The sequence below is a fragment of the Enterovirga sp. CN4-39 genome, from assembly GCF_049446235.1.
Taxonomy (GTDB): domain Bacteria; phylum Pseudomonadota; class Alphaproteobacteria; order Rhizobiales; family Beijerinckiaceae; genus Enterovirga.
The window spans coordinates 1-54,463 of record NZ_JBMSEF010000025.1; the positions used below are offsets into that span (position 1 = coordinate 1).

Below are 54,463 nucleotides of genomic sequence, written 5' to 3' on the forward strand. Positions count from 1 at the left end.
GCCGCGGGGTGCCGCCGGTGCCTCATCGCGGCCGCGGCCGCGCTCCCGGTCGCCGAAGCCGCTCCTGCCGCCGCGTCCGCCGCGCTCGTCCTCGAAGCGGGGCGTCCTCGGCCGGGGCGGCCGGTCGGCCGGAGCCCGCCGCTCGGCGGCCGGCTTCTCCGGCTTGCCGAAGGGCGCGATCGGCTCGCGCACGGGGCTCTCGAAATCGACCCCGGCCTCGGCCGCGAGCGTCTGGCCGAGCTGGTCCTTGAGCACTCGCGTGCGCACCTCCTCGACGAGCCCGGATTCGAGGTCGCCGAGCTGGAACGGCCCGAACGAGAGACGGATCAGGCGGTTCACCTGAAGCCCGAGATGCTCGAGGATGCGCTTGACCTCGCGGTTCTTGCCTTCCTTCAGGGCAAGCGTGATCCAGACGTTGTCGCCCTGGACGCGGTCGAGCGTGGCTTCGACCGCGCCGTATTCCATGTCGTCGATCGTCACGCCGTTTCTGAGCTTGTCGAGGTCGGCCTGCGTGACTTCGCCGTGGGCGCGGGCACGATAGCGCCGCGTCCAGCCCGTCTCGGGATGGGCGATGACCTTGGCGAGTCCGCCATCGTTGGTGAGGAGCAACAGCCCTTCGGTGTTGATGTCCAACCGGCCGATCGCCACCACGCGGGGCATGTCTTCCGGGAGGGAGTCGAAGACTGTCGGGCGGCCTTGCGGATCGCGCGCGGTGGTGACGAGCCCGCGCGGCTTGTGGAACAGCCAGAGCCGCGTCCGCTCGCGCGAGGGGAGCGGTTCGCCATCGATCGTGATCTTGTCCTCCGGCCCGACATTCACGGCCGGCGACGCCAACGTCTCGCCGTTCAGGGTAACGCGACCTTCGGCAATGATCGCCTCCGCGTCGCGCCGGGACGCGACGCCTGCGCGTGCGATCACCTTTGCGATACGCTCCTCGGTCGGCTGGATCGGCTCGGCCGGGCGCTCCTGCACGGCAGCCTCCGTCGGCTCCCGCCGGGGAGGGCGCCGCTCACGCCGCTCGTGGTCGTTCGTCCGCGGGCGGTCATCCCGACGCTCGAAGCGCGGGGCGCGCGGCCTGTCCTCACGGCCGCCCGGCTTTCCGGCCCCGAAGCGTCCGGGCGGCCTCTCGCGCCCGCCCCCGCCCGCGCCGCGATGCGGCCTGTCCGAGAAGTCCGAGCCACGGGGCGGGCGTCCGCCGGGGCGGCCGGGGCGTTTACCGCCCCTGTCATTGCTGTCTACCATGTCCGGCTGATAGCAGAGCCCGCATGGCAGGGCGAGGGACGGATAAGGACGGTCAGACCCGCATCGATCCGATGGCGGAGGCGATCGACCTGGCGCGGCACGCCGGCTCGCTCGGGGAGGTGCCGGTCGGGGCAGTCGTCGTGAAGGACGGCGAGGTCATTGCGAGGGGGCACAACCGACCGCGGGCCGCGCACGACCCCACCGCCCATGCCGAGATCGTCGCGCTGCGCGAAGCCGCATCCGCCCTCGGGGACGAGCGGCTGTCGGGATGCGACCTCTACGTCACCCTGGAGCCCTGCACGATGTGCGCGGGGGCGATCTCCTTCGCCCGGATCCGGCGCCTCTATTACGGCGCAGCAGATCCGAAGGGCGGTGCGGTGGAGAGTGGCGTCCGCTTCTTCGACGCCCCGACATGCCACCACGCGCCTGAAGTCTACGGCGGCATCCGCGAGACGGACGCCGCCGAGCTGTTGCGCGCCTTTTTCTCGGAGCGCCGCTAGGTCGCCAGGAAGCCCCGGAGCGCGGCCAGGGTCTCGGCTGGCGCTTCCTCCGCGACGAAGTGCCCGCAATCGACCTCCGATCCTGTGATGCCCGGAGCAAAGGTGTCGCGCCAGGCCTCGAGCGGGGGCGCCGCGCCGGGCCGGTTCAGATAGCGCGCGCTCCAGACCAGGAAGGTCGGGCAAGCGAGCTTCTTGCCGGCCGCCATGTCCTGCTCGTCCTGCTCCGGATCCAGCGTCGCGCCGGCCCGGTAATCCTCGCAGAAAGCATGAATCCGGCTCGGCTCGTTGCAGCTCTGGCGATAGGCGGCGAGGGCGCGCGGATCCAGGAAGTCGAGCGACTTCTTGCCGGACCAGGAACGCATCAGGCCCTCGAAATAGGGCAGGGGATCGCGGCCGATCTCCGTCTCGGGCTCGGGCGCGGGGCGGGCCAGGAATTCCCAGTGGGCGGCCGGCTGGATGCCGGCCCGGATGCGGCGCCACACCTCGAAGGTCGGCAGGATATCCAGTAGGGCGAGCCGCTCCACCCGGCCTGGTTCGTCGAGCGCAAGCCGGTAGGCGACGCGCGCACCACGATCATGTCCCGCGACCGCGAAGCGGACGTGACCCAGCTCCTCCATGACCCGGACGACGTCCCGGCCCATGGCGCGCTTCGAATAGGTCTCGTGCGAGCTGTCTCCGCTCGGGGCCGAGGACCAGCCGTAGCCGCGGAAGTCCATGCAGACGACGCGGTGCGTGCGCGACAGCTCCGGCGCGAGCCGGTGCCACATCGCGTGCGTCTGCGGAAACCCGTGCAGCAGGACGAGGGGCGGCCCGCCGCCGCCGGAGCGGGCGAAGATGCGCCCGGCCTCGCCGTCGATCCAATGCGATTCGAAGCCGGGGAAGAGATCGTCGGCCATGGGGTCTCCTCAGGGAACGAGGGCGGGCGGTTCGCGGAACGTCCAGAGCTTGTGCGCCAGGAAGCTCCACACGAGGACGATGCCGGTCGTGACGATCTGGGCCGGGAGGTAAGGAGCCCCAAGCACGCGCACGAAGAGCGCCATGAAGGCCCAGGTCAGGCCGAAGCCTACCAGCGCGACCAGCGCGAAGCGCCAGCCTGCCTCCCGGTGCGGCCTGTCGCTCGCATAGGTATGCCGCCGGTTCAGCACGTACGACACGAGGCCGCCTCCGATATAACCGACGAGGGTCGCCTGCACGGCCTCCATCCGGTAGCCTTCCACCAGGCTGACGAGCAGCCCGTAATGCACGATGGCGGCCGCCACCCCGACGCCGAAGAAGGCCGAGAATTGCCGCAGGACCGCTCGCAGGCGGTGGTCGGTCTTGGGAAAGGTCATCCCTGCAGCCAGCCTGCCATCCGGCGTGCGAGGAAGCGGGGTGCGAGCTTGGCCCCGATCGCGCCCGCCTTGTTGCTCGCGCCGGTGATCACGATGGCGCGGCCCGCCTCGTGTCCGTCGATTCCCATCCTGGCGACCGTCGCGGCGCTCATCGGACGCTCGAAGAGCTTGGACTTCTCCAGATCGGCCCGGATCGTGAACTCCGTTGCGGTCGGGCCGGGACAGAGCGCGGTCACGACCACACCATGCCGCCGCACCTCCTCGTGCAGCGCTTCCGAAAGGGACAGGACAAAGGCCTTGGTCGCCGCATAGGTCGCCATGTAGGGGATCGCCTGGAAAGCCGCCGTCGAGGCCACGTTCAGGATGCCTCCGCGCCGGCGGGCGACGAGGCTCGGCAGGACGAGGCGGCAGAGCTTGGTCAGCGACACGACGTTGAGCTGCAGCATCGCGGCCTGGTCGCCGTAGGGCAGGGTGGCGAACCGGCCACGCAACCCGAAACCCGCGTTGTTGACCAGCGTCTCGATCTCGATCCCCCGGTTGTCCAGTTCGGCCAGGAGGGCTTCGGCGCCTTCGGGCTGTTCGAGATCGAGCCGGACGAGTTCCACGGCGACCGCCGGATGGGCCTCCGCGATCTCCGCCTTGAGGTCGGCCAGTCTCTCTGCCCGCCGGGCCGTGAGCACGAGCGAGCGCCCCCGCGCGGCGTAGATCCGCGCCATCTCCGCCCCGATCCCGCTCGAGGCCCCCGTGATCACCGCCCAGCGCGGATCATTCATGCCTCAGGTTCTCCTGGATCGCGGTCGAGCATGGGTTATGCGTAGCGCCGGCCGGAGTTCCGGTTAAGGCGAGAGGCGGGATGTCTGACAAGGTCGCAATCATCGGTTCGGGCGCAATCGGCGGTTATCTCGCCGCGGAGCTGACCGAGGCGGGCCGGGATGTAGTCCTCTGCGTGCGGACGCCGTTCGACACGCTGGTCGTCGAGGAGCCGGATCGCACCCGGGAGGTGGCCGTCCGCCTTGCGACCCGCCCGGAGGATGTCGGGCCCGCGAAGGTGGTTTTCATCACGACGAAGTCCCAGGACACTGCCGGAACGAAGCCGTGGCTCGACCGGCTCGCGGGGCCCGAGACGGTCGTCGTCGTCGTGCAGAACGGTGTCGGGCATGTGGAGCGGGTGCAGCCGCTCGCGCCCCAGGCCGGCGCCGTGCTGCCTGCGATCATCTATTGCTCGGTCGAGCGGGTCGCACCCGGCCGGATCGTCCACCACAGCCAGGCGCGGCTCGTCGTCCCGGCGGCGCAGGCGAGCTCTGCCGTCTCGGCGACCTTTGCGGGAACGCAGTTCGAGGTCACTGAGGATCCGGATTTCACGACCGTCGCCTGGCGCAAGCTCCTCAGCAACCTCGTGGCGAATCCGATCTCCTCCCTGACCCTCCGCCGCATACGGGTCTTCCGCGAGGACGCGATAGCCCAGCTCGCATCGGGCATCCTGGCCGAGGCCGTTCGGGTCGCGGCAGCAGAAGGCGCGAAGCTCACGGACGCGGATGCCGCGCAGGTCGTGGCCGGACTGGGCAAGGCTAACCCCGATGGCGGCAGCTCCATGCTCTACGACAGGCTCGCCGGCCGACCGCTCGAGCACGAATACATCACGGGCGCAGTGGTCCTCGCGGCCGAGAAGCACGGCATCGACGTGCCTCTCAACCGGGCCATCCTGGCCCTGTGCGGCGCAGCGAGCGGCCACGGGCTCGACGGGGCCTTCTGAGACGCACCTTGCGCCCGCAAGGGCGCCGGGCTCCCCTGGCGTAGGGGCCTCTCCACCTTCCAGCAGCCGCGGGAGGCAGGCTCATGCACCGCCCCCCGCTGGGCTTCGGGTGCCGCCTTCTCAGGCGGCCGCCAGTTCCTCACGCACCAGGCTGACCCAGTACGCCACCCCGAGGGGGATGATCTCGTCGTTGAAGTCGTAGTGGGGGGTGTGCACCGGATGGTGGGTGCCGTCGGGCTTCACCCCGTTGCCGATGAAGATGAAGGCGCCGGGGCGCGCCAGCAGCATGTCGGAAAAGTCCTCCCCGCCCGTGATGGGCGGCGCGTTTCCGTCGACCCTATCGTCGCCGACCAGCGAGGCCGCCACTCGCGTCGCGATCGCGGTCTGCTCCGGGTGGTTCACCACCGCCTGGCAGAGCTTCTCGTAGATGACCTCGGCCGTGCAGCCCTGCGCGGCGGCATGGGCCTCGGCCAGCTCCCGCATGCGCCGTGCAATGGTGGCGCGCACCTCCTCCGAGAAGGTGCGGACCGTTCCACGGATCACGATCTCGGCCGGGATGACATTGGGAGAGTTCGGCGAGCCGCCCTGGATGGAGCCGATCGAGATGACCGCGGGCTCGAGCGCCGCGATGTTGCGGCCGACGACGTTCTGAAGAGCCAGCACGAAATGCGCCTGGGCGATCGTGGTGTCGGTCGCCAGGTGCGGGGTCGAGCCGCCATGCCCGCCGGTGCCGCGGAACACGACCGTGAAGAAATCCACGGCCGCCATCATCGGCCCGGGCCTGAGCCGGAATTGTCCGACCGGCGTGCCGGCCCCGTTATGCATCCCGTAGACGGCGTCGCAGGGGAAACGCTCGAACAGCCCGTCTTCCACCATGCGGGCGGCCCCGCCACCGCCTTCCTCGGCAGGCTGGAAGATGAAATGCACCTGGCCGGCGAAGTCCGGCTTTTCGGCGAGATAGCGGGCGGCGCCGAGCAGCATCGTCGTGTGCCCGTCATGGCCGCATGCGTGCATCTTGCCCGGGATGGTCGAGGCGTGGGGCAGTCCGGTCTGTTCGACGATGTTGAGCGCGTCCATGTCGGCCCTGAGGCCGACGGCGCGGTTGCCCGGGCGCTTTCCCTTGAGCGTTCCGACCACGCCCGTGCGGCCCACACCCTCCGTCACCTCGATGCCCAAGCCGCGAAGCTGTTCCGCCACCAGCGCGGCCGTCCGCTTCTCCTCGAAGGAGGTCTCCGGGTGCGCGTGGATATCGCGCCGGATCCGGATCAGGTCGTCGTGAAGGGGGGCGATCTCGTCAAGAAGGGGATGGGTCATACGGTGTGGTGTCCGAGTTGGGCGCCGAGGAAGTCAGGCGTCTTCCAGCCAAGATGCTGTCCGGCATCGACGCAGATCAACTGCCCGGTGACATTGCGGGCCTGCGCCAGGAACAGGACGGCCTCTGCGATCTCGGCTGGTGCGATCGGGCGGGCCAGGGGAGTGCCGGCCGCTTCGGCGCGCATGCCTTCCTCGCCGTCGAAGGGGTTCGGCGCGGTTGGGCCCGGACCTATGGCGTTCACGCGGATGCGGCGCGCCGCATAGGCCTGAGCCATGGTTTGCGTCGCGGTCCAGAGGGCGGACTTGGCGAGCGTGTAGGAGAAATAGGCGGGGTTCGGCCGAAGCACGCGCTGGTCGATGATGTTGACCACGGAGGCTTCGGTCCCGTCCGGGACCTGCGCGGCGAACGCGCTCGCCAGGAGGACGGGGGCGCGGAGGTTTACGGCGAAGTGCCGGTCGAGGAGACGGGGATCCGGGCTGTCCGCGCTGTCCGGCTCGAAGAGCGCGGCCGAGTTGACCAGCAGGGTCAGGGGGCCGAGCGCGGCATTGGCCGTATCCAGGATCGCGTTCGGGGATGCCGGGTCGGCGAGGTCGGCCGGCACGACGACGGCTCGTCGGCCGCCTGCTCCGATGCGGCTCGCGGCAGCCTCCGCCTCGTGCCGCGATGCAGGACTGCAATGCAGGGCGACGTCGTAGCCGGCCGCGGCCAGCCCTTCGGCTATGGCGAGGCCGATCCTCCGTACCGCACCGGTCACAAGCGCGCTCTTGATGGCCGATCGATCGGCCGGTCCCGGACCGGCCAGGGAACCTGCTGGGGTCATAGCCGGCTCATAGGTCCGAACCAGGCAACTGGAAAGGATGGTTAGAAGCCTGTCGTGCCGGCCCGGATCATGCGGCTGCGGAGGAGATTGAGGATGAGAGCCGTCCAGCCTGTCTGATGCGAGGCGCCGAGGCCGCGGCCCGTGTCGCCGTCAAAGAACTCGTGGAACAGGAGGTTCGAGTCAGCCGCGGCGCCGCCCGGGCCTTCGCCGAAGCAGGGCCGGTGTCCGGCCTCGTCCTTCAGGAAGAGCGAGACGAGGCGGTCCTCGAGTCCGTCCGCGATCGCCGCGAGTGTGTGGTGATCGCCCGAGCCCGTCGGATACTCGACCAGGAAGTCGTCGCCGTAATAGGCGTGGAAGCGGCGGACCGACTCGACCAGCAGGTAGTTCAGCGGCATCCAGACCGGGCCGCGCCAGTTCGAGTTGCCGCCGAACATGTTGGAGGTCGATTCCGCCGGGTCGTAGCGGACCATGAAGGAGGTCCCGAGCGCCTCGAACGTGTAGGGCCGGTCCTTGTGCTGCCGGGAAAGGGAGCGGATCCCGAAGGGGGACAGGAACTCGCTCTCGTCCAGCATGCGCTTGAGAAGTGCCTTCATGCGGTGGCCGCGGAGCAGCGAGAGCAGCTTGCGATCGCGAACGCCGCCCTCCGTCCAGCGCGAGACGAGCTTGGCGAGCTGCGGGCGATTCTCGAGCACCCAGTTCAGCCGCCGCGCGAAGTCGGGCAGCCTCTGGAGCATGTCGGGATCCAGCACTTCGACCGCGAAAAGCGGAACCAGGCCCACGATGGACCGAACCCGGAGCGGCACCATCCGTCCGCCCGGCATATCCACCTCGTCGTAATAGAACTCGTCCTCCTCGTCCCAGAGGCCGAACCCTTCCCCGCCCATGTCCGTCATCGCCTCGGCGATGAACAGGAAATGCTCGAAGAACTTCGAGGCGGTGCTCTCGTAGACGTCGTTGTGGAGCGCCAGCTCGAGGGCGATCCGCATCATGTTGAGGGCGTACATCGCCATCCAGGCCGTGCCGTCGGCCTGATGCACCCGTCCGAAGCCGGGCGGCGGCCGGGATCGGTCGAAGACGCCGACATTGTCCAGGCCGAGGAAGCCGCCCTGGAAGACGTTGCGGCCCTCCGAGTCCTTGCGGTTCACCCACCAGGTGAAGTTGATCAGGAGCTTGTGGAAGACGCCCTCCAGGAAGGCGAGGTCGCCCCGGCCGCCTCTCCTTTCGCGGTCGATCTCGAAGACCCGGAACGCAGCCCAGGCGTGGACGGGCGGGTTGGTGTCGCCGAACTCCCACTCATAGGCCGGCAGCTGCCCGTTCGGGTGCATCAGCCATTCGCGGGTCAGCAGCAGGAGCTGCTTCTTGGCGAGGTCGGGGTCGAGCAGCGCCATGGGGATGCAGTGGAAGGCGAGGTCCCAGGCCGCGAACCAGGGATATTCCCACTTGTCCGGCATCAGGAGGATGTCGGCGGTCGAGAGGTGCTGCCAGGCGGCATTCCGGCCATGCCGGCGCTCGGCCGGCGGGCGCGGCTGCAAGGGGTCGCCGTCCAGCCAGAGGCGCACGTCGTAGCGGTAGAACTGCTTCGACCAGATCAGCCCGGCGGCGGCCTGCCGGAAGACGAGGCGGGAATCGGCGTCCAGCCCGTCGCACAGGGCGTCGTAGAAGGCGTCCGCCTCGGCGATGCGCCGGCGCAGCATCCGGTCCGCCGCATCCACCGGCCGGACGCGGCGACCGGCCGAGAGGCGCAGGCGGACCTGCATGCTGCCGCCCGGCGGGAGCGTCGCCCGGTAGACGAGGCCGACCCGGGTGCCCGCCTCGCGGGAGATTGCCGCCTCCTCGCCGTCCACGATTGCGGCATGGATGCCGTCCTTGAACGGGCCGGGCGCGTCGTTCTCCCCGGCATGGAGGCGCCGGTTCGTCTCGTTCTCGCAGAAGAGGATCTCGGGCTCGCCGTCATGGACGAGGCGGTAGCTCCCGATCCGGGGATGCTCGCACAGGATCCCGGCGCCGGGCTCCAGGACCATGCGCGGCCGCCACGGGACGGCATCGGATCGCCACGACCAGATATTCCTGAAGGTCAGAAGCGGCACGAGATGGAGCCCGGCGGGCTCGCTGCCGCGGTTCACCGCTGTCACCACGACGTGGATGTCGTCGTCATCCTCCTTCGCGTACTCGACCGTGACGTCGAAAAACCGATCGTCGTCGAAGATGCCCGTCGCGGCGATCTCGAATTCCGGCCTTTCGCGCCCGCGTCGCCGGCTCTCATCGGCCAGGTCCTCGTAGGGGAAGGCCGCCTGCGGATAGCGGTAGAGGTACTTCAGGTAGGAGTGGCTCGGAGTGGCGTCGAGGTAGTGGTAGACCTCCTTCACGTCCTCGCCGTGATTGCCCTCCTCGTTGGCGAGGCCGAACAGGCGCTCCTTCAGGATGCGGTCGCGGCCGTTCCAGAAGGCGAGCGAGAAGCAGAGGAGGGAACGGTCGTCCGAGATGCCCGCGATCCCGTCCTCGCCCCACCGGTAGGCCCGCGAACGGGCGTCCTCATGCGTGAAGGAGCTCCAGGCATTGCCGTCGGCGCTGTAATCCTCACGCACCGTCCCCCATTGCCGCTCGGCGAGGTACGGCCCCCAGAGCCGCCATTCCTTGTCGCCGCGCGTCATCTCGGCGATGCGCCTGCGCTCGGCCCAGAGATCGACCTCGTCCCGTTCGTCGCTCGCGGCTGTCATGGGGCAGGGAACACCGTGTCGAAACGGGTCGGATCGCCTTGATCATGCAACCCTCCCGCCAAAGCGCAAACCGACGGCGCGTGCTGCGCCGGCCCTGCGGCCCTGGCGCCGCCTTGAAAACGCCTCCTGCCATGCCGAGCTTTACGCCGACCCGTGGTCCGGGCCCCTCTGGCGAGCGTGCCGGCGCTCTCGCGATGTCGGACCGATCCTACCGACACGGTCGCCGGCAAGAGGGTGAACGTCTTGGCGCTTTTCCAGGATCTTATTGCTACGCTTGTTTCCGTCCTGCTCCTCCAGCCGCTCGAGGCGGAGGTAAAGGAGAAGCTCGAGGGAGCCCGCGTCCCTCAGGCCGTCGTGACGGAGGTGCTCTCCTGTGCCAGGGCGGCGGCGCCGATCGTGGTGCAGCGGGCGGCCTCGGACCCGGTCTGGGCCGTGTCGAGCGTCGTCCGGGTCTGGCTGGGCACCGCCCGGCCGGAGGCGCTCCTGCTCGAAGCCGCGCCGGGCTGTGGCCCGGCCGTCGCCGGCGCACGGCCCTTCCTGGCCGGCCGCTCGGCGTGACGGGCTCCCGCTCGTGACGCTCGCAACGCCCCTGCGCAGCTCCCTGGCGCGGCATCGCGGCAGCCGCACGCCGGGAGCCGTCACCCGCCCCGTCATGGATCTCGCCGGGATCCTGCGGACAAAGCACGTCACGGTCGGAGAACTCGTCGACAGGCTGGGCCACAAGGGATTCGGCCTTGCCCTGCTCGTGCTCACGCTGCCCGCCATCGTGCCGACACCCGGCCCGGTCGGGATGATCTTCGGGACGGTGATCGCCCTCATGGCGCTTCAGGTGATGGCCGGCGCGCGGCGGCTGTGGCTGCCGGAAATCCTGAGGCGGCGTGCGCTGCCCGGCTCGGCCCTCCGGCGGGGGATCGCCTGGTGCCTGCCCTCCTTTGCCCGTGCGGAACGGTGGCTGACCAAGCGGCGCCTCGCCTTCCTGACGAGGGGCCGGGCGAGGGCGCTGCTCGGGCTGCCGATGTTCGTTCTCGCCGTCGTGATCGCGCTGCCGATCCCGTTCGGCAACACGGCACCCGCCGTCGCCCTGCTGGTCTTCGCGCTGGGCTTCATCGCCCGAGACGGCGCCGCGATCGCCGCGGGACTCGTCCTCGCGGCGGTCGCCATGGCCTGGACGGCCTTCCTGGTCTTCGCCGGGGCGAGCGTGGTCGGCTGGGCGACGGCCTGAGCGGGCCGGCCTAACGCCTCTAGCCCAGCCCGGCCCGCACGGCCGCCGCCAGGGAGCGCGTGGCGGCGGCCGATTTGGGCGAGCTTGTTCGGGCGAGGAGTACGATCTCGGACGGCATCAGCTTCGGCAGGCCGAGTTCCGGCCCGCGATCGGGCATGCCGCCCGAAGCCGTGAGCCCCATCGGGGCGATGCCGAGCCCGGCCCGGACGCCCGCCAGCAGCGCCGCGCAGCTTCCGCCCACGAAGGCTTCGCGCCAGGCGATTCCGGCGGCTTCGAGCTGGCGGATGGCGGCACCGCGCACGCCGCAGGCCGGGCCGAGCGTCGCGAGGGGGATCGGCTGATCCGGCTGCAGGCTCAAGCCATCCGAAGCGCGCCACCCGACGGGGTCGGTGCCCAGGACTTCGCCGTCGGGGCTGCCGCCATCCCGCCGGATGATCGCCGCGTCGACCTCGCCGGTCTCGAACAGCTCCCTCATCTGGTGGGAAAGGCCCATTCGGACCTCCAGTGCGGCCGCCCTGGGCAGGGCCGAGCGGACTTGCCGCAGCACGGGCTCCATCGACACCCCGAGCGCATGATCGCTCGCCGCGAGGGCGAAGCGGATGTCCGGCTCGGCCGAGAAGCGCAGCGCCTCGTCGTGGGCCGCAAGGAGCGCCCGGGCCCGGGTCAGGAAGGCCTCGCCGTCGCTCGTCAGGCGCACGAAGCGGGGCGTGCGCTCGAGAAGCCTGCGGCCGAGCAAGGCCTCGAGGGTCCTGAGCCGCTGGCTGACGACGGGCTGGACGGTTCCGGCGGCCTCGGCGGCCCGGGTCAGGTTTCCGAACTCGGCCGCAAGGACGAACAGCCGGACTGACGCGAGGTCGAGCATGATCGCGTTTCGCTATGGTAGATCGTGTCCATCATAGCCTTCCGCCCTGAAGACGGAAGCGCGAGATCACGGCGGACAGACGAGAGGACGCGCCATGCCGATGATCACGGTCAGATACGTCACCCCGGAGCCGCGGCCCGAACTGCGCCGCGAGATCGCGGGGCTCGCCAGCCGGCTCGCCGCGGAGCGGCTGGGCAAGGACTCGGGGGTCACGGCGGTGCTCGTCGAGGCGGCCGACCCGGATGGCTGGTTCATCGCCGGCCGGCTTCCGGCGGAAGCGGGATTGTCGGCCTTCTGGCTCGACATCAAGATCACGGCCGGAACGAACGTGAAGGGCGAGACCGCCGGCTTCGTCCAGGCCGCCTTCGAGGGGATGGAGCGGCTGCTCGGCCCTCTGCACGAGGAGAGCTACGTGCTCGTCCACGCGGTGGACGGGGATGCGTACGGGTATGGCGGCCGGACCCAGAACGGGCGCTGGGCCGCGGCGCATCCAGGCTGAGAGCGAGCGAGGGCCGGCGATAGGCCGGCCCCATCAACTACCGGAAGGCGACGTCGACGATCTCGTACGACTTGCCGCCGCCCGGGGTCGAAACCTCGACGGTGTCGCCGACACCCTTGCCGATGAGAGCGCGCGCGACCGGGGACGAGATCGAGACGCGGCCGGACTTCACGTCCGCCTCCGGGTCGCCGACGATCTGGTAGATGCGCTCCTGCTCGGTGTCTTCGTCCACGAGCTTCACGGTGGCGCCGAACTTGATCTTGTCGCCCGTGAGCCTCGCAACGTCGATGATGTCCGCACGCGCGATCATCGATTCGAGCTCCAGGATCCGGCCCTCGTTCAGGGACTGGTTCTCCTTGGCGGCGTGGTACTCCGCGTTCTCGGACAGGTCGCCATGGGCCCGCGCTTCGGCGATCGCCTCGATGATGCGAGGACGCTCAACCTGCTGCCGGTGTTTCAGCTCTTCCTCCAGAGCCGCAAAACCCTTCGCCGTGATCGGCATCTTGTCCATGGCACGTCTTTCGTGGCGTAGGCCGGGCCGGAGAGCCCGGCCCCGAGGTCGGCGGGTGCGTGGCCCAGGCCGAGATTCCTGGAGCGCGCGCCTCGAGATCGCCTGCGAGATAGGCCTGTGCCTTCCGTCGCGGCAATCGCATCGGCGAGTGTGGGGTAGGTGGACACCTTCTGCAAGAGGGGGGCCGCGGGCGCAAGCGCCTGGGCAGTCCGAAGGGACGAGCGCCCACGCGCCGTCCTTCCCCGGCCCGGGGTCTGGTCCATCGGCACTGTCAAAGAGCGGTCTCGTTCCTCATCGAGGGGAGCGGGACGCCGGTTCTCCGGCCTTCAGGGATGGTGATTTGCGGATTTGCCAGGTCCCTCCCGGCGTCCCGCGACGGTCTTTTCGGCCCCATAGGCACGCGCCCGGTCAGCCGCCCGGACGCCCCGGCTACCGAACCGAGACCCCGGGACCCGTCCTCCCCTCCGCCAGACGTGACCGGTGCGCACGCGGCTCCCTCGCCGGAGGGGAGTGCGGAGGTTATAGGAATAAATGCTAGGATTGTCAACTCGGGATTCCGCTCACACCGGCGAAAGCCGGTGCCCCGGGATTGGACCCCGGCTTACGCCGGGGTGAGCGGGGATGAGGCGGACGGCCTGGATTGCTTCCCTTCGCTCGCAAAGACGGTATGGCGCCGCTGGACCCCGGCCTGCGCCGGGGTGAGCGGAGAGGTGGCTCACGCTTCACCACCGTCCCGGTCGAGACAGGGCCCTTGGTCGGCCCGGTTCGATCAGGCGAAGTATTCCTGCAGCGCGCGCACCTCGAGATCGCCTGCGAGATAGGCCTTGATGCCTTCCGTGGCGGCGATCGCACCGGCGAGCGTGGTGTAGTAGGGCACCTTCTGCAGGAGGGCGGCCCGCCGGAGGGAGCGGGAATCGGACAGCGCCCCGGCACCTTCCGTCGTGTTGAACACGAGCTGGATGTCGCCGTTCTTGATGGCGTCCACGACGTGCGGGCGGCCTTCCAGGACCTTGTTGATCCGTTCGGCCGGCACCCCGTGCTCGACGAGATCGCGCTGCGTGCCGCGCGTCGCCACGATCCTGAAGCCGAGATCGGCGAGCAGCTTCATGGCCGGCCGGATGCGCTCCTTGTCCGCATCGCGGACGGACACGAACACGGTGCCGCCGCGCGGCACGGAGGTGCCGCCGCCGAGCTGGCTCTTGGCGAAGGCGACGCCGAAGCCGCGATCCAGGCCGATGACCTCGCCGGTCGAGCGCATTTCCGGCCCGAGCAGCACGTCGACGCCCGGGAAGCGCGCGAAGGGGAACACGGCCTCCTTCACGCCGATGTGCTTCAGCTCCTTGGGCTGCAGGCCGAAGGAGGCGAGGCTCTCGCCCGCCATGATCCGCGCCGCGATCTTGGCGATCGGCGCCCCGATCACCTTGGCGACGAACGGCACGGTCCGCGAGGCGCGCGGGTTCACCTCCAGCACGTAGATGTCGCCGTTCTTGATGGCGTACTGGACGTTCATGAGGCCGCCGACGCCGAGCGCCAGCGCCATGGCGCGGGTCTGGTCCTCGAGCGCCTTCAGGGTTTCCGGCGAGAGCGACCGGGGCGGCAGCGAGCAGGCGCTGTCGCCCGAGTGGATGCCCGCCTCCTCGATATGCTCCATGATGCCGGCGATGAAGACGTCCTTGCCGTCGCAGAGCGCGTCGACATCCACCTCGATCGCGTCCGACAGGTAGCGGTCGAAGAGCAGCGGGTTCTGCCCGAGGACGGTGTTGATCTGCCCCGTCTTGTCGTTGGGATAGCGCGCCTTCACGTCCGACGGGATCAGGGACGGCAGGGTGCCGAGGAGATAATCCTCGAATTGCTGCTCGTCGCGAATGATCGCCATGGCGCGCCCGCCGAGCACGTAGGACGGCCGGACCACGAAGGGCAGGCCGAGATCGTTCGCCACGAGCCGCGACTGCTCGACCGAATAGGCGATGCCGTTCTTGGGCTGCTTCAGGTGGAGCCGGTCGAGGAGCCGCTTGAACCGGTCGCGGTCCTCGGCGAGGTCGATCGCGTCCGGCGAGGTGCCGAGGATCGGCACGCCGTCTCCCTCTAGCGCCTTGGCGAGCTTCAGCGGGGTCTGCCCGCCGAACTGCACGATCACGCCGTGAAGGGTGCCGGCCGAACGCTCGACATCCACGATCTCGAGCACGTCCTCGGCCGTCAGCGGCTCGAAATAGAGCCGGTCCGAGGTGTCGTAATCGGTCGAGACGGTCTCCGGGTTGCAGTTGACCATGATGGTCTCGTACCCGGCGTCGTCCAGCGCGAAGGCCGCGTGGCAGCAGCAGTAGTCGAACTCGATGCCCTGGCCGATCCGGTTCGGCCCGCCGCCGAGGATCATGACCTTCTTCTTCCCCGAGGGCTGCGCCTCGGAGACCAGCGCGCCCGCGAAGGGCGGCGCGTAGGTCGAGTACATGTAGGCCGTCGGCGAGGCGAACTCGGCCGCGCAGGTGTCGATGCGCTTGAAGACGGGGCGCACGTCCAGCGAGCGCCGCAGCGCGCGCACCTCCGCCTCGCTCTTGTGGGCGAGGACCGCGAGCCGCGCGTCGGAGAAGCCGGCGCCCTTCAGCTTGCGCATCGCGCCGGGCGAGGCTGGCAGGCCATGCGCCTTCACCTTCTCCTCGAGCTCGATGATGCCGCAGAGCTGCTGCAGGAACCACCGGTCGATGCGGCAGGATTCGTAGACCTCCTCCACGGAGAAGCCGAGCCGCAGCGCCTGGGCGACCTTGAGCAGCCGGTCCGGCGTCGGGGTGGAGATCGCGGCCTTGACGGCGTTGTGGTCGTCGCCCTTGCCGAGACCCTCGATCTCGATCTCGTCGAGGCCGGTGAGGCCCGTCTCGAGCGAGCGGAGCGCCTTCTGGAGGCTTTCCTGGAAGGTCCGGCCGATGGCCATCGCCTCGCCGACCGACTTCATGGCGGTGGTCAGCGTCGGCTCGGCGCCCGGGAACTTCTCGAAGGCGAAGCGCGGGATCTTGGTGACGACGTAGTCGATCGTCGGCTCGAAGGAGGCCGGGGTCGCGCCGGCCGTGATGTCGTTCTCGATCTCGTCGAGCGTGTAGCCGACGGCGAGCTTCGCGGCGACCTTGGCGATCGGGAAGCCGGTCGCCTTGGAGGCGAGCGCCGAGGAGCGCGACACGCGCGGGTTCATCTCGATCACGATCATGCGCCCGTTCTCGGGGTTGATCGCGAACTGGACGTTCGATCCGCCGGTCTCGACCCCGATCTCGCGCAGGACCGCGATCGAGGCGTCCCGCATGATCTGGTATTCCTTGTCCGTCAGCGTCAGCGCCGGCGCGACGGTGATCGAGTCGCCCGTGTGGACGCCCATCGGGTCCACGTTCTCGATCGAGCAGATGATGATGCAGTTGTCCGCCTTGTCGCGGACGACCTCCATCTCGTACTCCTTCCAGCCGAGCACGCTCTCCTCGATGAGGACCTCGTTGGTCGGGGAGGCGTCGACCCCGCGCTCGACGATGTCGAGGAACTCTTCGCGGTTATAGGCGATGCCGCCGCCGGTGCCGCCGAGCGTGAAGGAGGGCCGGATGATGGCCGGCAGGCCGACCTCGGGCAGGGCCGCGAGCGCCTTGCCCATGGCCTGGTCCATGTAGCGCTTGCGGCGCTCGTTCTCGCCCCGCTCCCAGGCCGCGTCATAGGCGGCGAGCGCGTCCGCATCGCCCTCCGGCAGCGCGGCCTTGCCGGCCAGGTACTTCTCGCGGTCGGCCTTCTTGGCCTCCGTGGCGTTGGCGAGCGCGGATTTCGGTGTCGCGAGGCCGATCTTGGTCATCGCCTCGCGGAACAGCTGCCGGTCCTCCGCCTTGTCGATGGCGGCCGCGTCGGCGCCGATCATCTCGACCCCGAACTTGTCGAGCACGCCCATCTTCTTGAGCGACAGCGCCGTGTTCAGCGCCGTCTGGCCACCCATGGTCGGGAGGAGCGCGAAACCCTTCGAGCGGTCGCCACGCTCCTTCGCGATGACCTTGGCGACGATCTCCGGGGTGATCGGCTCGACATAGGTCGCATCCGCCAGGTCCGGGTCCGTCATGATCGTCGCCGGGTTCGAGTTCACCAGGACGATGCGGTATCCCTCCGCCTTCAGGGCCTTGCAGGCCTGAGTGCCGGAATAGTCGAACTCGCAGGCCTGCCCGATCACGATCGGCCCGGCGCCGATGATCAGGATGGTCGAGATGTCTGTGCGTTTGGGCATCTTGCTTCGCGTGCACGCAGCCGCGCGCGCCGCTTCCGGCAGGATGGCGGCACGTCGGCTGATGGTGTGATCGGGCTAGGTCAGGGGCTTTAGCAGGGCCGAACGGCGTGCGAAAGGTGGGCGATGCGGCGCAAAGCGCCGGCCTGTCGTGCCGCCATCGCGAGGCTGCGGTCCCGGGCGCGCTGCCGTGCCGATCGACGTGGCGAATGCAGACGATCACCCTCTCGCATTTGACACGGCCCGCAACCACAATAGACTCACGCGCGAGCCGCCCGGCTGGGCGGCTTCTTTCGTTTCCGGATCACGAAATCCATTCAGGGAGGCCCACGTGCCCTCGCCCCAATTGTCGTCGATTCTGCCGACCTATGCCCGTTCGGACCTGGTGTTCGAGCGAGGCGAAGGCGCCTGGCTGATCACGGCCGACGGGCGACGAGTGCTCGATTTCGGCGCCGGGATCGCGGTCAACGCCCTGGGCCATGCCCATCCGCACCTAGTCGAGGCGCTGACGGGCCAGGCCCAGAAGGTCTGGCACCTCTCGAACCTGTACCAGAACCCGGAGGGGGAGCGGCTGGCGAAACGCCTCACCGACGCGACCTTCGCGGACCTCGTCTTCTTCTCGAATTCGGGCGCCGAGGCGCTCGAGGCCTCGATCAAGATGGCGCGGAAGTACCATTCGGCGAACGGCCAGCCGGAGCGCTTCCGCATCGTCACCTTCGAGGGCGCGTTCCACGGACGCACGCTCGCCACGATCGCGGCCGGCGGCCAGAAGAAATACCTGGAGGGCTTCGGCCCGAAGGTGGAAGGCTTCGACCAGGTACCGTTCGGGGACGACGAGGCCCTGAAGGCCGCGATCGGGCCCGAGACGGGCGCGATCCTGATCGAGCCCGTCCAGGGCGAGGGCGGCATCCGTCCGGTCCCGACGGAGCGGCTGCGGGCGCTGCGCGAGCTCTGCGACCAGCGTGGCCTGCTGCTCATCTTCGACGAGGTGCAGACCGGGGTCGGTCGCACGGGCAAGCTCTTCGCCCATGAATGGGCCGGGATCTCGCCGGACATCATGGCGGTCGCCAAGGGCATCGGCGGCGGCTTCCCGATGGGGGCATGCCTCGCCACGGCGGAAGCCGCGAAGGGCATGACGGCCGGCACGCACGGCACCACCTTCGGCGGCAACCCGCTCGCCATGGCGGTCGGCAACGCGGTGCTCGACGTGGTGCTCGCGCCCGGCTTCCTCGACCATGTCCAGCAGATGGGTCTTCTCCTGAAGCAGCGCCTGGCCGAGCTGAAGGACCGTCACCCGGCCGTGATCGCCGAGGTGAGGGGGCAGGGCCTCATGATCGGCATCAAGACGCACGTGCCGAACACCGATCTGGCCAAGGCCGCGGAGAACGAGGACCTCCTCCTCATCACGGCGGGCGACAATGTCGTGCGCCTCCTGCCGCCGCTGATCATCGACCAGGCGGAGGTCTCGGCGGCGGTCGAGCGCATCGATAGCGCCTGCAGGAAACTCGAGGACGAGATGCGGCAGCCGATCAAGGGAGCCGCCGAATGAGCGTCGCCGGCCACCCGAGACATTTTCTCGACCTGACCGACTTCTCGGGCAACGACCTCCGGGCGCTGCTCGACCGAAGCGCCGCCATCAAGAGCCGCCGCCGCAAGGGCGAGCCGCCGGCGGAGCGCCCGCTCGCCGGCAAGGTCCTGGCGATGATCTTCGACAAGCCCTCGACCCGCACGCGCGTCTCCTTCGACGTCGCCATGCGGGAGCTCGGCGGCGAGGCCATCGTGCTCACCGGGCAGGAGATGCAACTCGGGCGCGGCGAGTCGATCGCCGACACGGCGCGCGTGCTCTCCCGCTATGTGGACGGCATCATGATCCGCATCCTCGAGCACGACACCCTGCTCGAGCTCGCCGCGAACGCGACCGTGCCCGTCATCAACGGGCTCACCAAGACGTCCCACCCGTGCCAGATCATGGCCGACGTCCTCACCTTCGAGGAGCACAAGGGCCCGATCCGCGGCCGGACGGTCGCCTGGTCGGGAGACGTGAACAACGTCCTCGCCTCGCTGATCCATGCGGCGGGCCGGCTCGAGTTCAAGGTGAACGTCGCGGCGCCCGAGGAACTGCTCGCCCCGCACGACCTGAAGGGCCTCGCCGCGAAGGTGGGCGCCGAGATCGAGATCACGGGCGATCCCTTCGCGGCGATCCGCGACGCGGACGCGATCGTCACCGATTGCTGGGTCTCGATGGGCGACGAGAACGAGACGAACCGCCACAACCTGCTGGCGCCCTACCAGGTGAACGAGCGGCTCATGAGCGCCGGCAAGCGCGATCCGATCTTCATGCATTGCCTCCCGGCCCACCGCGGCGAGGAGGTGACCGACGAGGTCATCGACGGGCCGCGCTCGGTCGTGTTCGACGAGGCCGAGAACCGGCTGCACGCGCAGAAGGGGATCCTGGCCTGGTGCCTGGGAGCGTCCGCCTGATGAGCGACATCCGGCTGGAAGGCGCAGAGGACGTCGTCCTTCCCTTCGCGGTGGAGGCGCTCGATGTGCGCGGCCGCGCGGTGCGGCTCGGCGCCTCGCTCGACCAACTGCTCGGCCGGCACTCCTACCCGGATGCCGTCGCCCGGGTGGTGGGCGAGGCTTGCGCCCTCACGGTCCTGCTGGGTTCGTCGTTGAAGTTCGAGGGCCGTTTTCAGCTCCAGACGAAGTCGGACGGTCCGATCGACATGCTGGTGGTGGATTTCGACGCGCCGGACCGGATGCGGGCCTATGCGCGCTTCGATGCCGAGCGGCTGGCCGAGCTCTCGCCCAATCCCCGCACGGGCGAGCTCCTGGGCAACGGCATCCTGGCGATGACGATCGACCAGGGGGCGGATTTCAATCGCTACCAGGGTGTCGTCGCTCTCGAAGGCCAGAGCTTCGAGGAGGCCGCCCACCAGTATTTCCGGCAATCGGAGCAGATCCCGACGCGCGTGCGGCTCGCCGTGGCGGAGGAATTCGCCGAGGGCCGCCGGGCCTATCGGGCCGGTGGCCTGCTGGTCCAGTTCCTCCCGTCCTCGCCCGAGCGGGTGCGGTCGGCAGATCTCGACCCGGGCGACGCACCCCCCGGGCATCAGGCTCACAGCCTCGGCGAGGACGATGCCTGGGTCGAGGCGAAGGCTCTCGTCGAGACGATCGAGGACCACGAACTCGTCGACCCGAGCGTGTCGAGCGAGCGGCTGCTCTACCGCCTCTTCCACGAGCGGGGCGTCCGGGTGTTCGAGCCGCAGGCCGTCCGGGAGGAATGCCACTGCTCGCGCGAGCGGATCATCCGGATGATGCGGAACTTCTCCCGCGACGACCGCGAGCACATGGTGGGCGACGACGGCCGGATCGGCGTGACCTGCGAGTTCTGCTCCCGGGTCTACGATTTCGACCCGAAGGAGGTCGAGGCCGAGATCTCCGGCGAACAGGCGGGCTGATCGTGGGCGCGGGCGGCGGAGATCGCGAGAGCGAGGTCCGGGCCGCCTTCGCCCGTCAGGCCGAGTGGTGCGCCAAGCTCGGATCGCCTTTCACCAGCCTGCTCTGCCGAATGCTCGGCGAAAGGCTCGACCGCAGCACCGGTCTCGGCCGGCATGTACTGGATTGGCCCGGCAAGCCGGACGCGCTGCATGATTCCGTGCCCCTCCGCCTCTGCGGCGGGCTGCACGGCCTCGTCCGGGCGGGCCGGCTTCCCGGCCTGGCGGCTCTCTATCCGCCCAACCCGATGCCGGAGCCCGATCGGCTGTGGGCGGCCCTGACCGAAGCCATCGAGGATGCGGAATCCGAACTCCTCCCCTGGCTCGACCTGCCGCCGCAGACCAACGAGGTTGCCCGCTCGGCCGTGCTGATTGCGGGACTGGCGGTCGTTGCGGCGGAAACCCGGCATCCCCTCGAGCTCTTCGAACTCGGCGCGAGTGCGGGCCTCAACCTGCTGCTCGACCGCTACGACGTCCGGCTGGGCCGGGCGCGCTACGGCGACCCGGCCTCTTCCGTGAAGCTCTCGCCCGAATGGGAAGGCGGCGAGCCGCCCGAGGCGAACATCGTCATCTCCGGCCGGCGCGGCGCGGACATCAGCCCGATCGACCTGCGAAATCCCGCCGCCCGCGACCGGCTTCTCGCCTATGTCTGGCCTGACCAGCCGGAGCGCCTGGCGCGCCTGGAAGCGGCGCTCGCGATCGCCGCCGCGGAGCCGCCGCCGGTGGCGTCCGGCGATGCGGCGTCCTGGCTCGAGACAGCCCTGGGAGGAGGGGAGGGGGCGGGCAGGGCGCGCGTGGTGCTCCACTCGATCGCCTTCCAGTATTTTCCCACGGAGACGCAGGATCGGATCGCGCGCCATCTCGAGGCAGTCGGATCGGCCGCGACGGCGGATGCGCCCGTCGCCTGGCTCCGCTACGAGATGGAGGAGCTTGCCGGCACGCCAACCCTGCGCCTCCGCGTCTGGCCGGGCGGAGAGGATCGCCTGCTGGCCCATGCCGATGCGCATGGACGCAAGGTGAGCTGGCTCTGTTGACGGGCCGCCACACGGTATAGGATCCGAGCCGGAGAACGCTATGGCGCGCACAGCCCAGGTCACGGTGACTCTCGAGGAGGATCTTCAGCAGTTCGTTGCCGAGGAGGCCGAAAAACGCGGCCTCGCATCCGATACCTTCATCGAGAACCTGCTGCGTGAGCGACTGACGACGAGCAGGATCGAAGCTCTCGACGAGGCGCTTGCCCGCGGCCTGGACGATGCGAAACAGGGGCGCGTAATCCCGCTCGAAGAGGCCTTCCAGCGCCTCCGGCGCGACCTCCAGCTCTGACGTGTCGTCGCTTCGTTGAAGGTCGTCATCACCGAAGCCGCTCTCGCCGCGATCGGCCGTTACGGCGGGAGCATCTCCATTGAGCTCGGATCTGATCGACGAAGACAGGCGGGTGCCTCTCCCGCGGCGCCGAATGCCTTGGTCGCCATCAGGCGGCGCTGTCAGGCAGGTCCGCCCCAAAGGTGTCGGCCGATAGCGCGTCTCGCAGTGCGCGGAGCGTCAGGTGTATCCGACCGTGCATCCAGTCGATGGCGTCAGGCCAGCGGCCTCGATCGGTGAGCATGATGCCTTGCTGAATAAGAAGCCAGGTCTTCTCGCTCTCTTTGCCTGACTGGAGCGGGACGCCTAGCGCGGCTTCGAGACGCTCTCGATGCGGCGCAAGTTCTGCCACTACCGCTTCGATTGGTATAGAAGCCTTTCCTCGCACATAAACCCCACAGCCTTTGGCCAGCCAAGTCCCGACGAGGATGTTGCCCTGAACGGGCAGCCAATGATTGTTGCTGTTGTTTGCCTTGATGCCGAGGGCGGCGTCATCTGGATGCCGTTCGAGGTACAACGTCCAAAAGTCGCGATTGCGACTGTCCGTCCGGGCCATGGCCTCGGCCTTTGCGACCTTGATCTCTCGCTCGAAGTCGTTTGGCTGGACTACAACGTCGAAGATGGGCGCGACCGGGCTGTCACCGATACGGATCACCCGGAGCTCAACCGCAAAGAACCGGAAATCGGGCGGCGTGTGGTCATTGAGCCACCGCAGCGCTGACACATGCTCGGCCTGGAATCTGGTGCTCACCCAGACAATCGTCCTCGCTTCGAGCCCGGCCAGATAGGTCATGAGTTGGCCGAGATGAGTGTGATCACTCTTCTCGAGCTGGTTTTCGATGAGGACCGTCTCCCCGCGCTTGTTGCGCGCAACGATGTCAGCCGAGAAAGGGCCGACGGCCGTTTCGGAGCCGAGAAGCTCCAACTCTTCGCCGATTGCGCCACCCAGATGGTCGAGCTGGCTGGCTAGCCAGGGGGTGAAGTTCAGAGCCTCGTGACGCCAGACGGTGCGGGGTTCGACCTGGGTAAGCCTGCTGATCTGCATCAAGTAGCGCCCTTCGTCCGCAGGGGGGCGCGGCAGTGGCACGACGCGGCTTCTTCAACGTGCATTCGGTTATCGGGAGTAGCGGCAATCCGTTCGGAGGAACGGCGTATCCAAACACGGTGTCGGTAGTAGGATCGCCGTGAGCAGATGTCCATCTCCGCCGAAGAGCCGCCGTGTGAATAGAAGGCCGTTGTGACGCGGCGCTGCGTTGCTCTTCTGCCGCGCAAGAGCTCAGCTGGAATTTATTGTTGATGGGGAACCCGTCTCGAAATGATTTCTTTTTGATTAAAGATCCGGTGTGATTATCTTAATTGCGATTGGCATATTCGTTGAGGGGGGCAAGTGTTGGGGCGCAGAGAGCTAGAGTAATCGCGTCTGCTAGATTGGTTGAGCTTGTTATTTCTTACAAGTCTCCCCCAGCCGGCGCATGAAGCGCTCGCCCTCGGCCAGTTCGTCGAGCGTGATGTATTCGTCCGGCTGGTGGGCGCGGTCGATGGAGCCCGGGCCGCAGACGACGGTCGGAATCCCCGCCTCCTGGAAGCGACCAGCCTCCGTGCCGTAGGGCACCGTCACCGTCGCATTGCGGCCGGCCAGCTTCTTCGCGAGCGTCTCGGCCGGAGAGCCCGGCTCGGGGGCGAGGCCGGGCACCAGGACCTCGCGTATGGTCTCGACGCGGCCGAACGGGCCGAACCGGTTCAGCCGCGGCAGCACGGTCTCGTTCACGAACCGGTCGAGCCGCGTCGGAATCTCGTCCGGATCGAGGTCGGGCAGGCCGCGGAACTCCCAGTTCAGGCAGCAGAACTTCGGCAGGATGTTGCGGGCCGTTCCCCCCTTGATCCGCCCGACATGGACGGTCGAATAGGGCGGATCGAAGCGGCCGCTCGGATCGCCGCGCTCCATCATCTCGTCGGCCAGGCGATTGAGCTCCGCCAGGATCTCGCCCGCCGCCATCACGGCGTTGGCGCCGAGATACGGCTTGGAGGAATGCGCCTCGAAGCCGTGGACGGTGGTGATGAAGGTCGCCACGCTCTTGTGGGCATCGACCACTTCGAGATCCGTCGGTTCGCCGACGATGACGGCCTGCGGCCGCGGCAGGTCCTGGCCGAAACGGGCGATGGCGTCGGCCACGCCGAGGCAGGTCGTCTCCTCGTCGTAGGAGAGGAGGATGTGGATCGGCGTCTCCAGGCCGGCGGCGAGGAAGTCCGGCACGGCCGCCAGGGCCAGGGCGTCGAAGCCCTTCATATCCACGGCGCCTCGGCCATAGGCGCGCCCGTCCGCCACCCGGAGCCTGAACGGGTCGGACGTCCAGTCCTGGCCCTCGACCGACACGCAATCGGTGTGGCCGGAGAGCACGACACCCCCTCGATCCGGTGGCCCGATTGTCGCGAACAGCGCCTGCTTGTCGCCGGCCGCGTTCGGCACGCGCCAGAACGGCACGTCCCAGTCGCTCAGGTACTCGGCGACGAAATCGATGAGGGGGGTGTTCGACCTGGAACTCTCAGTGTCGAAGGCCACGAGACGCTCGAGCATTTCGAGCGTCGAGTAGCGCCGGCCCCGAACGGGGCCGGTCAAGACGCACTCGTCAATGGAGGACCCGCTTCACGAAGGGAGAATCCAGGGAGAAGGCCGGGATCTCGGCCCGAAAGGTCTCGCCGTTATCGGCCAGCATCGTGTAGGAGCCCTGCATCGTGCCGTCCGGCGTGGTGAGGGGGCAGCCGCTCGTATAGGTGAAGCTCTCGCCCGGCCCCAGGGTCGGCTGCTCGCCGACGACACCGGCGCCGCGCACCTCCTGCACGTTTCCCTCGCCGTCCGTGATGCGCCAGTGCCGGGAGCGCAGCTGCACCCGCGTCGTCGACATGTTCGTGATCTCCACCGTGTAGGCGAAGAAGAACTTCCGCTTCTCGGGCTGGGACTCCTCTTCGACGAAACGCGGCTCCACGCAAACCCGGATCCCCTGGGTCGTGGCCTTGTACATGGTCAAGTCCTCGGGCGACGAACTTATCCTAGGTAAGGCCCCGCTCGGCGGAAGGTCAACGCGCCGAGCAACCGCACCCGCAGCTTGTGTGAAAGGCCAGATTGTAAGACGGTAAGCCAAACTGTTGATAGGGAGGGTGCCGGCCGTGAGAAGAATCCTGGAAGCCATTTGCCTCCTGCTGCTCACGACCGGACTGGCGGCGGCGGAAAGCTTCCCGTCCCGGCCCATCACGATGGTGGTGCCGTTCGCGGCGGGCGGTCCGGGCGACGTCATCGGGCGGATCCTCGGCGCCGCGATGGGCCAGAACCTCGGCCAGACCGTCGTAATCGAGAATGTGGGCGGGGCGGGCGGCACGATCGGGACCGGCAAGGTCGCGAAGGCGCCCGCGGACGGCTACACGATCCTCCTCATGCATGTCGGGCAGGCGACGAGCGTGACCCTGTTCCGCAAGCTCAATTACGACCCGGTCGGCGATTTCGAGCCGATCGGTCTCGTGACCGACGTGCCCATGATCCTGGTATCCCCGAACGAGTTCCCGCCGCGCGACCTGCGCGAGCTCGCGGCCCACATCAGGGAGAACAAGGAGAAGGTGCTGCTGGGCAATGCCGGGATCGGCTCCGCCTCGCATCTCTGCGGCCTACTCCTGATGAGCACCCTCGATACGCAGATGACGACCGTCCAGTACCGGGGCGGCGGCCCGGCCCTGATCGACATCATGGCGGGCCGCATCGGTCTGTGGTGCGATCCGGCGACGGGCCCGACGCCCTATGTGAAGGAGGGTAAGATGCGCGCCTATGCGGTGACCACCAAGGCGCGTCTGCCCACGCTCCCGGACCTTCCGACCGCCCACGAAGCGGGCCTGCCCGGCTTCGAGGTCTCGACCTGGTATGGCCTCTACGCGCCGAAGGGCACGCCGAAGCCGGTCCTCGATCGCCTGCTCGTCGCACTGCAGACTGCCCTCAAGGACCCCACCGTGGTGCAGCGGTTCGCCGAGCTCAGCATGCAGCCCGTCTCCGCCGACAAGGTGAACCCGGCCGCCCTGGCCGCCCATCTTCGCGCCGAGGTCGACAAGTGGGCGCCCATCATCCGGAAGGCCGGGGTGCACGCCGACTGACCGCGGGTCCTCAGCCGATCTCCTCCCGCAGGATCTCGAGTTCGAGCCATTCCGTCTCGGCGGCCTCGAGCTCCGCCGCCTTCTCGGCGACCGCCAGGGAGGCCTTGTCGAAGCCTGCGCGATCGCGCGCGTAGAGGGCCGGGTCGGCGAGCTTCGCCTGGAGCGCCTCGATCTCCCTGGTCAGGGTTTCGATGCGGGAGGGCAGCGTCTTGAGCGCGTGCTGCTGGTGGAAGCTGAGCCGCTTCTTCGCATTCGGCTGGGGGGCGGGCGTGGGAGCCGCCTCGGCGCGGGCCTTGGGGGCGGGCCGGGCGGCGGGTGAGCGCGCCGCGAGGTCGGCGCCGCGCTGCGCCAGCATGTCCGTGTAGCCGCCCGCATATTCCAGCCAGCGGCCATTGCCTTCGGGGACGATGACGGAGGTCGCGACGCGGTCGAGGAAGTCGCGATCGTGGCTGATCAGCAGGATCGTCCCCGTATAGTCGCCCAGCATCTCCTCGAGGACGTCCAGGGTCTCGAGATCGAGGTCGTTCGTCGGCTCGTCGAGCACGAGCAGGTTCGAGGGCTTGGCGAGCGCGCGCGCCAGCATGATGCGGCCGCGCTCGCCGCCGGAGAGCACGCGCACGGGCGTCCGTGCCTGCTCCGGCGAGAAGAGGAAGTCCTTCAGGTAGCCGATGACGTGGCGGGTCTCGGTGCCGACCGTGATCATGTCGCCGCGTCCCTCCGTCATGGCCTCCGCGAGCGTGTCGTTCGGATCGAGGTTCTCGCGGCGCTGGTCGAGGGCCACCATCTCGATGGCGGCCCCGAGCCGGACCGAGCCCGAATCGGGCGGCAGCATGCCGGTCAGGAGCTTGACCAGCGTCGTCTTGCCGGCGCCGTTCGGGCCCACGATGCCGATCCTGTCCCCGCGGAGGATCCGGGTCGAGAAATTGGCCACGATGGGGCGGTCGCCGAAGGCCTTCTCGACGTTCTTCGCCTCGATCACGAGGGTGCCGGACTGCTCCGCCTCGGCAGCCGCCATCTTCACGTCGCCGGCGGCGCGACGCTCAGTCCGGCGCGACTCGCGCAGACCCGCGAGCTGCGCCATCCGGCGCACATTGCGCTTGCGGCGCGCCGTGACCCCGTAGCGGACCCAGTGCTCCTCGGCGGCGATCTTGCGGTCGAGCTTGTGGCGCTCCGCCTCCTCCTCGGCGAAGACCTCGTCCCGCCAGGCCTCGAAATCCCCGAAGCCCCGCTCGATCCGGCGCGTGCGGCCGCGGTCGAGCCAGACGGTCGCGCGCGACAGGTTCGTCAGGAAGCGGCGGTCGTGGCTGATCAGGACGAGCGCCCCGCGCAGGCTCTTCAGCTCCGTCTCCAGCCACTCGATCGTGGTGAGGTCCAGATGGTTGGTCGGCTCGTCGAGAAGCAGGATGTCCGGCTCCGGCGCGAGCGTCCGGGCGAGCGCGGCGCGGCGCGCCTCCCCGCCCGAGAGCGAGGCCGGATCCTCCTCGCCGCTCAGCCCGAGCTCGCCGAGCAGGTACCGCGCCCGATACGCGTCGTCGCCTGGGCCGAGCCCCGCCTCGACATAGGCCAGCACCGTGTCGAAGCCCCCCATGTCGGGCTCCTGCGGCAGGTAGCGGATCGTCGCGCCGGGCTGCCGGAACACCTCGCCGCGATCGGCCTCCACGAGGCCCGCGGCAATGCGAAGCAGGGTGGATTTGCCGGAGCCGTTGCGGCCGACGAGGCAGACGCGCTCGCCCGCCGCCACCGAGAGGTCGGCGCTTTCGAGGAGCGGCGTGCCGCCGAACGTGAGGGAGACGCCCTGAAGCGACAGGAGGGGAGGAGCCATGGAATTTGAAAGGAGATGTCGCGGGCGGGGGTCGTAGCACGAACCGGCAATGGGTGTGAGCCGCCGAGCCGGCAGTGGAAAACCGATCTACCCTGGGTTTAGTCGATCAGGTTCCACAATCATTCATATTCGAGTTGGAATAGATACAGCCTGAAGCCTGTTCGTCGGCCGTCGAGCTCTGCGGGGACTTGGACCCGCACCGTCGAGCGGCCCGCCAGGTCTTCCCGCTGCGAACGTCCGCAGCCACGAAGGATGGGATCACGGCTCTTGGACCTATCGAGACAAGGCGGGCTCTACCCGCGCATGAAACTGGGCGGCGTGGCTCGCGGCAGAGGCAGGCGGGAGCCATGAGGTACGAGCTTTCCGAGGGGCGACTCCATCTCCGGCGCGAGCCGGAGGAGAAGCAGCCCATCCTGTCGCGCCTCGCCCGGATCGAGGGCCAGGTCCGCGGGCTCCGCCAGATGGTCGAGAACGATCGCTATTGCGGCGAGGAGCTGCAGCAGGCGACCGCGATCACGGCCGCGCTTCGCGAGGTGTCGCTCCTCGTGCTGCAGGATCACCTGAGTGCCGGCATCGACCACGCGGCGGCGCTGCTCCGGGAGCACGAGGGCGACGAGGAGGGCGTGAAGCTCGCCGTGACCGAGATCACGACCCTGCTGCGCGCCGTGCTCAAGCAGTAGGGGGGCGCCTCACCCGCGGCCCTGGATGAAGCGGCGGAAGCGCTCCGATTCCGGGGCGCCGAACATCTCGGCGGGAGGACCCTGGGCGTCGATCCGGCCCTCGTCGAGAAACATCACATGGCTGGAGACGTCGCGCGCGAATCCCATTTCGTGCGTGACGACCAGCATGGTGCGGCCCTCCTGGGCGAGCTGCCGCATCACGCGCAGCACCTCGCCGACGAGTTCCGGGTCGAGGGCCGAGGTCGGCTCGTCGAACAGCATCACGTCCGGCCGCATCGCGAGCGCGCGGGCGATCGCCGCGCGCTGCTGCTGCCCGCCGGAGAGATGGGCCGGGTAGTGGTTGCGCTTGTCCGCGATCCCGACCTTGGCGAGGAGCGCCTCCGCCTCCGCGATGCACTCGGCCTTCGGCCGCTTCTGCACGTGGACCGGCGCCTCGATGACGTTCTGGATGACCGTCATGTGGCTCCACAGGTTGAAGCTCTGGAAGACCATCGCGACGCGCTGGCGCAGCCGCTCCACCTGGCGCCGGTCCGTCGGTTCCGGACCGTGACGGCTCTGCTTGAGGGAGATCGTCTCGCCCGCGACGCAGATCTCGCCCTCGTCCGGCACCTCGAGGAGGTTGAGGCAGCGCAGCAGCGTCGACTTGCCCGAGCCGGAGGCGCCGAGGATCGAGATCACGTCGCCCCTCTCGGCCTGGACCGAGACGCCCTTCAGGACCTCGAGCGCGCCGAAGCGCTTTCTCAGCCCCGTCGCGCGGACGATCGGCTCAGGCATGCGCGGCCTCCGCGGCGGCCGGCTCGCGCGGGGCGGCGCGGAGATGGGGGGAGAGCCAGTATTCGAGGCCCAGGATGGCGCGCGTCACGAGGATGTTGATCAGGAGATAGATGGAGCCGGCGCAGATGAAGATCTCCACGGCCCGGAAGGTCTGGGCGATCAGCTTCTGGGCGATGAAGGTCACCTCGGCGAGCGTGATGATGGAGGCGAGCGAGGTCGCCTTCACCATGGAGACGATCTCGTTCGAATAGGCCGGGAGGGCCTGCCGCAGCGCGATCGGGCCGGTGATGCGGCGCGCCAGGGTGAAGCGGCTCATGCCGCAGGCCCGGCCGGCCTCGATCTGCCCATGCGGGACCGACAGGATCGCGCCGCGGATGATCTCGGCCGCATAGGCGGCGGTGTTGAGCGACAGGGCCAGCAGCGCGCACCAATAGGCTTCGCGGAAAAACCACCAGACGCCCCAGGCCTGGAGCGTCGGCCGGAACTGGCCGAGGCCGTAATAAATCAGGAACACCTGGACCAGGAGCGGGGTCCCGCGGAACACGAATACGAAGCCCCGGGCCGGCCAGACGAGCGCCCGGTGGCGCGACAGGCTCATCAGGGCGAGGAGCAGCGCCAGCGCGCCGCCGCACAGGACGGACCAGCCGGCGAGCTTCAGCGTGAGCGGCAGGCCCGCCAGCAGCGCGAGCCAGGTCTCGGCCATGAAGGCGAAATCCATCAGGCCCGCCTCACGCCGCGCATCGACCGGGCCTCGACCCAGCTGAACCCATAGGTCGAGACCGTGGTGATCAGGAGGTAGAGCGCCGCGGCCGTCAGGTAGAAGGGAAAGGGCTCGCGCGTCGAGCCGGCGCCGATCTGCGATTGCCGCAGCAGCTCGACGAGGCCCGTGACCGAGATCAGGGCCGATTCCTTGAGCACGAGCTGCCACACATTGCCGAGCCCCGGCACCGCGTAGCGCATCACCTGCGGGGCCACGATGCGCCGGAACATCAGGAACCGCGCCATGCCGACGGAGCGGGCCGCCTCCAGCTCGCCCTTGGCGAGCGCCAGATAGGCGCCGCGATAGACCTCAGCCTGGTAGGCGCCCGAAATGGCGCCGAGCGCGAGCGCCCCGGTCAGGAGCGCCGGAACCCCGACGAAGCCCTGGCCGCCGAGCATCCGGGCGACCGCCGACAGGGCCGCCGATCCGCCGAAATAGAAGAGGTAGATGACGAGGAGGTCGGGCACGCCGCGCAGCAGCGTCGTGTAGCCGTCCGCCAGCCAGCGCAGCGGCCTCACCCGGGACAGCTTCGCCCAGGCCGCGAGCGAGCCGAAGACCGCGCCGACCAGGAAGCCGAGCACGGCCACGACGACCGTCATGCCGGCCGCGCGCAGCATGGCGGGACCCCAGCCGGTCGGGCCGAAGCCCATCAGCTCGACATATCTCATGGGGCGGAGCGGGTGCGCTCCCCTCCCCCTCGTGGGGAGGGGCGGGGGGTGGGGGGCATCCCGGCAGGTCGCGCCCCATCCGGCACGCCCCCCACCCCGGTCCGCCGCTCCGCGTCGGCTCGGCCCTCCCCACGGGGGGGAGGGCAGGCGCGGACCCGCCTCGCATCAGCCCGGGGCTTCGCGCCCATTGCCCTCGCCGAGAGGTGAGGGACCGACTCGCTCGCCACGTCAGCTCTTGAGCGTGATGTCGGACTTGAACCACTTCACGGAGAGGTCCTTCAGCGAGCCGTCGGCGTTCATGGAGGCGATCGCCTCGTCGAAGAGCTTTTTCAGGGAGGCATCGCCCTTCCGCATGCCGACCGCGACGCCGCGCCCGAACACGTCGCCGGAGAACCGGGCCCCGGCCAGCGTGTAGTCCTTGAAGTCGGGCTTCTCGAAGGTGCCGCGGATGGCCGAGGCTGAGGCGAAGATCGCGTCGATGCGGCCCGACAGGAGGTCGAGGTCGTGCTGCTCGGTCGTCTTGTATTCGCGGATCTCGACCGTGTCCTTCAGGTACTTGTCGACGAAGTTCGCGTGGATGGTCGAGACCTGGACGCCGATCGTCTTGCCCTTCAGCAGTGGCTTCATGGCCTCCAGGGCCTTCACGGCGCCCGCATTGTCCTTGTCGAAATTGAAGGTCTGGCCGTCCCCCGGCAGCTTGGCGAGCGGGCCGTCCTTCGCGGTGCCGAGGCTGCCCGCCTCCTGCACATAGGGGATCGAGAAGTCGATCACGGCCGCGCGCTTCTCGGTGATGTTCATGCCGGCCATGATGGCGTCGTACTTGCCGGCCTGGAGGGCCGGGATGATGCCGTCCCAGTCCTGCTGCACGACCTCGCAGGTGACCTTGGCACGCTTGCAGAGCTCGGCCGCGAGCTCGATCTCGAAGCCGTCGAGCTTCCCGCCCGGGGCCGTGAAGTTGTAAGGCGCATAGGCGCCTTCCGTGGCGATCTTGATCGTCTTGCCCTGGGCGAAGGCCGAGGTTGCCGCGGCGATTCCGATCAGCGCCGCTCCGAGCGTCGTGACGATGCGCATCGTTGGTGTCCCTGTCAGATCCTGTCCCCAGTAACCTGCAAGCTTGGTGCCGGCGCAAGGGGCTTGGGTTTCATCCAGGCACGCGCCGTCCGTCCCCGGCCCGGGGTCTGGTCCAGCGATGGTTCAAAGAGCTGGACCGAAATCCTGTGAGGGAGCGGGACGCCGGTTCACCGGCCTTCGAGGATCCGCCAGGCCCCTCCCGGCGTCCCGCGCGGTTGCGCGAGGCTAAGATGGTCCCGCTCGTCACCGAGAACTGCTCGCCGCAGGCGCGGCACTTGAGCCGGCGACGGATGGCGATGTCATAGGGCTTCAGGCCGCCGCAATCGTGGCTGAAGGCGGCACAGAAGAAGCGTGGGCCGCTCCGAGCGGAGGGATCCTGAAGGCCGAGTTGAAGCGAAAGGGCGTTACTTATGCGCAGTTAGTCGAGAAGCTGGCAGCCATCGGGGTCAGAGAGACTGAGCCGAACGTTCGCAATAAGCTTGCTCGCGGCAAATTTACGACAGTCTTTTTCATTCAGGTCTTAACTGCGACCGGCGCCCGCGACATTCGGCTGGATACCTAGTTCGTTCGGCCTGAATGGATGTCCAAGTATTCGAATTTTTCCTTTTGCCTCTTCATGCAACATGTTTGCGAGATCGGGGGCCAGAATAAACGTGACGCTGTCAAATTCGCAGTTCTTAAAGCTACTTTGTTCGAAGGCTACCACTCCTGTAATCCACCCTTCCTGCACGCAAATGAAGTTGCATTGGTTCATCCGCGGCTGGAAGAGAGAGACATGATCGCCAAAAGCGATCACCATCGGGCCGACGAAGCGACATTCTCGGAATGTCTTTCCGGTATGCATCTGATGAAAATAGGAAAACAAGTCTGATACCGTAATTATCTCTTTGAAGAAGTTATCCTGAAGAGGATTGATCCCCGATGGCTCCCTCGACCGCTTTCTATTCAGAGAAGCGCGAGTGAAATTTTCCACGGACAACGCAACTGTGAGCGCGACGAGTGAGGAAGCGAGGGCTGCCGAGACCCCTGCGGCAACCCACGCAACAGGACCCCAAACGGAAAGCCAGTCGGTAGCGGCGGCAGCCCACGCCGCTAGCGTGCCCATGGCAGAACTCCCGCCAAGGGTTGCCCAGAGAGCAAGCCGTGACTCAACTCGGTCCAGGAGAATCTGAAGTCTTTTCCACATTTCCTCCAGATAGCACCCGCAACCCGCGGCTGTGGATTCGCCGTTCGTAGCTTGCTCACCGGGATATCTCCTATCCTGGTCTTCGCAGCTATGAGCCTCAAACGATGTCACTCGCCATCGTTGGTAGTTCATTTACTACGCAAGGCTGCAAAACGAGCTAAGCGCGGCGATCCACCGCGTGATCACAGAGGTTCTAGGCCACGAGCAAACAGTCACTGAGGAGAAGCAAGTCGAGGTGGGGAAGAGGGGATGCTTAATACCCCGCCGAAGAAGCACGAGGGGAAGGAATCGTTAATCAAACAAGCCTCGTGGTCTCGCCAGCGGAGGAAGCGTCGAGCCTTCTGCTTACGCGTGCGCGGTTTCTTCAGCCCGCGAGTAGGCCAAGCGGCTTCCGCGAGCATCCTCTAAAGCCATCACGGCGCGCTCAGCGGCGGTGATCTTGCGGGAGAAGGTGGCCCGGCGAAGCCGGGCCGGATGAGGGGCCGACCCCTCACCCGGTCGGGCGCTGCCGCGCCCGACTCGACCTCTCCCTCAGGGGGAGAGGTGACGCGGCGGCGCTAGCCTCACCCCTTCCGCACCAGCAGGCAGAGCAGCGTAAACATCACCTGGGCGGCGATGTGGGCCGTGTTGGTGGTTCCGTCATATTGCGGGGCGACCTCGACCACGTCCGCGCCGACGAGGTTCAGGCCCGTCAGCCCGCGCAGGATCTGGAGCACCTCGCGCGGCGCGAGGCCGCCGACCTCCGGCGTGCCGGTGCCGGGCGCGAAGCCGGGATCGACGCTGTCGATGTCGAAGGTGACGTAGGTCGGTCCGTCGCCGACCACCTCCCTGGCCTTCGCGATGACGGCCGGGATGCCCATCTCGACCGCTTCCTCGGCGTGGATCACCGTCATGCCGGACGCGTAGGAGAACTCCCACAGGTATTCGGCGCCGCCCCGGATGCCGATCTGGATCGTCCGCTCCGGGTCCAGCACGCCGTCCAGCACCGCCTGCCGGAACGGCCCGCCATGGTGGAATTTCGAGCCCTCGTATTCGCCCGAGGTGTCGCAATGGGCGTCGATATGGATGAGGCCGACCGGCCGGTCGCGGCCGACGGCCCGCAGGATGGACAGGCCGATCGAATGGTCGCCGCCGACCGAGAGCGGCTTTACGCCGGCCTCCACGATGCGGCGGATATAGGCCTCGATGTCGGCGTGGCAGCGCTCGAGCGAAAAGCGGCTCGCCATCGGCAGGTCGCCGATATCGGCGACGCGCGCCTCGCCGAGCGGGGCGACCTTCAGCACATGCTCGTAGGGGCCGATCCGCTCGACCGCCCGGACGGCCCGCGGGCCGAGCCGCGCGCCGGCCCGGTTGGTGACGCCGAGATCCATCGGAATGCCGAGGATCGCGACGTCGAGGCCGGCGAAACCCTCCGCCGCCGCGTCCGGACGGTAGGGCGCGTCCGCAAAGGTCGCGACCTCCGCGAAGGGCCAGGGCCGGCGATCGGAGCCGACGAAGACGAGATCCGCCACGCGCCGGAACTCGGGATCGAACACGTCCCCGCCCTTCGCCGACGCGAACCGCTCCCGCAGCGCCTCGAGCTTCTTCGAATCCATCCGAGCCTCCGGTCACCCCTATCGGACGAACAAGCGCGCCGCGGGTCAAGGCGCCAGGGCGAGGGGCCGGGCCGCCTTCGACGCAAAAGAAAACGCCGCCCCGCGGGTGCGGGACGGCGCGACAAGTTTCTCGATCGGCGCCGCGGCGCCGCCGGTTACTGCAGCGGCACGCCGGCGGGGCGCTTCTCGGCCCCGACCGTCACGTCGCCGATCATCAGGCCGCCCGGCCCGACGCGGACGGGCAGGGTCTCGCCGTCGTGGACCTCGCCCGACAGGATCAGCTCGGCGAGCGGATCCTGCACGTTCTTCTGGATCACGCGCTTCAGCGGGCGCGCGCCATAGGCGGGATCGTAGCCCTTCTCGGCGAGCCAGCCGCGCGCCGTCGGATCGAGCTGGATCGTGATCTTCCGCTCGTCGAGCAGCTTCTGCAGGCGCCGCATCTGGATATCGACGATCGCGCCCATCTCCGACCGCTGCAGGCGGTGGAAGAGGATGATCTCGTCGATCCGGTTCAGGAATTCCGGCCGGAAATGCGCCCGGACGACGTTCATCACCTCTTCGCGGACCTCATCCGTGTCGTGACCCTCGCGCTGGTTGACCAGGTACTCGGAGCCGAGATTCGAGGTCATGACGATGAGCACGTTGCGGAAATCGACCGTGCGGCCCTGGCCGTCGGTGAGCCGCCCGTCGTCGAGAACCTGCAAGAGGATGTTGAACACATCCGGATGCGCCTTCTCGATCTCGTCGAACAGCACGACCTGGTAGGGCCGGCGGCGGACGGCCTCCGTCAGCGCCCCGCCTTCCTCGTAGCCGACATAGCCGGGAGGCGCGCCGATCAGCCGGGCCACGGAGTGCTTCTCCATGTATTCCGACATGTCGATGCGGACCATCGCGGTCTCGTCGTCGAACAGGAAGGCGGCGAGCGCCTTGGTGAGCTCCGTCTTGCCGACGCCCGTCGGGCCGAGGAACATGAACGAGCCGATCGGCCGGTTCGGGTCCTGCAGCCCGGCGCGGGCGCGCCGGACGGCGGTCGAGACGGCCTCGACGGCCTCCTTCTGGCCGACGACGCGCTTGGCGAGCTCGCTCTCCATGGCGAGCAGCTTCTCGCGCTCGCCCTCGAGCATCTTGTCGACCGGGATGCCGGTCCAGCGCGAGACGACGCCCGCGACATGCGCCGGCGTGACGGCCTCCTCCATCATGCCGGAGCCGTTGCCGCGCGTGCCGTCGTCGCCGCGCGCCTCGAGCTCGCCGAGCTCCTTCTCCAGCTGCGGGATGATCCCGTAGGAGAGCTCGCCGGCCTTGGCCCAGTTGCCCTCGCGCTGCGCCTTGGCGAGCGTGTTGCGGGCCTCGTCGAGCTTCTTCTTCAGCTCCGCGGCGGCGCCGAGCTTGTCCTTCTCGGCACGCCAGCGCGCCGTGATGGCGGCCGACTGCTCCTCGAGGTCGGCGAGCTCCTTCTCGAGCTTCTGCAGGCGGTCCTTGGAGGCCGCGTCGGTCTCCTTCTTGAGCGCCTCGCCCTCGATCTTCAGCCGCACGATCTCGCGGTCGATGTTGTCGAGCTCCTCGGGCTTCGAATCGACCTGCATGCGCAGGCGCGAGGCCGCCTCGTCGACGAGGTCGATCGCCTTGTCGGGCAGGAACCGGTCCGTGATGTAGCGGTTCGACAGCGTCGCGGCGGCCACCAGGGCGGAATCCTGGATGCGCACGCCATGGTGCTGCTCGTACTTCTCCTTGATGCCGCGCAGGATCGAGACCGTGTCCTCCACGGTCGGCTCGGACACGAAGACGGGCTGGAAGCGCCGCGCCAGCGCGGCGTCCTTCTCGACATGCTTGCGGTACTCGTCGAGCGTGGTCGCGCCGACGCAATGCAGCTCGCCGCGGGCGAGGGCAGGCTTCAGGAGGTTCGAGGCGTCCATTGCGCCATCGGCCTTCCCGGCGCCGACCAGCGTGTGCATCTCGTCGATGAACAGGATGATGCCGCCCGCCGCCGCCGTGACCTCGGACAGCACGGCCTTCAGCCGCTCCTCGAACTCGCCGCGATACTTCGCGCCCGCGATGAGGGCGCCCATGTCGAGCGCCAGGAGCTGCTTGTCCTTGAGGCTCTCGGGCACGTCGCCGTTGACGATGCGCAGCGCGAGGCCCTCGACGATGGCCGTCTTGCCGACGCCCGGCTCGCCGATGAGCACGGGGTTGTTCTTGGTGCGCCGCGACAGGACCTGGATGGTGCGGCGGATCTCCTCGTCGCGGCCGATCACCGGGTCGAGCTTGCCCTGCCGCGCCGCGTCGGTCAGGTCGCGGGCGTATTTCTTCAGCGCGTCGTAGCTGTTCTCGGCGGACGCGTTGTCGGCCGTGCGGCCCTTGCGCAGCGCCTCGATGGCGGCGTTCAGGTTCTGCGGCGTGACGCCCGCCTGCTGCAGGATGCGGCCCGCCTCGCTGTCCTTCTCGATCACCAGCGCGAGGAGCAGCCGCTCGACCGTGACATAGGAGTCACCGGCCTTCTGGGCGGCCTGCTCGGCCGTATCGAAGAGCTTGATGAGCTCGCGCGTCGCGGCGGGCTGCGAGGCCGCGCCCGACACCTTCGGCTGCTTGGACAGCCACGTCTCGACGCCCTGGCGCACATCGCGCGAGCGGCCGCCCGCGCGGTCGATCAGACCGGAGCAGAGCCCCTCGGGGTCGTCGAGCAGGACTTTGAGCAGATGGCCGGGGCTGAGCTGCGGATGCCCCTCCCGCATGGCCAGCATCTGGGCGGACTGGATGAAGCCGCGCGCCCGGTCGGTATATTTCTCTAGATCCATGTTTCACCCCTCGCCCGGCTTCCCGCCCCTCTAGGCACGGGTTGCCGAAGAAGATGTCCGGCCGGCTCTCCCCCGAGGCCTCCGGACGCCGGCACTCGTCGAGCCACCGGCCCACCGGATGTGGTGTGGCATTCCGGTGACACAAGGGTTCTTGGGCCTGCTCTCTTCGCCTCTGGAACGGGTACCGGGGACGCGCATTGATCCGGCGCAAACCAGGACCTGAGCCATGGCCGCTCCGAAGGACCCGCGCTCTGAAGCCGAGAAGGCCCGGGCCGATTTGAAGCGCAACGACGAGATGGGGCTCGCCGTTCCGGAAAGCGAGGAGGAGGAGTTCCCCTCTGTCACGCCGGCGACATTCGGCGAGCGCACCGAGTTCGGCTACGAGCCCCCGATCGACCGCGAGGAGCGGGACGACCCGCTGCCCGAGGCGCCGTAGACGGCTTCGCACGCGGACGTACTCCCTCTATGTAGTGGGAATGCGCGTCGCCTCGCTCTATCGCTATCCCGTCAAGGGTCTCTCGCCCGAACGCCTGGAGGGCGCCCGGCTGGAGCGCGGGGCCTATTTCCCTGCGGACAGGCTCTACGCCATCGAGAACGGGCCGTCCGGCTTCGACCCGGCGGAGCCGCGGCATCAGCCGAAGATCAAGTTCCTGATGCTGATGCGGAACGAGGCGCTCGCGCGGCTCCGCACGCGCTACGACGACGCGACCAGCACCCTTCACGTGGAGGGGGAGGGCGGCTCCGTCAGCGCCGACCTGTCCGCGCCGGCGGGACGGCTGGCGCTAGAGGCCTTCATCCGCCGTACCCTGCCGCGCGAGCTCCGCGGGCCGCCGAAGGTGCTGGCCGCCCCGGACGCGTTCCGCTTCACGGATTCCCGAAGCGGCTATGTCTCCCTCATCAACCTCGCGAGCGTTCGGGCCATCGGGGACATGCTCGGCCGCCCGGTCGATCCGCTCCGCTTCCGCGGCAACGTCATGGTCGAGGGGCTGGAGCCCTGGGCCGAGTTCGACCTCGTGGGCGCGGAACTCGCGGCTCCCTCCGGGCTGCGCCTCCAGGTCACCAAGCGGATCCAGCGCTGCGCCGCCACCAACGTCGACCCCGTGACGGCCGAGCGCGACATGGACATCCCCAAGACCCTGATGCAGCGGCTCGGCCATCCGGATTGCGGGATCTACGCCGAGGTCCTGGCCTCTGGCGAGCTGGAACCCGGCGACCTCATCGAAACCCTGCCGGCGGCGCAGTCGAGCCTGCCCTTCGCCCCGGACACCTCCCGTCCGTAGAAGCTCCGCAAGCACATCGGGAAGAAAGGTCGAGGTCGCGTCAGGTAATCGCTAACGACCTTCGTGCCACATATGTGGCCACCAAAGGTGGTCCGACAGTTTGGGGCGAAGAGTTCCGGATGCTCCCGGCCAAAGTCTCCGACCGGAGACGCATCCTGCTGCTCGTCTTCGAGCAGGCCGAGCAAAGCCGCGAATTGGCGCGGCTGCTCGCCAATATCGCGATGGTGCGGGCCGTGCACGTCTCGGAACTCGAGAAGCTCAACCCGATCCCCGCCGTGGCCATCGTCTGCGATTTCGACCTGCGCTCCGGCAAGAGCTTCCGGGCCGTCCAGGCGGAACTCGCGCGGCCCTTCCACCGCGACGTCCCGCGCCTGGTCGTGACGGAGAAGAACCGCAGCCTCGGCGTGGTCGAGGCCGGCGCGCTCGGGATCACGGATTCGATCACCCGGCCCTTCGATGACGAGCTCATTCTCGGCTGGTTCCGCTCGCGGTTCGTGTCGGGCTTCGAGCGGGACATCTCCGAGCTCGGCCCGAGCCTCAAGAGCGGATTGCAGCTCGCGCACGCGGCAGTCGCCCGCATGTTTGAGGGAGTGGCCGCCGGTGCGGCGCTCACGGCGGAGGATGTCGCGGCCCAGGAGGAGCCGACGATCGAGGCCATCCGTGCGGCGAGCCTGAGAGGCTGGCTGGACGCGGTTCGCCTGCATCATTCGCAGAGCTACCGGCATTGCCTGGCGGTGACCGGCGTTGCGGTGGCCTTCGCGCAGCAACTCGGGATGAATCTCGCCGACCAGCGCCGGATTGCGCGCGCCGCGATCGTGCATGATGTCGGCAAGGCACAGATCCCCCTGGCCATCCTGGAAAAGCCCGGCCGGTTGAGCGAGGACGAGGCGGCCCTCGTGCGGGAGCACCCGGTTCTCGGCCACGCGACGCTGGCGCAGGCGAGCGGCGAGTTCTCGGACGAGACCCTGGATGCGGTCCTGCATCACCACGAGATGCTGGACGGCTCCGGCTACCCTCACGGCCTCTCGGGCGGCGACGTCTCGGACATGGCCCGCATCGTGGGCCTCGCCGACATCTTCACGGCCCTCATCGAGGATCGCCCCTACAAGCCGGCCATGCCGCGCCCGCGGGCCTACGAGACGATGGAGGCGATGGGAGCCAAGCTCGATCGCGACCTCCTCCGCGCCTTCCGGCCCGTGGCGCTCTACAACTGAGCATCCCGCGACGCGGGGATGCCGAAAGCTCAGGCCGCACGCGCGAACCGGCGCCGCTCGGCCCGTACCAGGATCATGGAGCCCTGGGCGACGTAGCTGAGGAGCACGCGCCCGCAGACCTCGACGGCCGCGGTGAGGATGCCTCTCGGCGCCACCGCGCCACGGGCCACGCTCGCCACGCCGTTGTCGTTGCAGGCCATGGCGCGGGCGATTTGAAGAGCATTACTCGTACGCATCGCGTCCTCCGTCACGCGTCTGCGTAGAGTATCGGCAAGTTATTTCCGGATTGTTGTGCGGTTCAACACGTAACGTTGGTGCCGCGAGAAGCTCGTTGTGCTTCGCCGGACGACGGGGTTTCGCCGGTAGACTCCGGGATTTCAGACGGTGTCGGGGCTCTCGAATCCGGGATCGCTCCCGGCCGGCCTCAAGGGAGGGAAGCGCTCCCCTCGATCCGGGACGCAAGCGCGGCGGGCAGGCCGCTCGTCGGCTTCGGAGGGTAGGCCGGGGCGGGCCAGGCGCCCGCGCTCGCGCGCAGGATCGCCAGCGTCTCGGCCTGCCGCACGGCTGCGGCAACCTGCTCGACCGCAGGCACGGGCAGGCGATCGGCGACGCGCGCGGCGAGCCCGGAGAGAGGCGCGCCGGCGAAGATGAGGATGTCCGAGCCCGCAGCCGCCGCGTGACGGGCGAGCTCGACCAGGAGCTCCTCCTTCTCGCCCTGGACATCGGTGATCGACGTGAACCGGCCCTGGAGCGGGAAGACACCGGCGCAGCGCCCGCCGAGCCCGTAGAGATCGACCGTGTCGCGGTACCAGGGCGCGAGCGCCCCCGAGAAGGTCACGATGCCGAAGCGCCGCCCGAGCATGCAGGCGGTCAGCATCGCGGCCTCTGCCATCCCGACGACCGGGAAGGGGAAGAGCTCGCGGGCGCCGAGAAGGCCCGGGTCGCCGAAGGCCGCGATGATCGCGGCGTCGACCGGGCCGGCCTCCGCCAGCATCTCGAGCGCGATCGCGCCGGCGATCTGCGCCTCGGCCTGCGTCGAGATGTAGGGAAGGCCGCGTGGCGCCGTCATCGGTACGAGTTCGGTCCCGGGCGCCGCCGCCTTGCGGCCGGCCGCGAGCATCAGGTCCGTGAGTTCGGCAGTGGTGTTCGGGTTCAGAAGTACTATTCGCATCACGCCAGATCCTTTCGGCAAGCCGAGCCGTCCCCGCGGAGCCTCATGCGCCTTCTTCTCGTCAACCCGAACACCTCCCGGGAGACCACCGACGCCATGGTGCGGATCGCCGAGGCGGCGGCGCCGGAGGGCGTCACGGTCGAGGGCGCCACCGCGCCATGGGGCGTGGGGCTGATCACCAACGAGGCGCAGCTGGCGACGGCCGCGACGGCCGTCCTCGATCTGCTTCGCGGCCGCGCCACGCTCCCGGACGCCGTGATCATGGCCGCGTTCGGCGATCCGGCGCTGGAGGAGGCCCGCGCTCTCCTGTCCTGTCCGGTGACGGGGATCGCGGAGGCCGGCATGGCCGAGGCGGCTGCCGGCGGGCGGCCCTTCGCGGTCGCGACGACGACCCCCGACCTCGCGGCCGCCATCACGGCGACGGCGCACCGGTACGGGCACGGGTCGCTGTTCCGCGGCGTCCATCTCACGCCGGGCGATCCGGCGGTCCTGATGGCGGATCGGGAGCGGTTGGAGGAGGCGCTGGCCGATGCGTGCCGGGCCGCCATAGGGGCCGGCGCGGAAGCCGTGGTGATCGGCGGCGGCCCGCTCGCGATGGCGGCACGCGCCATCGCGCCGCTCTTGCCCGTGCCGATCATCGAACCCGTTCCGGCATCTGTGCGGCTTGCGCTCGAACGCGCGTCATCCGGCCACGCGGCGCCATAAGGCTTCGGCCGCGCGCTGCGCGTCGCGGACGATCTCGTCCGCGGAGACGAGCGTCGGCCGGCCGTCCTCCAGGACGACCCGGCCATCGACGATCACGTGGGCGACGTCCCGGCCCTGGCCGACATGGAGGAGCGATCCCAGCGGGTTGAGGAGCGGGGCCCAATGCGGCCTGCGCATGTCGACGAGGACGATGTCCGCCTTCCGGCCGATGCCGAGCTGGCCGATCTCGTCCTCCAGCCCCATCGCGGCGGCGCCGTTGCGGGTCGCCATCTCGAAGGCGATGGGGGGCTGCCACTCGTCCGTGACGCCGCCCGCGCGGATGCGGCCGGCATTCAGCGCCCAGCGCATGGCCTCGACCATGTCGGCATGCATGTTGTCCGTGGACAGCGCGATCGTGGCGCCGGCCTTCCGCAGCTCGGCGATCGGCGCGATGGTGCCGCCGGTCGCGTTCCCCTTCGGGATATGGGCGACCCGGATGCCGGCCTGCCCGACACGCCGGATGTCGCTCTCGTCCAGCCAGATGCAATGGGCGGCGATCAGGTCCGGCCCGAGCAGGCCGAGCTCGTCGAGGAGTTCGGGCGGGCTGAGACCATCACGTTCGCGCACCCGCGCGACTTCGAGCTTCGACTGGGCGAGATGGGTCGTGACCCGCATGCCGGTGGCGTCGCGGGCGGCGCGCACCTCGCGCAGGAGGTCGGCCGAGCAGGTGTCCGGCGCATGGGAGGCGAGCTGGACGCCGACCCGGCCGTCCTGCGTGCCCTGGAATCGCCCGTGCAGCGCAAGCGCCGCATCCAGCGTCCGCCGCCCGATCTTCGGATCGTGCTCCCAGCGGCCCGCCGCGATGCCGGCGAAATCGACGTCACGGATGCGGCCGCAGGCCGTCACGCGCAACCCGATTTCCGCCATCGCGGGAAGCGCGAGCTCGGCATACTCGTAGGTGTCGTTGATGAGCGTTGAGCCGAAGGTCAGGGCCTCCAGCGCGCCGAGGCGGGCGAAAGCCACCGCCTCGTCCGGTTCGAGGTCGTGTCCCTGTGGAATCCCGGGCGTGTAGGCGGGCGCGAAGCCGAGATCCTCCGCGACGCCGCGCAGCATCGTGAGCGCCGCATGGGTGTGGACGTTGACGAGGCCCGGGATCGCCAGATGCCCTCCGGCCGCGATGGTCCGGCGGGCGGGAGGGGCAGGGCCCTCGGCCGGGCCCAGATGGGTGATGCGGTCGCCGGCGATCCCGATGCGGCCCTCGACGATCTCGGGGAGGAGCCGATCGCCCGTGAGGATCCTTGCGCCCTCGACCAGGAGATCGAAGGGCTGGGGACCGCTGTCGTGTCCCTCGCTCATTCCGCCGCCTCGGAGAGCGACGGGGCGGGCGCAGTGTCGGACCGCAATTCCATTCTCAAGATGTCCTCGAGCGAGGCCGACGGGGCCTCGCAGATGCGCGGCCGCAGCCGCGTCTCGACCAGGGAGAGATGAGTCGTCATCGCGCGCACCGCCTTGCTGCGCTCCCTTGCGAGCAGCGACCGGAAGACCGCGCGGTGCTCCGCGCATTGGCACGCGGAGGAGCTGTCCGGCTCGAAGAACGCGACCAGCATCATGGTGCGGGCCACGAGCTCCTGCATCTGCCGGATGATGATCGGGTTGCCGGTGAGCTCGGCCAGGATGGCGTGGAACTCGGCCGATAGCCGGATGGAGGTGATGCGGTCGCCCGAGGCGAGCGCGGCATCCTCGTCCGCGACATGGCGCGCGAGCCTTTCGCGGCCTGCGTCGTCGAGGGCGTCGGCGAGATGCGCCACGATCCCGCCTTCGAGGATGCGGCGGGCCTCGTAGATCGTCCTTGCCTCGCCCAGATCCGGCGCGATCGCGAAGGCGCCGCGGTTCTTCTCCAGCGTGATCAGCCTCTCGTGCCCGAGCCGCTGGAGCACCTTGCGGATCTTCTCGCGGCTCACGCCGAAGATCTCCGCCAGATGATGCTCGCCGAGCTTGGTGCCGGGCGGGACGAGGCCGGCCAGCAGCACGCGCGACAGCGCCCTGTGGATCTCGTCGTCCCCCATCTCCCGCGCTCGCACCCGGTCCTGTTTCGACCGGGAGGATCGCCCGAAACCCGGCCGCTCGGCCAGCATGGATTGTGCACAAAATCTGGGAAGTTGCGCCCAAATAGGCGGCAATCTGGGCACATCGAAGCTTGGCCGCGACACGTTGGCGTCTGACCACCTCTCGCAAATTCAGCTACTTCGCCGGCAATTGTACCAGATTGACGCTCCCCGTCCGGGTCGGCACGGGGTTTGCGGTGGTACGGGCGCCGCAGCGTTGGGCTGCGACCGGAGACATACGCCGATGACTTTCAGCCTTCCCCGCAATCCGAGCCGTCGTGCGTTCCTGGCCGGCGGCGTCGGTGCTGCCGCCGTGCTCGGCGCGCCGTCCATCCTGCGGGCGCAGACGCGCGAACTCGTCGTCGGCGGCGCTGCGAGCCACAAGGGCTGGGTCGAGGAATTCGTGATCCCGGCCTTCGAGAAGAAGCACAAGGCCAAGGTCATCTTCGAGGGCACGCGTTCGCTCGTGAACCTCGAGAAGATGCAGAAGAACAAGGACAAGCAGTACATGTCCGTCGTCCAGATGGACGATCCGGTCATGATCCTGGCCGTGAAGGAAGGCCTGCTCGATCCGCTTACGCCCGCCAAGGCGCCCCACCTGGCCGAGCTGAACCCGGGCACGGTCCACATGGACGGGATGTGGGCGAACTACCTCCAGCCCTGGCTCGGGGTCGCCTACAACAAGGAGACGATGAAGACGGCTCCGACCTCCTGGGGCGACGCCTTCGACCCGAAGTACAAGGGCCGGGTCATCCTGCCCTCGCTGCAGAACACGGAGGGCATGCCGGCGATCTACATCGCGTCCGCCCTCGCGACCGGTAAGCCGATGGCCGGCAAGGGCGCGGATGTCGAGGCCAGCTTCAAGAAGCTCGCGACGATCAAGCCGAACCTCCTCACCGTCTACACGCAGCAGCCCCAGGCCTATAACCTCCTCGAGCAGGGCGAGGCCTGGATGATCCAGGGCGCGCTCTCGTCCTACGCGCTCCAGCGCAAGTCGGCGGGTGCGCCGATCGAGCTCGCGGCCCCCAAGGAGGGCGTGTTCGCGCTCCCGTCCGGCATCGCCGTGGTGAAGGGTGCGCCCCAGCCGGAGCTCGCCTTCGCGTACGTCAACGAGCTCCTCGGCGCGGAGATGCAGGGCAAGCTCGTCGCCCCGACCTTCTCGCTCGCCACCAACAAGGGCGTGCCGCGTCCTGCGGGCTTCTCGAGCGACATCGTCATCCACCAGGTCGACTGGGCCGAGGTGGCGCGCGAGCGCGAGGCGTGGATCAAGCGCTGGGATCGGGAGATGTCGCTCTGAGCGCGGCCAGGACGGGATCAGGCGCGATGCAGCCCGCCTTTCTCGACATCGTCGGGGCAGAGAAGCGCTTCGGCGCTTCCACGGTCCTCGGCGGGGTCGATCTCGCGGTCCGCCGGGGCGAGTTCATCTCGCTCCTCGGGCCGTCCGGATGCGGAAAGACGACGCTCCTGCGCATCGTCGCGGGACTGCTCGCGCCCGATCGCGGGCGCGTGTCGCTCGACGGCCGCGACATGACGCGCGACCCGCCGCACCGGCGCAACGTCAGCGTCGTCTTCCAGAACTACGCGCTGTTCCCGCACCTGACCGTCGGCGAGAACGTCGCCTTCGGGCTCAAGGCCCGGAACGTGCCGCGCGAGGAGATCGCGCCGGCGGTCTCCCGCTTCCTCTCGCTCGTCCATATGTCGACCTTCGCGAACCGTCCGGTGCGGGCGCTGTCGGGCGGGCAGCAGCAGCGTGTCGCGGTGGCGCGCGCTCTGGCCGTGCGGCCGAAGCTGCTGCTCCTCGACGAGCCGTTCTCGGCGCTCGACCGCAAGCTCCGCGAGACGATGCAGATCGAGCTGAAGCGCCTCCTGCGCGAGCTCGGCACGACCTCGATCTTCGTCACGCACGACCAGGACGAGGCGCTGACGATGTCCGACCGCATCGCGGTGATGAATCGCGGCGCAATCGAGCAGCTGGCCGAGCCGGCGGCCATCTATCGGCGACCTGCCACGGCCTTCGCGCTCGGCTTCGTCGGCCTGTCCACGCAGCTCTCCGGCAAGGTCGCGGAGGCCGGGGGAGGGCTCCTCACGATCCGCACCGTCTTCGGGCCGATCCGCGCGCCGGCGCAGTTCCTGCCGGGCAGCCCCGTCGTGGTGGGAGTCCGGCCCGAGCGCATCCGGGTCGGGAAGGCGCGCGACGGCGAGAACGAGATCATGGCCGAGCTCGTGGAGGTCGCCTTCCAGGGAGCGCGGGCGCATCTGTTCTTCGCGGCCGCCGCGGGCCAGCACGTCATGGCCGAGGTGCCGGAAATCCCGGCCGGCGCGGCGCCCGGCGCCCGCATGCCGCTCAGCTGGGCGCCCGAGGACACGCTGGTCTACCCGGCCGAAACGGAAGCGCTCGCGGCATGACGGCCCGGCGCATCGACCCGGTGGCGCTGCTCGCGCTGCCGGCGGTCCTCTACCTCCTCTTCGCCTATGGCTGGCCGCTCGTGGCGCTGCTCCTGCGCAGCGTCTCCGGCCCCGAGGGCTGGAGCCTCGCACCGCTCGCGGGCTTCCTGTCCGATCCCTTCAGCTGGCGCGTGATCGGCAACACGCTGCAGACGGCCGCCCTGGTGACGCTCCTCTGCCTCGTGATCGGCTACCCGACCGCGCTGGCGCTCGCCCGCTCGCGTGGGCTGGCCCAGGTCGTCCTCCTCCTGTCCATCATCCTGCCGCTCTCCGTCGGCGTGGTCGTGAAGGCCTATGCTTGGCAGATCGTGCTGCGGCGGGACGGGATCGTGTCCCAGGCTCTCGTCGGGCTCGGCATCTGGAGCGAGCCGCAGCGCCTGCTCTTCACCGAGACCGGCCTCGTCATCGGTGCCGCCAACGTGTTCCTGCCCTTCATGATCCTGCCGATCTATTCGGTGATCCGGCTCGTCGACCCGCGCCTGACGGAAGCCGCCGCCACCCTCGGCGCGACGCCGCTCTACCGTTTCACGCGCGTCGCCCTGCCGCTCACGATGCCGGGCATCGTGTCGGGCATGGCCTTCGTCTTCTCGCTCGCGGTCTCGATGTACGTGATCCCGAGCCTCGTCATCGGGGACCGCTACCAGACGCTCGCGACGCTCACGGGCCGCGCCTTCCTGATGATGCGGAATGAGGAGCTCGGCTCCACCACGGCCGTGGTCCTTCTCGTACTCGCCGTCGCGATCGTGGTCGGGTCCACGGCGCTTGCCCGCCGCCTCGGGAGCTCCTCATGACCACAACCGAACGCCTCGCCTCCAGCCTCGTCTGGGTCGTCGCCGCCGTCGCGGTCCTGTTCCTGATGACGCCGCTCGTCGTGACGGTCGCGGTATCCTTCGGGTCGAGCTCCGTTTTCACGCTGCCGCCGCCCTCGTGGTCGCTGCGCTGGTACGAGCGGCTCTGGGCCTCGCGCGACCTTTGGCCCGCCGTCGCGACCTCGCTCCAGATCGCGGCTCTGTCCACGGCGGTCGCGCTGGTCCTCGGGACGCTCTGCGCCATCGCGCTGGTGCGCGGGCGCGTGCCCGGCCGGGAAGGGATCATCACCTTCCTGATCTCGCCCCTGATGCTGCCCGGCCTCGTGATCGGCATCGCCATGCTGCAGGGCTTCCGCATGGCCGGCCTGCGCGACGTCTGGGTGAGCCTCCTCGTCGCGCATGTCGTGATCACGCTGCCCTACGTGGTACGGACGGTGATCGCCGCCCTGTCGCTCTTCGACTTCACGCTGATCGACGCGGCGCGCACGCTCGGCCTCACCTATCCGGCGGCGGTGCTGCGCATCCTCGTGCCCTCCCTCGCGCCGGCCTTCCTCACCTCCGGTCTTTTCGCGTTCCTCGCCTCCATGGACAATTACCCGATCTCGATCTTCTTCACGGATGCCTGGACCAAGACGCTGCCGATCCAGATGCTGCAATACGTGGAGGAGCGGCCGGACCCGACGGTCGCGGCCATCTCGGCGCTGCTCATCCTGCTCGCGGTCGTGGCGCTCGTGATCGGCGACCGGCTCGTCGGCCTGCGCCGCCTTGCGGATTACTGAGGCGGCCATGCGAACCGACTTGCCGGCGCATGACCGCGACTTCCGCGGCTATGGCGACACGCCGCCGCCGATCCGCTGGCCCGGGGATGCGCGCCTCGCCGTCTCCGTGGTGGTCAATGTCGAGGAGGGCGCGGAGCTCTCCCTCGGCATGGGGGACGAGGCGAACGAGTCCGTCTACGAGGTCGTGGAGGAGGTCCGCGGCACCCGCGACCTCTGCATGGAGTCGCACTTCGAATACGGCACCCGGGCCGGCTGGCCCCGGATCCGCGCGCTGCTGAAGCGCTACGGCGTCGCGGCGACGCTCAACGCCAATGGCCGCGCGCTCGCCTATTCGCCCTGGCTCGCCCGGGAGGCGGTCGCCGACGGGCACGAGATCGCCGCGCATGGCTGGCGCTGGGAGCGGCATGCCAACATGCCGGAGGAAGAGGAGCGGGCCGTGATCGCCCGCACGGTCGAGGCGATCCGGGAGGCGGGCGGCACGGCGCCCGTCGGCTGGCACACCCGTTCGGCGACATCGGTGAACACGCGCCGCCTCCTGCTGGAGCATGGCGGCTTCCTCTACGATTCCAACGCCTACAACGACGACCTGCCGTACCTGGTCGAGGCCGGCGGCGGGCGGCGGCACGTGGTGCTGCCCTACGCCTTCGACACCAACGACATGCGCTTCCAGCGCGGCGGTGGCTTCGTCTTCGCGGAGGATTTCGCCCGCTACTGCATCGAGGCGTTCGACCGGCTCTACGAGGAAGGCGCGAAGGCGCCCCGCATGCTCTCGGTCGGCCTGCACCTGCGGATCATCGGACGCCCCGGCCGCATCGGCGGCCTCGAGCGGTTCCTCGCGCACGCCGCGTCGCGTCCAGGGGTGTGGTTCGCCCGCCGGGACGCGATCGCCCGGCACTGGCTCGCGGAAAGCGGCCCGGCCTAGCGTCAGGCCGGCGGTATGGTCGCCCGCACCTTCTCCTGCAGCTTGGCCATGCCGCCGACCCAGCGGTCGTAGTTCTCGACCTTGCGCCGCATGTAATCGGCGACCTGGCCGTGCGGCAGGATGAGGAACCGGCCCTCCTCGATGCCCCTAAGGGCCGCCTCGGCGACGTCGTCGGCGCTCATCACGCCGTCGCCCGATTCCGGCCCCTTCGGGATGGAGCGGAGGAGGGGAGTATCCACGCCCTGGGGGCACAGGAGCGAGACGCCGATGCCATGGGCGCGATGCGCGATGGCGAGGCTTTCGGCGAAGCCCACCGCGGCGTGCTTGGTCGTCGAATAGGCGGCGCTGCCGATCTGCGACAGGAGGCCGGCCGCCGAGGCGGTGATGAGGAAGTGGCCGGCGCCCCTCTCGCGCATGCCGGGCACGAGGTGCCGCGCCGCGTAGACATGCGACATGACGTTGACGGCCCAGCTGCGCTGCCACACGTCGTTCGACTGGGCCGCAACGTTCTCCGCCTGCTGGTCGAAGCCGGCCGCGATCCCGGCATTCGAGCAGAAGATCGCGATCGGTCCGTACTGGCTCTCGACCTCCTCGACGAGGGCCGCGATCTGGTCCTCGGAGGAGACGTCGCAGCGCCTGCCCACGCCGCCGATCTCGGCCGCAACCGACGCGGCTGCCGCCTCGTCGAGATCCGCCGCCACGACCTTCTCGGCTCCGGCTCGCGCGAAGGCCCGGCAGAGCGCCGCCCCGATCCCGGCGCCGCCCCCAGTCACGACGACGACAGATCCCTTCACCCTCATGATTTCCCTCCCTGGCGGTCGGCGGCGCGTGCCGACCGGGCCTCGTTCAGGTCCTGGGCGTGCGCTGCTTCAGGCCGCGCGTATCGACCAGCTCCTCGGCCGACACGTTCTTGGCCAGCTCGATGAGAGCGCCCTTAGCGATCTTGTTCGACCCCGTCATGGGGTGCTCCTCGACGAAGCGGATCCAGCCGGGGGCCTTGTAATAGGCGAGCTTCTCCAGGCACCAGGCCACGAGGGCCGAGGCCAGCTCCGGCCCGGGCGGGTGACCGGGCTTCAGCTGCACGAAGGCCAGCACCTCCTCCTCCCGGATCGGGTCGGGGTAGGGGATCACGCCGGTCCGCTCCACGGCCGGATGCTGGTCCAGCACGGCTTCCACTTCCGCGGCCGCGATGTTCTCGCCGGAGCGGCGCACGATGTTCTTCTTGCGGTCGACGAAGCAGATGCTGCCGTCCGGCTCCATCACGGCGACGTCGCCCGTGTGGAACCAGCCGCCCTCCCAGGCTTTCGCGGTCGCCTCGGGGTCGTTCAGGTATTCCGTGAAGAAGCCGTAGCGCGGATCCTCTCCCGCGAACCGGACCCCGAGCTCGCCCGGCCTGCCCGGGGGGAGGGGGACGGAATTGTCGTCCAGAATGGCGGCTTCGAGCCCGTTGATGGCCCGGCCGAAGCTGTAGAGATCGGGGTGGTAGGGCTCGTGCGCGTTGAAGATGCAGCGCCCGGTCTCCGTCATGCCCCAGCCTTCGCTGAACTCGATGCCGAAGCGGCTCTCGAAGGCCTTGCGCAGAACCGGATCGCCGCCGCCGCCGCCAAGCCCGAGCCGGATATTGTGCTGGCGCTCCTCGGGTACCGGCTCCTGCTTGAGCAGGGTCGCGAGCACGACGCCGAGATAGTGCAGGACCGTGGCGCGAGTCGCGACGACGTCCTTCCACAGGCGCTTGGGCCGGAAGCGCTCCGGCTGGATCAGGCACCCGCCCGCCGTCATGATGCCCATCGTGGTGAGGGCGAGGCCCGCCATGTGGAACATCGGGACCGTGGAATAGAGACGCTCCTGCCCGAAGGTGAAGCGCTGCCGGCCGCCATAGCCCGAGTACCAGATGCCGGTGGACAGGAAGTAGCGGTTCGAGAGCACGCAGCCCTTCGGCCGGCCGGTTGTCCCGGACGTGTAGAGGATCGCGGCCTCGCTGGTCGCGCCCGGGAGGGTCGCGAGCTGCGGCCGGGAGGGTGCGGGCAGCCGCCCGCCTTCGACGTCGGCCGCGAGGGCGATCCTGACGTCGCTGCGGCCCGCCTGCTCGAGCAGAGAAGCCACCTTCTCGCGCCAGACCGGAAGGGTCAGGATGATTTCGGGCTGCGAGCTTTCCAGCAACCAGGCGAGCTCGCCGGCACGGAAATCGGGGTTGATGGGGACGATCGAGGCCCCGACCGCATTCAGGGCGAACCAGTGGTGGAACACCTCCGGCCGGTTCTCCAGGAGGGCCGCGACCCGGTGGCCATGGCCGTAGCCGGCGGCCCGATATGCGGCCGCGAGCCGCTCGACCCTGCGGCCGGTCTCGCCGTAGGTGTATTCGGCGCCGTCGGGCAGGTAGTCGCGCGCGGGATCCGCCGGGATGCAGAGGAAGGGCGCATCCGGCCGCGCCTCCGCATGGGCCATGAAATAGGACGCGATCGTGTACATTCGCGGAACCGAGTGATGGCTTAGGAACGGAACGACGGAGGATCGTCGTAGAGCGTGATGGCGCTGCGGAGCGCTTCGAGGAGAGACTGCCAGTTCTGGCGGATGACGGCGGACGAGCCGCCGACGCCCAGGACGACCGGGCGCCCTCCGACCGTCTGGGCGAGCCGGAGCGCGACGACCCCCGCCCCCTGCGTGACGGCGTCGGCCGAGACGGCAAAGCCGCGCGTACGCACCTCGTCGACGCGGGCGAGCAGGTCCGGCAGCCGGAGGTCCGGCGCACGCTCCGGGACGGCGCGGATCCGGTCGAAACCGGCCGCGATCTGCTCGTCCGTCATGCCGGCCAGGAGCGAGAGGCCCGCGCCGGAATTGTGAAGCGGCCGCCTCGTGCCGGGCGGCACGTATAGGCGCATCGGGTTCGTTGCCTGGATGACATGGGCATAGACGACCGCCCAATCCTGGAAGACGCCGAACAGCACCGTCTCGCCCGTCTGGGCAGAGAGATGCCGCATCATGTTGGTCAGGCGCTGGTCGACGAAGAAATACTCGCTCAGCCACTGGCCGAGCAGCGCGACCCGGACGGTCGGGAGGTAGCGGCGCGTGCTTTCCTCCTGCTCCAGGTAGCCGTGGCGCGCCATGTCGGCGAGCAGGACCGAGGTGCTCGATTGCGGGAGCGCGAGGCTCGCGGAGATCTCCTTCACGTTCAGGGCGCGCCGCTCGCGCTCGAAGAGCTCGAGCACGGCGAAGACCCGTCCGGCGGATTTCACGGCCCGTTCCGCGCGGCCCCGTTCAGGCGATGTCTCCGGCATGAGCTCCAAAGGTCCCGGACCGTGCATTCACCGGGCCCTCGGAGCCTTCAGCGTGCGCTCGAACAGGCTGAACATGCGCTCCCAGTGACGCTCGGCGGCCGGCTTATCGTAGACGGCGCGGCCCGGGAACGCGAAGCCGTGGATGACGCCGGGATAGATATCCACGCGATGTTTGACGCCGGCGTCGCTCAGGATCTGCCGCAATTGCTCGACCTGCTTGAGGGGAGCCCAGTGGTCATCCTCGGCGCAGGCGAACTCGATCTCGCCGGTGATGCGACCGGTCGTCAGGTGCGGCGATTGCGGGAACTTCGTGATGTGCCCGGAGCCGTAGACCGACATCGTCGCCGCGAAGGCGTCCGGCAGCCGGCCGGCATTCGCGTAGACGAACTGCCCGCTCATGCAATAGCCGACCTGCCCATAGGGCTGAGGCGCGGCATCCGGCTCCTTCGCGAGCGCGCCGAGGAGCGCCTCGGTGTCGGCCACGACCATGTCGTTGTTGACCGACTTGATCATCTCCCACAGCCGGGTCTTCTCCGGACCCGGCTCGTGGATCTTGTCCGGGTCGATATAGACGTCGTCGATGCCGTCCGTCCGGTAGTAGAGGTTGGGCATGGCGACGAAGTAGCCGACCGTGCCGATGCGCCGGCACATGTCGTAGAGCTCCTCGCGGATCCCGATCGAGTCCTGGAAGAGGATGACGACCGGATGGGGGCCACCCTCCTCAGGGGCCGTGACGAAGACCTCCATGGTCCCGTCACGGGTTTCGACCTTGATGATCTTCTCTTTCATGCGTCCCTCTGGTCAGACGGCGGCGCGGCGCGCCGTCAGGACTTCTTCATGAGCGGGCACTTGCTCTCGGAGCGCGGGATGTTGGCGTCCTCGCCCGAGATCGTCGCCACGACGTCGTAGTAGTCCCACGGCGCCTTCGACTGCTCCGGGCTCTTCACGCGCAGCAGGTAGTAGTCGTGGATGTGCATGCCGTCCTCGCGGACATGGCCGTTCTTGGCGAAGAAGTCGTTGACCGGCAGCGAGCGGATCTTCTCCAGGACCTTTGCGGTCTCCGTGGTCCCGGCAGCCTGGACAGCCTTCAGGTAGTGCATCGTCGCCGAATACAGGCCGGCCTGGACCATGGTGGGCATGCGGCCGATCTTGTCGAAGAAGCGCTTGCCGAACTTCCGGGAATCCTCGTCGCGATCCCAGTAGAAGGCCTCGGACATGTAGAGGCCCTGCGCGTTGGCGAGGCCGGCGGCATGCGTGTCGGTGATCTGAAGCAGCAGCGCCGCCGCCTTCACCTTGCTGCCCTTGCCCAGCACGCCGAACTCGTGCGCCTGGCGCAGGGCCGTCGCGACGTCGAGGCCGGTATTGGCCAGCCCGAGGACGCTCGCGCCCGAGCTCTGCGCCTGCAGCAGGAAGGACGAGAAGTCGTTCGTGCCGAAGGGGTGGCGGGCGGAGCCGAGGACCTTGCCGCCGAGCTGCTTGACGACGGACGACGCGTCATTCTCGAGCGCGTGGCCGAAGGCGTAATCCGCCGTGAGGAAGAACCAGTCCTTGCCGCCCTGGTCCACCAGCGCCTTCGCGGTGCTGCGGGCCAGCGTGTAGGTGTTGTAGGACCACTGGAAGCTGTTGGGCGAGCACTTCTCGTTCGTGAGCGCCGACGTCCCGACCGAGGACGCGATCATGATCTTGTTCTTCTCGCGCGTGATCTCGGAGACCGCGAGAGCGACGGCCGAGTTCGACAGATCGAGGATCACGTCGACGTTCTCGGTGTCGTACCACTTGCGGGCAATGCCCGAGCCGATGTCCGGCTTGTTCTGATGATCGGCCGAGATCATCTCGATCGGGGCGCCCAGCAGCTTCCCGCCGAAATCCTGGATCGCCATCTTCACGACTTCGACGGAAGCCGGCCCGGACGCGTCCGCATATTGTCCGGACTGGTCGTTCAGGACGCCGAGCTTCACCGGCTTCGTCGGTGCCTGCGCATGCGCGGCCGTCAGCCCCGCAGCGATCACGACCGATGCAATCAACCCTCTCATCCGGCTCCCTCCGTTTGCCAAGTTTGCGGCGAACCTGATGGGCGGGAAGGCGCATGTCAATCACGGTGATAGAATGAAATAATCACATATGAGATTTGATGTGATCGTGGCCTGCGCTGTTAGGGTATGAATCATATACGTAATCTCAATGGGGCTTATAGTGGATTGACGTGCCGTTGCGATCGTTGGACAAGGGCCGCGATGCTGCACAAGACGATCCGTCTCGACCCGGTCGAGAAGCGACCCGAATTCGATGCGCTCCGACGCGAGGTGCGCGCCTTCCTGGCCGAGGTCGGCCAGGAGCGGAACCTGTCTCGAACGAACTGGAGCTCCTTCGATCCGGAGTTCAGCCGCCTCTGCGGCCAGCGCGGCTACATCGGAATGACGTGGCCGAAGCGC

At 68.8% G+C, this 54,463-nt stretch carries 53 protein-coding genes and 1 pseudogene (1 of these 54 cut by a window edge); 23 read left to right on the forward strand and 31 right to left on the reverse strand.

Annotated features, from left to right (window positions below):
* A partial coding sequence (locus ACO2SS_RS25740) for a pseudouridine synthase (RefSeq protein ID WP_423280716.1) occupies window positions 1-972 on the reverse strand: 972 nt, incomplete at its 3' end.
* A gap of 341 nt (window positions 973-1,313) precedes the next feature.
* On the opposite strand from ACO2SS_RS25740, the gene ACO2SS_RS25745 reads away from it, so the two are divergent.
* On the forward strand, window positions 1,314-1,742 hold the full coding sequence (locus tag ACO2SS_RS25745; RefSeq protein ID WP_423280783.1) for a nucleoside deaminase: 429 nt from the start codon (window positions 1,314-1,316) through the stop codon (window positions 1,740-1,742).
* Here ACO2SS_RS25745 and ACO2SS_RS25750 read toward each other — a convergent pair.
* From ACO2SS_RS25750 to ACO2SS_RS25760, 3 genes are read right to left on the reverse strand one after another with little or no spacing between them, the layout of a single operon-like run.
* The gene (locus tag ACO2SS_RS25750) at window positions 1,739-2,638 is read right to left on the reverse strand and encodes an alpha/beta fold hydrolase (protein WP_423280717.1); all 900 of its coding nucleotides are present in this window, start codon (window positions 2,636-2,638) and stop codon (window positions 1,739-1,741) included. The two genes, ACO2SS_RS25745 and ACO2SS_RS25750, sit on opposite strands and share 4 nt — an antisense overlap.
* A 9-nt stretch (window positions 2,639-2,647) precedes the next feature.
* Window positions 2,648-3,073, reverse strand: coding sequence for a GtrA family protein (locus ACO2SS_RS25755; RefSeq protein WP_423280718.1), 426 nt, complete (start codon window positions 3,071-3,073; stop codon window positions 2,648-2,650).
* Window positions 3,070-3,846 carry an SDR family NAD(P)-dependent oxidoreductase gene (locus ACO2SS_RS25760; protein WP_423280719.1) on the reverse strand — a complete coding sequence of 259 codons (777 nt, stop codon included), beginning with the start codon at window positions 3,844-3,846 and terminating at the stop codon, window positions 3,070-3,072. The genes ACO2SS_RS25755 and ACO2SS_RS25760 overlap by 4 nt, the downstream gene beginning before the upstream one ends.
* Before the next feature lie 80 nt (window positions 3,847-3,926).
* Between ACO2SS_RS25760 and ACO2SS_RS25765 the strand changes: the two genes are divergently transcribed.
* Window positions 3,927-4,826 (forward strand): 2-dehydropantoate 2-reductase, encoded by a 900-nt coding sequence (locus ACO2SS_RS25765; RefSeq protein ID WP_423280720.1) that lies wholly within the window; start codon window positions 3,927-3,929, stop codon window positions 4,824-4,826.
* Between the two features lie 120 nt (window positions 4,827-4,946).
* On the opposite strand, the gene ACO2SS_RS25770 is transcribed toward ACO2SS_RS25765, so the two are convergent.
* From ACO2SS_RS25770 to ACO2SS_RS25780, 3 genes are read right to left on the reverse strand one after another with little or no spacing between them, the layout of a single operon-like run.
* Window positions 4,947-6,140 carry a M20 aminoacylase family protein gene (locus ACO2SS_RS25770; protein WP_423280721.1) on the reverse strand — a complete coding sequence of 398 codons (1,194 nt, stop codon included), beginning with the start codon at window positions 6,138-6,140 and terminating at the stop codon, window positions 4,947-4,949.
* Window positions 6,137-6,961: an SDR family oxidoreductase gene (locus tag ACO2SS_RS25775; protein ID WP_423280722.1), complete on the reverse strand. Its 825-nt coding sequence runs from the start codon at window positions 6,959-6,961 to the stop codon at window positions 6,137-6,139. The genes ACO2SS_RS25770 and ACO2SS_RS25775 overlap by 4 nt, the downstream gene beginning before the upstream one ends.
* Before the next feature lie 41 nt (window positions 6,962-7,002).
* Window positions 7,003-9,678: an MGH1-like glycoside hydrolase domain-containing protein gene (locus tag ACO2SS_RS25780; RefSeq protein ID WP_423280723.1), complete on the reverse strand. Its 2,676-nt coding sequence runs from the start codon at window positions 9,676-9,678 to the stop codon at window positions 7,003-7,005.
* Window positions 9,679-9,921: 243 nt separating this feature from the next.
* On the opposite strand from ACO2SS_RS25780, the gene ACO2SS_RS25785 reads away from it, so the two are divergent.
* Window positions 9,922-10,236 (forward strand): hypothetical protein, encoded by a 315-nt coding sequence (locus ACO2SS_RS25785; RefSeq protein WP_423280724.1) that lies wholly within the window; start codon window positions 9,922-9,924, stop codon window positions 10,234-10,236.
* A 13-nt stretch (window positions 10,237-10,249) separates the two neighbouring features.
* Window positions 10,250-10,900 carry an exopolysaccharide biosynthesis protein gene (locus ACO2SS_RS25790; RefSeq protein WP_423280725.1) on the forward strand — a complete coding sequence of 217 codons (651 nt, stop codon included), beginning with the start codon at window positions 10,250-10,252 and terminating at the stop codon, window positions 10,898-10,900.
* A gap of 19 nt (window positions 10,901-10,919) precedes the next feature.
* On the opposite strand, the gene ACO2SS_RS25795 is transcribed toward ACO2SS_RS25790, so the two are convergent.
* On the reverse strand, window positions 10,920-11,762 hold the full coding sequence (locus tag ACO2SS_RS25795) for a LysR substrate-binding domain-containing protein (RefSeq protein WP_423280726.1): 843 nt from the start codon (window positions 11,760-11,762) through the stop codon (window positions 10,920-10,922).
* 94 nt (window positions 11,763-11,856) lie between these two features.
* Here ACO2SS_RS25795 and ACO2SS_RS25800 point away from each other — a divergent pair, with 94 nt between their 5' ends.
* Entirely contained in the window at window positions 11,857-12,261 is a 405-nt protein-coding gene (locus ACO2SS_RS25800; RefSeq protein ID WP_423280727.1) for a tautomerase family protein, read from the forward strand.
* A gap of 37 nt (window positions 12,262-12,298) precedes the next feature.
* Here ACO2SS_RS25800 and greA read toward each other — a convergent pair whose 3' ends face one another.
* Both greA and carB read right to left on the reverse strand, forming a co-directional pair.
* On the reverse strand, window positions 12,299-12,772 hold the full coding sequence (greA, locus tag ACO2SS_RS25805) for a transcription elongation factor GreA (RefSeq protein ID WP_423280728.1): 474 nt from the start codon (window positions 12,770-12,772) through the stop codon (window positions 12,299-12,301).
* A gap of 769 nt (window positions 12,773-13,541) precedes the next feature.
* Window positions 13,542-17,009 carry a carbamoyl-phosphate synthase large subunit gene (gene carB / locus ACO2SS_RS25810; RefSeq protein ID WP_423280729.1) on the reverse strand — a complete coding sequence of 1,156 codons (3,468 nt, stop codon included), beginning with the start codon at window positions 17,007-17,009 and terminating at the stop codon, window positions 13,542-13,544.
* A gap of 328 nt (window positions 17,010-17,337) precedes the next feature.
* Here carB and ACO2SS_RS25815 point away from each other — a divergent pair, with 328 nt between their 5' ends.
* Genes ACO2SS_RS25815 through ACO2SS_RS25835 form a run of 5 tightly spaced genes read left to right on the forward strand, consistent with a single transcriptional unit; the run spans window position 17,338 to window position 21,826 of the window.
* Window positions 17,338-18,555, forward strand: a complete 1,218-nt coding sequence (locus tag ACO2SS_RS25815) for an aspartate aminotransferase family protein (RefSeq protein ID WP_423280730.1) — start codon at window positions 17,338-17,340, stop codon at window positions 18,553-18,555.
* Window positions 18,552-19,487 carry an ornithine carbamoyltransferase gene (gene argF, locus ACO2SS_RS25820; protein ID WP_423280731.1) on the forward strand — a complete coding sequence of 312 codons (936 nt, stop codon included), beginning with the start codon at window positions 18,552-18,554 and terminating at the stop codon, window positions 19,485-19,487. The genes ACO2SS_RS25815 and argF overlap by 4 nt, the downstream gene beginning before the upstream one ends.
* A complete protein-coding gene (locus ACO2SS_RS25825; RefSeq protein ID WP_423280732.1) occupies window positions 19,487-20,467 on the forward strand; it encodes an Hsp33 family molecular chaperone in 981 nt (326 codons plus the stop codon). Before argF ends, ACO2SS_RS25825 begins: the two co-directional genes overlap by 1 nt.
* 2 nt (window positions 20,468-20,469) lie before the next feature.
* Complete coding sequence (locus ACO2SS_RS25830; RefSeq protein ID WP_423280733.1) at window positions 20,470-21,537, forward strand: DUF2332 domain-containing protein; 1,068 nt, start codon at window positions 20,470-20,472, stop codon at window positions 21,535-21,537.
* Between the two features lie 40 nt (window positions 21,538-21,577).
* Window positions 21,578-21,826 carry a type II toxin-antitoxin system ParD family antitoxin gene (locus tag ACO2SS_RS25835; protein WP_423280734.1) on the forward strand — a complete coding sequence of 83 codons (249 nt, stop codon included), beginning with the start codon at window positions 21,578-21,580 and terminating at the stop codon, window positions 21,824-21,826.
* A 148-nt stretch (window positions 21,827-21,974) separates the two neighbouring features.
* On the opposite strand, the gene ACO2SS_RS25840 is transcribed toward ACO2SS_RS25835, so the two are convergent.
* From ACO2SS_RS25840 to apaG, 3 genes are all read right to left on the reverse strand, one after another.
* On the reverse strand, window positions 21,975-22,913 hold the full coding sequence (locus ACO2SS_RS25840; RefSeq protein ID WP_423280735.1) for a hypothetical protein: 939 nt from the start codon (window positions 22,911-22,913) through the stop codon (window positions 21,975-21,977).
* 393 nt (window positions 22,914-23,306) lie between these two features.
* Window positions 23,307-24,482, reverse strand: a complete 1,176-nt coding sequence (gene argE / locus ACO2SS_RS25845) for an acetylornithine deacetylase (protein WP_423280736.1) — start codon at window positions 24,480-24,482, stop codon at window positions 23,307-23,309.
* Window positions 24,483-24,492: 10 nt separating this feature from the next.
* Window positions 24,493-24,885, reverse strand: a complete 393-nt coding sequence (gene apaG, locus ACO2SS_RS25850) for a Co2+/Mg2+ efflux protein ApaG (protein ID WP_423280737.1) — start codon at window positions 24,883-24,885, stop codon at window positions 24,493-24,495.
* Window positions 24,886-25,030: 145 nt separating this feature from the next.
* On the opposite strand from apaG, the gene ACO2SS_RS25855 reads away from it, so the two are divergent.
* The gene (locus ACO2SS_RS25855) at window positions 25,031-25,999 is read left to right on the forward strand and encodes a tripartite tricarboxylate transporter substrate-binding protein (protein ID WP_423280738.1); all 969 of its coding nucleotides are present in this window, start codon (window positions 25,031-25,033) and stop codon (window positions 25,997-25,999) included.
* A 10-nt stretch (window positions 26,000-26,009) separates the two neighbouring features.
* Here ACO2SS_RS25855 and ACO2SS_RS25860 read toward each other — a convergent pair whose 3' ends face one another.
* Entirely contained in the window at window positions 26,010-27,821 is a 1,812-nt protein-coding gene (locus tag ACO2SS_RS25860; protein WP_423280739.1) for an ABC-F family ATP-binding cassette domain-containing protein, read from the reverse strand.
* Window positions 27,822-28,168: 347 nt separating this feature from the next.
* On the opposite strand from ACO2SS_RS25860, the gene ACO2SS_RS25865 reads away from it, so the two are divergent.
* Window positions 28,169-28,501 (forward strand): metal-sensitive transcriptional regulator, encoded by a 333-nt coding sequence (locus ACO2SS_RS25865; RefSeq protein WP_423280740.1) that lies wholly within the window; start codon window positions 28,169-28,171, stop codon window positions 28,499-28,501.
* A gap of 9 nt (window positions 28,502-28,510) precedes the next feature.
* Here ACO2SS_RS25865 and ACO2SS_RS25870 read toward each other — a convergent pair whose 3' ends face one another.
* The 5 genes and pseudogenes from ACO2SS_RS25870 to ACO2SS_RS25890 form a co-directional block, all read right to left on the reverse strand.
* Window positions 28,511-29,275, reverse strand: a complete 765-nt coding sequence (locus ACO2SS_RS25870) for an ABC transporter ATP-binding protein (protein WP_423280741.1) — start codon at window positions 29,273-29,275, stop codon at window positions 28,511-28,513.
* Window positions 29,268-29,993, reverse strand: a complete 726-nt coding sequence (locus tag ACO2SS_RS25875; RefSeq protein WP_423280742.1) for an ABC transporter permease — start codon at window positions 29,991-29,993, stop codon at window positions 29,268-29,270. The genes ACO2SS_RS25870 and ACO2SS_RS25875 overlap by 8 nt, the downstream gene beginning before the upstream one ends.
* Entirely contained in the window at window positions 29,993-30,703 is a 711-nt protein-coding gene (locus tag ACO2SS_RS25880; RefSeq protein ID WP_423280743.1) for an ABC transporter permease, read from the reverse strand. Before ACO2SS_RS25880 ends, ACO2SS_RS25875 begins: the two co-directional genes overlap by 1 nt.
* A 228-nt stretch (window positions 30,704-30,931) precedes the next feature.
* Complete coding sequence (locus tag ACO2SS_RS25885; protein WP_423280744.1) at window positions 30,932-31,774, reverse strand: transporter substrate-binding domain-containing protein; 843 nt, start codon at window positions 31,772-31,774, stop codon at window positions 30,932-30,934.
* A 217-nt stretch (window positions 31,775-31,991) separates the two neighbouring features.
* Window positions 31,992-32,096 (reverse strand): annotated as a pseudogene (locus ACO2SS_RS25890) (IS1595 family transposase); the annotation flags it as partial.
* 3 nt (window positions 32,097-32,099) lie between these two features.
* On the opposite strand from ACO2SS_RS25890, the gene ACO2SS_RS25895 reads away from it, so the two are divergent.
* Window positions 32,100-32,336, forward strand: coding sequence for a DUF6471 domain-containing protein (locus tag ACO2SS_RS25895; protein WP_423280745.1), 237 nt, complete (start codon window positions 32,100-32,102; stop codon window positions 32,334-32,336).
* Here ACO2SS_RS25895 and ACO2SS_RS25900 read toward each other — a convergent pair.
* The 3 genes from ACO2SS_RS25900 to clpB form a co-directional block, all read right to left on the reverse strand.
* Window positions 32,295-32,879: a hypothetical protein gene (locus ACO2SS_RS25900; protein ID WP_423280746.1), complete on the reverse strand. Its 585-nt coding sequence runs from the start codon at window positions 32,877-32,879 to the stop codon at window positions 32,295-32,297. The genes ACO2SS_RS25895 and ACO2SS_RS25900 overlap by 42 nt on opposite strands.
* Before the next feature lie 644 nt (window positions 32,880-33,523).
* Window positions 33,524-34,555, reverse strand: a complete 1,032-nt coding sequence (gene speB / locus ACO2SS_RS25905) for an agmatinase (RefSeq protein WP_423280747.1) — start codon at window positions 34,553-34,555, stop codon at window positions 33,524-33,526.
* A 155-nt stretch (window positions 34,556-34,710) separates the two neighbouring features.
* Window positions 34,711-37,347 (reverse strand): ATP-dependent chaperone ClpB, encoded by a 2,637-nt coding sequence (gene clpB, locus ACO2SS_RS25910; RefSeq protein WP_423280748.1) that lies wholly within the window; start codon window positions 37,345-37,347, stop codon window positions 34,711-34,713.
* Between the two features lie 226 nt (window positions 37,348-37,573).
* Here clpB and ACO2SS_RS25915 point away from each other — a divergent pair, with 226 nt between their 5' ends.
* From ACO2SS_RS25915 to ACO2SS_RS25925, 3 genes are all read left to right on the forward strand, one after another.
* Entirely contained in the window at window positions 37,574-37,783 is a 210-nt protein-coding gene (locus ACO2SS_RS25915; protein ID WP_423280749.1) for a hypothetical protein, read from the forward strand.
* A gap of 40 nt (window positions 37,784-37,823) precedes the next feature.
* Window positions 37,824-38,627: an MOSC domain-containing protein gene (locus tag ACO2SS_RS25920; RefSeq protein WP_423280750.1), complete on the forward strand. Its 804-nt coding sequence runs from the start codon at window positions 37,824-37,826 to the stop codon at window positions 38,625-38,627.
* 119 nt (window positions 38,628-38,746) lie between these two features.
* Window positions 38,747-39,841: an HD-GYP domain-containing protein gene (locus ACO2SS_RS25925; RefSeq protein ID WP_423280751.1), complete on the forward strand. Its 1,095-nt coding sequence runs from the start codon at window positions 38,747-38,749 to the stop codon at window positions 39,839-39,841.
* Between the two features lie 29 nt (window positions 39,842-39,870).
* Here the strand turns inward: ACO2SS_RS25925 and ACO2SS_RS25930 are convergent, their stop codons facing one another.
* Complete coding sequence (locus ACO2SS_RS25930) at window positions 39,871-40,077, reverse strand: hypothetical protein (protein ID WP_423280752.1); 207 nt, start codon at window positions 40,075-40,077, stop codon at window positions 39,871-39,873.
* 188 nt (window positions 40,078-40,265) lie between these two features.
* A complete protein-coding gene (locus ACO2SS_RS25935; RefSeq protein WP_423280753.1) occupies window positions 40,266-41,012 on the reverse strand; it encodes an aspartate/glutamate racemase family protein in 747 nt (248 codons plus the stop codon).
* Window positions 41,013-41,057: 45 nt separating this feature from the next.
* Here ACO2SS_RS25935 and ACO2SS_RS25940 point away from each other — a divergent pair, with 45 nt between their 5' ends.
* Window positions 41,058-41,717, forward strand: a complete 660-nt coding sequence (locus tag ACO2SS_RS25940) for an aspartate/glutamate racemase family protein (RefSeq protein ID WP_423280754.1) — start codon at window positions 41,058-41,060, stop codon at window positions 41,715-41,717.
* On the opposite strand, the gene ACO2SS_RS25945 is transcribed toward ACO2SS_RS25940, so the two are convergent.
* Window positions 41,694-43,052, reverse strand: coding sequence for an amidohydrolase family protein (locus ACO2SS_RS25945; protein WP_423280755.1), 1,359 nt, complete (start codon window positions 43,050-43,052; stop codon window positions 41,694-41,696). The two genes, ACO2SS_RS25940 and ACO2SS_RS25945, sit on opposite strands and share 24 nt — an antisense overlap.
* Window positions 43,049-43,762 carry a GntR family transcriptional regulator gene (locus tag ACO2SS_RS25950; RefSeq protein ID WP_423280756.1) on the reverse strand — a complete coding sequence of 238 codons (714 nt, stop codon included), beginning with the start codon at window positions 43,760-43,762 and terminating at the stop codon, window positions 43,049-43,051. Before ACO2SS_RS25950 ends, ACO2SS_RS25945 begins: the two co-directional genes overlap by 4 nt.
* Before the next feature lie 283 nt (window positions 43,763-44,045).
* Here ACO2SS_RS25950 and ACO2SS_RS25955 point away from each other — a divergent pair, with 283 nt between their 5' ends.
* The 5 genes from ACO2SS_RS25955 to ACO2SS_RS25975 are packed head-to-tail and all read left to right on the forward strand — an operon-like array spanning window position 44,046 to window position 48,756.
* The gene (locus ACO2SS_RS25955; protein ID WP_423280757.1) at window positions 44,046-45,098 is read left to right on the forward strand and encodes an ABC transporter substrate-binding protein; all 1,053 of its coding nucleotides are present in this window, start codon (window positions 44,046-44,048) and stop codon (window positions 45,096-45,098) included.
* Window positions 45,099-45,124: 26 nt separating this feature from the next.
* Window positions 45,125-46,207, forward strand: a complete 1,083-nt coding sequence (locus tag ACO2SS_RS25960) for an ABC transporter ATP-binding protein (RefSeq protein ID WP_423280758.1) — start codon at window positions 45,125-45,127, stop codon at window positions 46,205-46,207.
* Complete coding sequence (locus ACO2SS_RS25965; protein WP_423280759.1) at window positions 46,204-47,037, forward strand: ABC transporter permease; 834 nt, start codon at window positions 46,204-46,206, stop codon at window positions 47,035-47,037. The genes ACO2SS_RS25960 and ACO2SS_RS25965 overlap by 4 nt, the downstream gene beginning before the upstream one ends.
* The gene (locus ACO2SS_RS25970; protein WP_423280760.1) at window positions 47,034-47,834 is read left to right on the forward strand and encodes an ABC transporter permease; all 801 of its coding nucleotides are present in this window, start codon (window positions 47,034-47,036) and stop codon (window positions 47,832-47,834) included. The genes ACO2SS_RS25965 and ACO2SS_RS25970 overlap by 4 nt, the downstream gene beginning before the upstream one ends.
* A gap of 7 nt (window positions 47,835-47,841) precedes the next feature.
* The gene (locus ACO2SS_RS25975; protein WP_423280761.1) at window positions 47,842-48,756 is read left to right on the forward strand and encodes a polysaccharide deacetylase family protein; all 915 of its coding nucleotides are present in this window, start codon (window positions 47,842-47,844) and stop codon (window positions 48,754-48,756) included.
* 2 nt (window positions 48,757-48,758) lie between these two features.
* Here the strand turns inward: ACO2SS_RS25975 and ACO2SS_RS25980 are convergent, their stop codons facing one another.
* From ACO2SS_RS25980 to ACO2SS_RS26000, 5 genes are read right to left on the reverse strand one after another with little or no spacing between them, the layout of a single operon-like run.
* Window positions 48,759-49,556, reverse strand: a complete 798-nt coding sequence (locus ACO2SS_RS25980) for an SDR family oxidoreductase (protein ID WP_423280762.1) — start codon at window positions 49,554-49,556, stop codon at window positions 48,759-48,761.
* Window positions 49,557-49,602: 46 nt separating this feature from the next.
* Window positions 49,603-51,225, reverse strand: coding sequence for an AMP-binding protein (locus ACO2SS_RS25985; protein WP_423280763.1), 1,623 nt, complete (start codon window positions 51,223-51,225; stop codon window positions 49,603-49,605).
* Between the two features lie 20 nt (window positions 51,226-51,245).
* Entirely contained in the window at window positions 51,246-52,031 is a 786-nt protein-coding gene (locus ACO2SS_RS25990; RefSeq protein WP_423280764.1) for an IclR family transcriptional regulator, read from the reverse strand.
* Between the two features lie 27 nt (window positions 52,032-52,058).
* On the reverse strand, window positions 52,059-52,820 hold the full coding sequence (locus tag ACO2SS_RS25995; RefSeq protein WP_423280765.1) for a dienelactone hydrolase family protein: 762 nt from the start codon (window positions 52,818-52,820) through the stop codon (window positions 52,059-52,061).
* 35 nt (window positions 52,821-52,855) lie between these two features.
* Window positions 52,856-54,064, reverse strand: a complete 1,209-nt coding sequence (locus ACO2SS_RS26000) for an ABC transporter substrate-binding protein (RefSeq protein WP_423280766.1) — start codon at window positions 54,062-54,064, stop codon at window positions 52,856-52,858.
* Between the two features lie 201 nt (window positions 54,065-54,265).
* On the opposite strand from ACO2SS_RS26000, the gene ACO2SS_RS26005 reads away from it, so the two are divergent.
* On the forward strand, window positions 54,266-54,463 hold the beginning of the coding sequence (locus tag ACO2SS_RS26005) for an acyl-CoA dehydrogenase family protein (protein ID WP_423280767.1). 957 nt of this gene lie beyond the right edge of the window; only the first 198 of its 1,155 coding nucleotides appear in the window; its start codon is at window positions 54,266-54,268; its stop codon lies off the right edge, out of view.

Bases quoted from the DNA above. Each gene is read 5' to 3' on its own strand.
- ACO2SS_RS25745 (WP_423280783.1), top strand. From the start codon at position 1,314: ATGGCGGAGGCGATCGACCTGGCGCGGCACGCCGGCTCGCTCGGGGAG.
- ACO2SS_RS25750 (WP_423280717.1), bottom strand. From the start codon at position 2,638: ATGGCCGACGATCTCTTCCCCGGCTTCGAATCGCATTGGATCGACGGC.
- ACO2SS_RS25755 (WP_423280718.1), bottom strand. From the start codon at position 3,073: ATGACCTTTCCCAAGACCGACCACCGCCTGCGAGCGGTCCTGCGGCAA.
- ACO2SS_RS25760 (WP_423280719.1), bottom strand. From the start codon at position 3,846: ATGAATGATCCGCGCTGGGCGGTGATCACGGGGGCCTCGAGCGGGATC.
- ACO2SS_RS25765 (WP_423280720.1), top strand. From the start codon at position 3,927: ATGTCTGACAAGGTCGCAATCATCGGTTCGGGCGCAATCGGCGGTTAT.
- ACO2SS_RS25770 (WP_423280721.1), bottom strand. From the start codon at position 6,140: ATGACCCATCCCCTTCTTGACGAGATCGCCCCCCTTCACGACGACCTG.
- ACO2SS_RS25775 (WP_423280722.1), bottom strand. From the start codon at position 6,961: ATGACCCCAGCAGGTTCCCTGGCCGGTCCGGGACCGGCCGATCGATCG.
- ACO2SS_RS25780 (WP_423280723.1), bottom strand. From the start codon at position 9,678: ATGACAGCCGCGAGCGACGAACGGGACGAGGTCGATCTCTGGGCCGAG.
- ACO2SS_RS25795 (WP_423280726.1), bottom strand. From the start codon at position 11,762: ATGCTCGACCTCGCGTCAGTCCGGCTGTTCGTCCTTGCGGCCGAGTTC.
- ACO2SS_RS25800 (WP_423280727.1), top strand. From the start codon at position 11,857: ATGCCGATGATCACGGTCAGATACGTCACCCCGGAGCCGCGGCCCGAA.
- greA (WP_423280728.1), bottom strand. From the start codon at position 12,772: ATGGACAAGATGCCGATCACGGCGAAGGGTTTTGCGGCTCTGGAGGAA.
- carB (WP_423280729.1), bottom strand. From the start codon at position 17,009: ATGCCCAAACGCACAGACATCTCGACCATCCTGATCATCGGCGCCGGG.
- argF (WP_423280731.1), top strand. From the start codon at position 18,552: ATGAGCGTCGCCGGCCACCCGAGACATTTTCTCGACCTGACCGACTTC.
- ACO2SS_RS25825 (WP_423280732.1), top strand. From the start codon at position 19,487: ATGAGCGACATCCGGCTGGAAGGCGCAGAGGACGTCGTCCTTCCCTTC.
- ACO2SS_RS25835 (WP_423280734.1), top strand. From the start codon at position 21,578: ATGGCGCGCACAGCCCAGGTCACGGTGACTCTCGAGGAGGATCTTCAG.
- apaG (WP_423280737.1), bottom strand. From the start codon at position 24,885: ATGTACAAGGCCACGACCCAGGGGATCCGGGTTTGCGTGGAGCCGCGT.
- ACO2SS_RS25860 (WP_423280739.1), bottom strand. From the start codon at position 27,821: ATGGCTCCTCCCCTCCTGTCGCTTCAGGGCGTCTCCCTCACGTTCGGC.
- ACO2SS_RS25865 (WP_423280740.1), top strand. From the start codon at position 28,169: ATGAGGTACGAGCTTTCCGAGGGGCGACTCCATCTCCGGCGCGAGCCG.
- ACO2SS_RS25870 (WP_423280741.1), bottom strand. From the start codon at position 29,275: ATGCCTGAGCCGATCGTCCGCGCGACGGGGCTGAGAAAGCGCTTCGGC.
- ACO2SS_RS25875 (WP_423280742.1), bottom strand. From the start codon at position 29,993: ATGGATTTCGCCTTCATGGCCGAGACCTGGCTCGCGCTGCTGGCGGGC.
- ACO2SS_RS25880 (WP_423280743.1), bottom strand. From the start codon at position 30,703: ATGAGATATGTCGAGCTGATGGGCTTCGGCCCGACCGGCTGGGGTCCC.
- ACO2SS_RS25885 (WP_423280744.1), bottom strand. From the start codon at position 31,774: ATGCGCATCGTCACGACGCTCGGAGCGGCGCTGATCGGAATCGCCGCG.
- ACO2SS_RS25900 (WP_423280746.1), bottom strand. From the start codon at position 32,879: ATGGGCACGCTAGCGGCGTGGGCTGCCGCCGCTACCGACTGGCTTTCC.
- speB (WP_423280747.1), bottom strand. From the start codon at position 34,555: ATGGATTCGAAGAAGCTCGAGGCGCTGCGGGAGCGGTTCGCGTCGGCG.
- clpB (WP_423280748.1), bottom strand. From the start codon at position 37,347: ATGGATCTAGAGAAATATACCGACCGGGCGCGCGGCTTCATCCAGTCC.
- ACO2SS_RS25915 (WP_423280749.1), top strand. From the start codon at position 37,574: ATGGCCGCTCCGAAGGACCCGCGCTCTGAAGCCGAGAAGGCCCGGGCC.
- ACO2SS_RS25920 (WP_423280750.1), top strand. From the start codon at position 37,824: ATGCGCGTCGCCTCGCTCTATCGCTATCCCGTCAAGGGTCTCTCGCCC.
- ACO2SS_RS25925 (WP_423280751.1), top strand. From the start codon at position 38,747: ATGCTCCCGGCCAAAGTCTCCGACCGGAGACGCATCCTGCTGCTCGTC.
- ACO2SS_RS25930 (WP_423280752.1), bottom strand. From the start codon at position 40,077: ATGCGTACGAGTAATGCTCTTCAAATCGCCCGCGCCATGGCCTGCAAC.
- ACO2SS_RS25935 (WP_423280753.1), bottom strand. From the start codon at position 41,012: ATGCGAATAGTACTTCTGAACCCGAACACCACTGCCGAACTCACGGAC.
- ACO2SS_RS25940 (WP_423280754.1), top strand. From the start codon at position 41,058: ATGCGCCTTCTTCTCGTCAACCCGAACACCTCCCGGGAGACCACCGAC.
- ACO2SS_RS25945 (WP_423280755.1), bottom strand. From the start codon at position 43,052: ATGAGCGAGGGACACGACAGCGGTCCCCAGCCCTTCGATCTCCTGGTC.
- ACO2SS_RS25950 (WP_423280756.1), bottom strand. From the start codon at position 43,762: ATGGGGGACGACGAGATCCACAGGGCGCTGTCGCGCGTGCTGCTGGCC.
- ACO2SS_RS25955 (WP_423280757.1), top strand. From the start codon at position 44,046: ATGACTTTCAGCCTTCCCCGCAATCCGAGCCGTCGTGCGTTCCTGGCC.
- ACO2SS_RS25960 (WP_423280758.1), top strand. From the start codon at position 45,125: ATGCAGCCCGCCTTTCTCGACATCGTCGGGGCAGAGAAGCGCTTCGGC.
- ACO2SS_RS25965 (WP_423280759.1), top strand. From the start codon at position 46,204: ATGACGGCCCGGCGCATCGACCCGGTGGCGCTGCTCGCGCTGCCGGCG.
- ACO2SS_RS25970 (WP_423280760.1), top strand. From the start codon at position 47,034: ATGACCACAACCGAACGCCTCGCCTCCAGCCTCGTCTGGGTCGTCGCC.
- ACO2SS_RS25975 (WP_423280761.1), top strand. From the start codon at position 47,842: ATGCGAACCGACTTGCCGGCGCATGACCGCGACTTCCGCGGCTATGGC.
- ACO2SS_RS25980 (WP_423280762.1), bottom strand. From the start codon at position 49,556: ATGAGGGTGAAGGGATCTGTCGTCGTCGTGACTGGGGGCGGCGCCGGG.
- ACO2SS_RS25985 (WP_423280763.1), bottom strand. From the start codon at position 51,225: ATGTACACGATCGCGTCCTATTTCATGGCCCATGCGGAGGCGCGGCCG.
- ACO2SS_RS25990 (WP_423280764.1), bottom strand. From the start codon at position 52,031: ATGCCGGAGACATCGCCTGAACGGGGCCGCGCGGAACGGGCCGTGAAA.
- ACO2SS_RS25995 (WP_423280765.1), bottom strand. From the start codon at position 52,820: ATGAAAGAGAAGATCATCAAGGTCGAAACCCGTGACGGGACCATGGAG.
- ACO2SS_RS26000 (WP_423280766.1), bottom strand. From the start codon at position 54,064: ATGAGAGGGTTGATTGCATCGGTCGTGATCGCTGCGGGGCTGACGGCC.